The organism is Roseateles flavus, assembly GCF_039872765.1.
GTDB classification, from domain to species: Bacteria; Pseudomonadota; Gammaproteobacteria; order Burkholderiales; family Burkholderiaceae_C; genus Roseateles_B; species Roseateles_B flavus.
The window spans coordinates 1-56864 of the sequence record NZ_JBDPZC010000004.1; the positions used below are offsets into that span (position 1 = coordinate 1).

The 56864-nt window shown below is 69.2% G+C and carries 46 protein-coding genes and 1 pseudogene (1 of these 47 running past the window's edge); 19 read left to right on the forward strand and 28 right to left on the reverse strand.

Annotated features, from left to right (window positions below; translation table 11 throughout):
- The 4 genes from ABDJ40_RS09895 to ABDJ40_RS09910 all read left to right on the forward strand — a co-directional run.
- Positions 1 to 880: calcium-binding protein (locus ABDJ40_RS09895; RefSeq protein ID WP_347609207.1), on the forward strand; the 880-nt coding region annotated here is incomplete at its 5' end.
- Positions 881 to 1013: 133 nt separating this feature from the next.
- Positions 1014 to 1658 (forward strand): TetR/AcrR family transcriptional regulator, encoded by a 645-nt coding sequence (locus tag ABDJ40_RS09900; protein ID WP_347609209.1) that lies wholly within the window; start codon positions 1014 to 1016, stop codon positions 1656 to 1658.
- A gap of 140 nt (positions 1659 to 1798) precedes the next feature.
- Positions 1799 to 5287 carry an EAL domain-containing protein gene (locus ABDJ40_RS09905; RefSeq protein WP_347609211.1) on the forward strand — a complete coding sequence of 1163 codons (3489 nt, stop codon included), beginning with the start codon at positions 1799 to 1801 and terminating at the stop codon, positions 5285 to 5287.
- Positions 5288 to 5322: 35 nt separating this feature from the next.
- On the forward strand, positions 5323 to 6063 hold the full coding sequence (locus ABDJ40_RS09910; RefSeq protein WP_347609213.1) for a hypothetical protein: 741 nt from the start codon (positions 5323 to 5325) through the stop codon (positions 6061 to 6063).
- 24 nt (positions 6064 to 6087) lie between these two features.
- On the opposite strand, the gene ABDJ40_RS09915 is transcribed toward ABDJ40_RS09910, so the two are convergent.
- The gene (locus ABDJ40_RS09915) at positions 6088 to 7638 is read right to left on the reverse strand and encodes a malonate--CoA ligase (RefSeq protein ID WP_347609215.1); all 1551 of its coding nucleotides are present in this window, start codon (positions 7636 to 7638) and stop codon (positions 6088 to 6090) included.
- 147 nt (positions 7639 to 7785) lie between these two features.
- Here ABDJ40_RS09915 and ABDJ40_RS09920 point away from each other — a divergent pair, with 147 nt between their 5' ends.
- Positions 7786 to 9282 (forward strand): sigma-54 interaction domain-containing protein, encoded by a 1497-nt coding sequence (locus ABDJ40_RS09920; RefSeq protein ID WP_347609217.1) that lies wholly within the window; start codon positions 7786 to 7788, stop codon positions 9280 to 9282.
- Between the two features lie 6 nt (positions 9283 to 9288).
- Here ABDJ40_RS09920 and ABDJ40_RS09925 read toward each other — a convergent pair whose 3' ends face one another.
- Positions 9289 to 9831 (reverse strand): GNAT family N-acetyltransferase, encoded by a 543-nt coding sequence (locus tag ABDJ40_RS09925; RefSeq protein ID WP_347609219.1) that lies wholly within the window; start codon positions 9829 to 9831, stop codon positions 9289 to 9291.
- A 50-nt stretch (positions 9832 to 9881) separates the two neighbouring features.
- Positions 9882 to 10901 (reverse strand): serine hydrolase domain-containing protein, encoded by a 1020-nt coding sequence (locus ABDJ40_RS09930; protein ID WP_347609221.1) that lies wholly within the window; start codon positions 10899 to 10901, stop codon positions 9882 to 9884.
- 455 nt (positions 10902 to 11356) lie between these two features.
- On the opposite strand from ABDJ40_RS09930, the gene ABDJ40_RS09935 reads away from it, so the two are divergent.
- From ABDJ40_RS09935 to ABDJ40_RS09960, 6 genes are all read left to right on the forward strand, one after another.
- Positions 11357 to 12553, forward strand: coding sequence for a substrate-binding domain-containing protein (locus ABDJ40_RS09935; RefSeq protein WP_347609223.1), 1197 nt, complete (start codon positions 11357 to 11359; stop codon positions 12551 to 12553).
- Between the two features lie 282 nt (positions 12554 to 12835).
- A complete protein-coding gene (locus tag ABDJ40_RS09940) occupies positions 12836 to 13603 on the forward strand; it encodes an ABC transporter ATP-binding protein (protein WP_347609225.1) in 768 nt (255 codons plus the stop codon).
- The gene (locus tag ABDJ40_RS09945) at positions 13600 to 14346 is read left to right on the forward strand and encodes an ABC transporter ATP-binding protein (protein WP_347609227.1); all 747 of its coding nucleotides are present in this window, start codon (positions 13600 to 13602) and stop codon (positions 14344 to 14346) included. Before ABDJ40_RS09940 ends, ABDJ40_RS09945 begins: the two co-directional genes overlap by 4 nt.
- Before the next feature lie 106 nt (positions 14347 to 14452).
- Complete coding sequence (locus ABDJ40_RS09950) at positions 14453 to 15388, forward strand: branched-chain amino acid ABC transporter permease (protein WP_430765633.1); 936 nt, start codon at positions 14453 to 14455, stop codon at positions 15386 to 15388.
- Between the two features lie 199 nt (positions 15389 to 15587).
- Positions 15588 to 16691, forward strand: a complete 1104-nt coding sequence (locus tag ABDJ40_RS09955; RefSeq protein WP_347609229.1) for a branched-chain amino acid ABC transporter permease — start codon at positions 15588 to 15590, stop codon at positions 16689 to 16691.
- Entirely contained in the window at positions 16688 to 17542 is an 855-nt protein-coding gene (locus ABDJ40_RS09960) for an alpha/beta fold hydrolase (protein WP_347609231.1), read from the forward strand. The genes ABDJ40_RS09955 and ABDJ40_RS09960 overlap by 4 nt, the downstream gene beginning before the upstream one ends.
- 3 nt (positions 17543 to 17545) lie before the next feature.
- On the opposite strand, the gene ABDJ40_RS09965 is transcribed toward ABDJ40_RS09960, so the two are convergent.
- On the reverse strand, positions 17546 to 18199 hold the full coding sequence (locus tag ABDJ40_RS09965) for a hypothetical protein (protein ID WP_347609233.1): 654 nt from the start codon (positions 18197 to 18199) through the stop codon (positions 17546 to 17548).
- A gap of 66 nt (positions 18200 to 18265) precedes the next feature.
- Positions 18266 to 18679 carry a response regulator gene (locus tag ABDJ40_RS09970; RefSeq protein ID WP_347609235.1) on the reverse strand — a complete coding sequence of 138 codons (414 nt, stop codon included), beginning with the start codon at positions 18677 to 18679 and terminating at the stop codon, positions 18266 to 18268.
- Positions 18680 to 19121: 442 nt separating this feature from the next.
- Between ABDJ40_RS09970 and uvrA the strand changes: the two genes are divergently transcribed.
- The gene (gene uvrA / locus ABDJ40_RS09975; RefSeq protein WP_347609237.1) at positions 19122 to 24764 is read left to right on the forward strand and encodes an excinuclease ABC subunit UvrA; all 5643 of its coding nucleotides are present in this window, start codon (positions 19122 to 19124) and stop codon (positions 24762 to 24764) included.
- Positions 24757 to 25587, forward strand: coding sequence for an SIR2 family NAD-dependent protein deacylase (locus tag ABDJ40_RS09980; RefSeq protein ID WP_347609239.1), 831 nt, complete (start codon positions 24757 to 24759; stop codon positions 25585 to 25587). The genes uvrA and ABDJ40_RS09980 overlap by 8 nt, the downstream gene beginning before the upstream one ends.
- Before the next feature lie 556 nt (positions 25588 to 26143).
- Here the strand turns inward: ABDJ40_RS09980 and ABDJ40_RS09985 are convergent.
- Entirely contained in the window at positions 26144 to 26440 is a 297-nt protein-coding gene (locus tag ABDJ40_RS09985; protein ID WP_347609241.1) for a hypothetical protein, read from the reverse strand.
- A 258-nt stretch (positions 26441 to 26698) separates the two neighbouring features.
- On the opposite strand from ABDJ40_RS09985, the gene ABDJ40_RS09990 reads away from it, so the two are divergent.
- On the forward strand, positions 26699 to 29404 hold the full coding sequence (locus ABDJ40_RS09990) for a S9 family peptidase (protein ID WP_347609243.1): 2706 nt from the start codon (positions 26699 to 26701) through the stop codon (positions 29402 to 29404).
- A 63-nt stretch (positions 29405 to 29467) separates the two neighbouring features.
- Here the strand turns inward: ABDJ40_RS09990 and ABDJ40_RS09995 are convergent, their stop codons facing one another.
- Positions 29468 to 30091 carry a UPF0149 family protein gene (locus ABDJ40_RS09995; protein ID WP_269630295.1) on the reverse strand — a complete coding sequence of 208 codons (624 nt, stop codon included), beginning with the start codon at positions 30089 to 30091 and terminating at the stop codon, positions 29468 to 29470.
- Between the two features lie 20 nt (positions 30092 to 30111).
- Positions 30112 to 30348: a hypothetical protein gene (locus ABDJ40_RS10000; RefSeq protein ID WP_269630294.1), complete on the reverse strand. Its 237-nt coding sequence runs from the start codon at positions 30346 to 30348 to the stop codon at positions 30112 to 30114.
- Between the two features lie 50 nt (positions 30349 to 30398).
- Between ABDJ40_RS10000 and ABDJ40_RS10005 the strand changes: the two genes are divergently transcribed.
- The gene (locus ABDJ40_RS10005) at positions 30399 to 31262 is read left to right on the forward strand and encodes an ion transporter (protein WP_347609246.1); all 864 of its coding nucleotides are present in this window, start codon (positions 30399 to 30401) and stop codon (positions 31260 to 31262) included.
- On the opposite strand, the gene ABDJ40_RS10010 is transcribed toward ABDJ40_RS10005, so the two are convergent.
- On the reverse strand, positions 31263 to 32171 hold the full coding sequence (locus tag ABDJ40_RS10010) for a DUF808 domain-containing protein (protein ID WP_347609248.1): 909 nt from the start codon (positions 32169 to 32171) through the stop codon (positions 31263 to 31265).
- Positions 32172 to 32286: 115 nt separating this feature from the next.
- Here ABDJ40_RS10010 and ABDJ40_RS10015 point away from each other — a divergent pair, with 115 nt between their 5' ends.
- Positions 32287 to 32769, forward strand: a complete 483-nt coding sequence (locus ABDJ40_RS10015; RefSeq protein WP_269630290.1) for a thioredoxin family protein — start codon at positions 32287 to 32289, stop codon at positions 32767 to 32769.
- Between the two features lie 151 nt (positions 32770 to 32920).
- Positions 32921 to 33796, forward strand: coding sequence for a transposase (locus tag ABDJ40_RS10020; RefSeq protein WP_347609251.1), 876 nt, complete (start codon positions 32921 to 32923; stop codon positions 33794 to 33796).
- 185 nt (positions 33797 to 33981) lie between these two features.
- Here ABDJ40_RS10020 and ABDJ40_RS10025 read toward each other — a convergent pair whose 3' ends face one another.
- The 3 genes from ABDJ40_RS10025 to ABDJ40_RS10035 all read right to left on the reverse strand — a co-directional run bounded on the left by ABDJ40_RS10025 (position 33982) and on the right by ABDJ40_RS10035 (position 36676).
- Positions 33982 to 34449, reverse strand: a complete 468-nt coding sequence (locus ABDJ40_RS10025; protein ID WP_347609253.1) for a hypothetical protein — start codon at positions 34447 to 34449, stop codon at positions 33982 to 33984.
- A 157-nt stretch (positions 34450 to 34606) separates the two neighbouring features.
- Positions 34607 to 35992, reverse strand: coding sequence for a bifunctional UDP-N-acetylglucosamine diphosphorylase/glucosamine-1-phosphate N-acetyltransferase GlmU (gene glmU / locus ABDJ40_RS10030; RefSeq protein WP_347609255.1), 1386 nt, complete (start codon positions 35990 to 35992; stop codon positions 34607 to 34609).
- 72 nt (positions 35993 to 36064) lie between these two features.
- Complete coding sequence (locus ABDJ40_RS10035; RefSeq protein ID WP_347609257.1) at positions 36065 to 36676, reverse strand: DUF4136 domain-containing protein; 612 nt, start codon at positions 36674 to 36676, stop codon at positions 36065 to 36067.
- 228 nt (positions 36677 to 36904) lie between these two features.
- Between ABDJ40_RS10035 and ABDJ40_RS10040 the strand changes: the two genes are divergently transcribed.
- Positions 36905 to 37399, forward strand: a complete 495-nt coding sequence (locus ABDJ40_RS10040; protein WP_347609259.1) for a hypothetical protein — start codon at positions 36905 to 36907, stop codon at positions 37397 to 37399.
- A 105-nt stretch (positions 37400 to 37504) separates the two neighbouring features.
- Here ABDJ40_RS10040 and ABDJ40_RS10045 read toward each other — a convergent pair whose 3' ends face one another.
- The 10 genes and pseudogenes from ABDJ40_RS10045 to ABDJ40_RS10090 all read right to left on the reverse strand — a co-directional run bounded on the left by ABDJ40_RS10045 (position 37505) and on the right by ABDJ40_RS10090 (position 47875).
- Positions 37505 to 38614, reverse strand: a complete 1110-nt coding sequence (locus ABDJ40_RS10045) for a DUF1176 domain-containing protein (RefSeq protein WP_347609261.1) — start codon at positions 38612 to 38614, stop codon at positions 37505 to 37507.
- Positions 38611 to 39546 carry a tRNA 2-thiocytidine(32) synthetase TtcA gene (gene ttcA / locus ABDJ40_RS10050; RefSeq protein ID WP_430765627.1) on the reverse strand — a complete coding sequence of 312 codons (936 nt, stop codon included), beginning with the start codon at positions 39544 to 39546 and terminating at the stop codon, positions 38611 to 38613. The genes ABDJ40_RS10045 and ttcA overlap by 4 nt, the downstream gene beginning before the upstream one ends.
- Positions 39547 to 39575: 29 nt before the next feature.
- Positions 39576 to 39944 (reverse strand): dihydroneopterin aldolase, encoded by a 369-nt coding sequence (locus ABDJ40_RS10055; RefSeq protein WP_269630547.1) that lies wholly within the window; start codon positions 39942 to 39944, stop codon positions 39576 to 39578.
- 405 nt (positions 39945 to 40349) lie between these two features.
- A pseudogene (locus tag ABDJ40_RS10060) lies at positions 40350 to 40967 on the reverse strand (NAD(P)/FAD-dependent oxidoreductase); the annotation flags it as partial.
- A 157-nt stretch (positions 40968 to 41124) separates the two neighbouring features.
- Positions 41125 to 41739, reverse strand: a complete 615-nt coding sequence (gene msrQ / locus ABDJ40_RS10065) for a protein-methionine-sulfoxide reductase heme-binding subunit MsrQ (protein ID WP_347609263.1) — start codon at positions 41737 to 41739, stop codon at positions 41125 to 41127.
- A 9-nt stretch (positions 41740 to 41748) separates the two neighbouring features.
- The gene (gene msrP / locus ABDJ40_RS10070) at positions 41749 to 42732 is read right to left on the reverse strand and encodes a protein-methionine-sulfoxide reductase catalytic subunit MsrP (protein WP_347609265.1); all 984 of its coding nucleotides are present in this window, start codon (positions 42730 to 42732) and stop codon (positions 41749 to 41751) included.
- A gap of 103 nt (positions 42733 to 42835) precedes the next feature.
- Positions 42836 to 43564, reverse strand: a complete 729-nt coding sequence (locus ABDJ40_RS10075; RefSeq protein WP_347609267.1) for a substrate-binding periplasmic protein — start codon at positions 43562 to 43564, stop codon at positions 42836 to 42838.
- A gap of 62 nt (positions 43565 to 43626) precedes the next feature.
- Complete coding sequence (ccsB, locus tag ABDJ40_RS10080) at positions 43627 to 44976, reverse strand: c-type cytochrome biogenesis protein CcsB (protein ID WP_347609269.1); 1350 nt, start codon at positions 44974 to 44976, stop codon at positions 43627 to 43629.
- Positions 44973 to 47027, reverse strand: coding sequence for a cytochrome c biogenesis protein ResB (locus ABDJ40_RS10085; RefSeq protein WP_347609810.1), 2055 nt, complete (start codon positions 47025 to 47027; stop codon positions 44973 to 44975). The genes ccsB and ABDJ40_RS10085 overlap by 4 nt, the downstream gene beginning before the upstream one ends.
- A gap of 230 nt (positions 47028 to 47257) precedes the next feature.
- Positions 47258 to 47875, reverse strand: a complete 618-nt coding sequence (locus tag ABDJ40_RS10090) for a c-type cytochrome (protein WP_430765628.1) — start codon at positions 47873 to 47875, stop codon at positions 47258 to 47260.
- Between the two features lie 66 nt (positions 47876 to 47941).
- On the opposite strand from ABDJ40_RS10090, the gene yihA reads away from it, so the two are divergent.
- A complete protein-coding gene (gene yihA, locus ABDJ40_RS10095; protein WP_347609271.1) occupies positions 47942 to 48724 on the forward strand; it encodes a ribosome biogenesis GTP-binding protein YihA/YsxC in 783 nt (260 codons plus the stop codon).
- Between the two features lie 57 nt (positions 48725 to 48781).
- On the opposite strand, the gene ABDJ40_RS10100 is transcribed toward yihA, so the two are convergent.
- The 6 genes from ABDJ40_RS10100 to ABDJ40_RS10125 form a co-directional block, all read right to left on the reverse strand.
- Positions 48782 to 49582 carry a substrate-binding periplasmic protein gene (locus ABDJ40_RS10100; protein ID WP_347609274.1) on the reverse strand — a complete coding sequence of 267 codons (801 nt, stop codon included), beginning with the start codon at positions 49580 to 49582 and terminating at the stop codon, positions 48782 to 48784.
- Positions 49583 to 49608: 26 nt separating this feature from the next.
- A complete protein-coding gene (locus ABDJ40_RS10105) occupies positions 49609 to 51957 on the reverse strand; it encodes a patatin-like phospholipase family protein (RefSeq protein ID WP_347609276.1) in 2349 nt (782 codons plus the stop codon).
- A gap of 16 nt (positions 51958 to 51973) precedes the next feature.
- A complete protein-coding gene (locus ABDJ40_RS10110) occupies positions 51974 to 53980 on the reverse strand; it encodes a DUF1631 family protein (RefSeq protein ID WP_347609278.1) in 2007 nt (668 codons plus the stop codon).
- 219 nt (positions 53981 to 54199) lie between these two features.
- Entirely contained in the window at positions 54200 to 55837 is a 1638-nt protein-coding gene (gene groL / locus ABDJ40_RS10115; RefSeq protein ID WP_347609280.1) for a chaperonin GroEL, read from the reverse strand.
- A gap of 183 nt (positions 55838 to 56020) precedes the next feature.
- On the reverse strand, positions 56021 to 56311 hold the full coding sequence (groES, locus tag ABDJ40_RS10120; protein WP_183103857.1) for a co-chaperone GroES: 291 nt from the start codon (positions 56309 to 56311) through the stop codon (positions 56021 to 56023).
- 134 nt (positions 56312 to 56445) lie between these two features.
- Positions 56446 to 56864 carry the 3' portion of a hypothetical protein gene (locus ABDJ40_RS10125; protein WP_347609283.1) on the reverse strand. The gene runs 259 nt beyond the window's last position, so 419 of the gene's 678 nt are visible here — the last part of the coding sequence; its start codon lies off the right edge, out of view; the stop codon is at positions 56446 to 56448.

A 56864-nucleotide genomic window follows, 5' to 3' on the forward strand; every position in this document is an offset into this window, starting at 1 on the left:
TAGCGACGTGCTCCAGGGCGGTGCCGGCAACGACACGCTGGATGGTGGCTATGGCAGCGATACCTTCGTGTTCTCCTCCGGCTTCGGCCAGGACGTTCTGAACCAGAACGATGGCAGCGCCGGACGCTGGGACGTGGTCAAGTTCACTGACCTGGCCAGCACGGACCTGAAGAGCTTCGAGCGCGTGGGAGCCCACCTCGTGGTCACGTTCAAGTCGGGTGACAGCCTGACCTTGAGCAACTACTACAACAGCGACACCTGGTGGCAGGCGCGGATCAACCAGATCCAGTTCGCCGACGGCGTGAACTGGGACCAGACAGCGATCCGGGCCAACACCGTGGCGCTGGTCAAGGGAAGCGCTGGTGACGACACGCTCAAGGCCACGGCCGGCTATGCCAACCGCATGCTCGGGGACGCGGGCAACGACTCGCTCACCGGCGACAGCGGCAAGGACACGCTGGACGGTGGCCTGGGCAATGACCTGCTCACCGGCGGTGCAGGCGCTGACACCTATGTCTTCGACAGGGGCTATGGCAGCGACCGCATCGCGGAGAACGACGCCACGGCAGGGGTGAAGGATGTGGTCCAGCTGGGCGCAGACCTGGCTGCCACCGACCTGACCTTCAGCCGCAGCGGCAACCACCTCGTGGCCTCGGTCAATGGTTCGACGGACAGCCTGACCGTGCAGGACTGGTACCTCAACGCGGCCAACCAGGTCGAGGAGTTCCGGTTTGCCAATGGCGACGTGCTGACCAACACCCAGGTCCAGGCGCTGGTGTCGGCCATGGCAGGTTTCTCCAGCAGCCCGGCGGTGCACTTCGAGGGCGACAGGCCCGCGCTGCATCAGCTGCCACAGCTGGGGGTCTCGACCATGGCGTGATGCGTTCATGCCGGCCGCTGAGCTGCGGCCGGCCTGCACTCCGTCCCGGCCCTGGCCGGTTTGAAATGGCCCGTCAAGGGCCATTTCCTTTTTCGGCGCCGGCGTGCGTGCCTGCTCGCATAGACTCCCGCCCATGCCCACCCCCCGCCCCGCCGCCCCCGACCTCGAAGTGAAGAAGGCCCCCACCCAGGCCCGGGCGGTGGAGACCTACGAGCGCATCCTCGCGGCCTGTGCGGATCTGCTGGGCGAGGTGGGCATCGAGCGGCTGTCGACCAATCTGGTCTGCCAGCGGGCGGGTATCTCGCCGCCGGCGCTGTACCAGTACTTCCCGAACAAGTACGCCATCCTCCACGAGCTGGGCACGCGGCTGATGCAGGTGCAGAACGAGCTGCTGATGCCCTGGGCCGTGCCGGCCACCTTCCAGCTGCCGGAGCCGGAGTTCGCGGCCAGCGTGGCCGAGCTCTTCCTGAAGACCCTGGCCCTCACCGAGCGCATGCCGGCCGGCGTGTGGGTGACGCGGGCGCTGCGGGCCGTGCCCTCGCTGCAGTCGGTGCGCAACCTCTCGCATGACCAGGTGACGGACCTGCTGCTGCTGCCCTTCATGAGCGCCCATCCCGGGGCCGACGCCGCCCGGGCCAAGCTGACCATACGCCTGGCCATCGACGCCCTGTATGCCGCCCAGGAGCTGCTGTTCGACGATCCGAGCCTGGACGCCGAAGCCGTGGCCCTCGTCATGTCGGAGATGGTGGCCGCCCAGCTCTGCCGCCTGCGCGGCTGAGGTGTCGGCGCTCCGAGGCGCAAGTCGCTGACGCCGTGCTGTCTTGCCCAGTCCCGGGCACCGGCTATTGCCTGGTTCCAGCCGCTTCGTGAGACCATGGTCGCTCAAGTCATGACCCGACCGGTGGGAGGCTTCAGGCAATGACGGGATGGTTCAGGCGTGCGCTCGGGGCGTCGCCGGTGCAGGCGCGCCACGCAGGACTGGTCTGTCTGGCCTACCTTGCCTTCGCCCTACTTTGGATCTTCTTCTCGGACCGTGCGCTGGAGCTGCTGGTCGACGAGCCGCAGCGTCTCGCCGCCGCCACAGCCAAGGGCTTCTTCTTCGTCTTCGTGACGGCCGCCCTGCTGTACCTGGCCCTGCGCACCGTGCCCATGATCGGGGCACAGGAACGCGAGACCTCCTGGGCGATGCGGGCCGGCGCGCAGTCCGCGGTGCCCTGGTACCTGCTGGCTCTGGTGCTGAGCCTGTCGGCGATGGGGGCGTACCTGGCCCTGGGCCCCGCGCTGGACGGGCGGCTTCTGGTGGGCCTCTTCATGCTGCCGGTGATGCTCAGCGCCATGCTAGGCGGCCTGGGGCCGGGCCTCTTCGCGACCCTCACGTCCCTGCTGGCCGCCCTGCTGACCCTGTGGAAGCTGCGCGGAGGCTGGGCCCAGTTGCAGGCGCTGGACGGGCTGCAGCTGATGTTCCTGCTGGGCAACAACCTGGCCGTGAGCCTCCTGGCGGGGCGCCTGCGCGCCAGCCTGCAGGCCATGGCGGCCAACCGTCAGCTGCTGGCCGCGGTGGTGGACGGCACCACCGACGCCGTCTTCGTGAAGGACGCGCAGGGCCGCTACCTGATGGTCAACGAGGCCGCCGCGGGCTTCGTGGGCCTGCCCCGCGACGCCATCCAGGGGCGCACGGATGCCGACATCTTCCCGGCGGAGTCTGCCCGCATGATCCGCGCCCGGGACGAGGCGGTCATGGCCGCGGGCCTGACCAGCAACCATGAGGAGTCCTTGCGCACCCAGGCGGGCGAGGCCCTGGTCTTCCATGTGACCAAGGGGCCCTGGCGCGATGAGGCCGGTGCGGTGCGCGGGCTGTTCGGTATCTCGCGGGACGTCAGCGGCGAGGCGCGTCGTGAGCAGGCCCTGAGCGAGGCGGCCGCCGCCATGCGGGAGGCCCAGGCGCTGGCCCATGTGGGCAACTGGTCCTGGGACGTGGCCCGGGACCAGCACCAATGGTCGGCGGAAGTCTTCCGCATCTACGGGCGGGACCCGGCACTGGGGCCTGCCGTCGTGCCGGAGGTATCCCACTACTTCACGCCCCAGGGATGGGCGGCCATCGAGGCCGCGGTGCGCCGTGCGCTCTCGGACGGCACGCCCTATGAGGTGGACGCCGAAGTCCTGAGACCGGACGGCAGCCGGACCTGGATCACCGCCCGCGGGCGGGCGATTCTCGACGAGGACGGCGCGGTGATCCGCCTGGTCGGCACGGTGCAGGACATCGGCGATCGCAAGCGCGCCGAGCTGGCCCTGGCGCTGCGCGAGGCCCAGCTCAGCCGCGTGCTCGAAGGCTCGGACCTCGGCTACTGGGACTGGAACGTGCAGACCAACGAGTTCCAGGTCAGCGCGCGCTGGGAGACCATGCTGGGCTACGAGCCGGGCGAGGTCGACGTCTCGGTGGAGCACTGGCCCCGGCTGGTGCATCCCGACGACTTCCCGCAGGTGATGGTCTCCGTGCAGCAGCACCTGGCCGGCGAGACGCACGCCCACGAGATGGAGATGCGCTGCCGCACCAGGGAGGGCGAATGGCGCTGGATCCGCACCTCGGGCCGCGTGGTCAGCCGCGATGCCGAGGGCCGGCCGTTGATGATGTCAGGCACGCACACCGACATCACCGAGCGCAAGCAGCTGGAGCTGGCGCTGCGGGAGGCCGCCATGGTCTTCGACAGCAGCCTGGAGGGCATCATGATGGTGGACCCCCAGATGCGCATCACCAAGGTCAACGCCGCCTTCTGCCACATCACCGGCTACAGCGCGGAGGAGGCGCAGGGACAGAGCCCCCGGATGCTGTCCTCCGGCCGCCAGGGCCCCGAGTTCTACCGCGAGATGTGGCGCAGCCTCGCCGCGCACGACGTCTGGCGCGGCGAGATCTGGAACCGCCGCCGCAACGGCGAGATCTATGCCGAGCTGCTGACCATCTCCTGCGTGCGCGACGCCAAGGGCGTGGTGCAGCACTACATCGGCGTGTTCTCCGACATCAGCCAGATCAAGAGCCACGAGGCCGAGCTGCACCGCATCGCCCATTTCGACCCGCTCACCGGCGTGCCCAACCGCCGCCTGCTGGTGGACCGCCTGCACCAGGCCCTGGCGCGCGCCGCCCGCAGCGAGAGCAGCCTGGCCGTCTGCTTCCTGGACCTGGACGGTTTCAAGGTCGTCAACGACGCCCATGGCCATGCCGTGGGCGACCGGCTGCTGATCGAGGTGACGCAGCGCATGACCCAGGTGCTGCGCGCCGAAGACACCCTGGCCCGGCTGGGCGGCGACGAATTCGTGATCCTGCTCACCGACATCAGCAGCGAGCTGGACTGCACCCTGGTGCTGGACCGCCTGCTGCAGACGGTCCAGCAGCCCCTGCGCATCGAGGGCCTGGAGCTGCGGGTGACGGTGAGCATCGGCGTGAGCCTCTTCCCGAATGACAACGCCGATGCCGACACCCTGATGCGCCACGCCGACCAGGCCATGTACCTGGCCAAGGAAGCCGGCAAGAACCGCTACCAGCTCTTCGACCCGGTCAGCGACCGCCGCGCCCAGTCCCACCGCGAGTTCCTGCTGCGCCTGCAGCAGGCCCTGGAGGCGCGCGAGTTCGTGCTGCACTACCAGCCCAAGGTGGACCTGGTGGACGGCCGCCTGCTGGGCGTGGAGGCCCTGATCCGCTGGAACTGCCCGGGCCGCGGCCTGGTGCCGCCGGGTGAATTCCTGCCCCAGCTGCAGTCCAGCAGCCTGGAGCTGGCCGTGGGCGAGTGGGTGATCGAGGAGGCGCTGAGCCAGGCCCAGCGCTGGCGCGAGCAGGGCCTGGACCTGCGGGTGAGCGTGAACGTCAGCGCGGCCCATCTGCAGCAGCCCGATTTCCACGACAAGCTGGCCGAGGCCCTGCAGCGCCATCCGGGCCAGCCGCCCCGGCAGTTCGAGCTGGAGGTGCTGGAGACGGCGCAGATCGAGGACATGGACGCGGCCGTCGCCATCCTGAAGCGCTGCGGCGATCTGGGCGTGCGCTTCGCGCTGGACGATTTCGGCACCGGCTACTCCTCGCTCACCTACCTGCGCAAGCTGCCGGTGCAGACCCTCAAGATCGACCAGAGCTTCGTGCGCGGCATGCTGGGCAATGCCGATGACATGGGCATCGTGGAGGGCGTGATCCGCATGGCCCGTGCCTTCCGCATGGACGTGGTGGCCGAGGGCGTCGAGACCCTGGAGCATGGCCGCATCCTGCTGCAGCTGGGCTGCCGGCTGATGCAGGGCTACGGCATCGGGCGGCCCATGCCGGCGGACGCGCTGGCCGGCTGGCTGCTGAACTGGCAGCTCGAGGCGCCCTGGCTGTCGCTGCAGGCCCTGCCTTCCCGCCTGGAGGCCGTTGACCCGCTAGCATGAGCGCCAGTGACAGCAACGGCCGCGACGCGCGAGGTATGAGCTTGAAGAAATGGATCCTGGGCGGCTTCGCCCTGCTGGTGCTGCTGGCCCTGGCGATCGCGGCAGGCCTTTGGTGGCTGCATGGCAACCTGGACCGCCTGGTGCACCGGGCCATCGTGGAGCAAGGCAGCGCCCTGATCGGTGCCCCCATCGAGCTGCAGGGCGTGCACATCGACCCGCGCACCGGTGCCGGCGAGCTGCGCGGCCTGCTGATCGGCAATCCGCCAGGCTTCAGGACACCGCACCTGCTGCAGGTCCGGCGGGTGCGGGTGCAGGTGGACGTCAGCACGCTCACGCAGCCGGTGGTCCTGATCAACGCCGTGGAGATCGAGGCGCCGGACGTGATCTACGAGAAGGGCGCCACCCAGACCAATATCGAGGCGCTGCAGACCCATCTGGCGCGCCAGCTGCAGAGCGGGGCGCCGCAGCCCTCGGCCTCAGGCGCCGCGCCGAAGAAGTTCATCGTCGAGCGCTTCCAGCTGCTGCGGCCCCAGGCCCAGGCCAGCGCGGCCTTCATGCAGGGGCGCACGGTGAGCCTCAAGTTGCCGGAGATGGACCTGCGCGATCTCGGCCGTGCCGAGGGCGGGCTGAGCGGCGGCGAGCTGGGCGCCCAGGTGGCCCGGGCCCTGCAGCAGCGGCTCAAGGCCTCATTCTTCTTTGACCGCGCCCTGGAGTCCACCGGCGAGACCGCGCGCCAGGCCGGCGAGGCCCTGGGCAAGCTCTTCAAGAAGCGCTGAGCGCCTGGCGCCGGCAGCGCGGGGTCAGGTCTTGCTGAACAGGGCCTGGTGCTGCGCGCGCAGCAGGTTCTTCTGCACCTTGCCCATGGCATTGCGCGGCAGCTCGGACTGCACGAACACGGCCTTGGGCACCTTGAAGTTGGCGATGCGGGCCTTCAGCGCGTCGATCAGGGCCTGCGGCTCGGGCGGCCGGCCGGGGCGCGGCACGACGATCGCGATCACGCCCTCGCCGAAGTCCGGGTGGGGCACGCCCACCACGGCGGACTCCAGCACGCCGGGCAGCTCGTTGAGAAAGCCCTCGACCTCAGCCGGGTAGACGTTGTAGCCGCCGGTGATGATGAGGTCCTTGCTGCGGCCCACGATGCGCACATAGCCCGCGGCGTCCTGCTGGCCGACGTCACCGGTCTTGAACCAGCCGTCGGCGCTGAACTCCTCGGCCGTCTTCTCGGGCATGCGCCAGTAGCCGGCGAAGACATTGGGGCCGCGCACCTGGATGTGGCCGATCTCGCCGGGCGCGCAGGGCCGACCGGCGTCGTCGACGATGCGCAGGCCCACGCCGGGCAGGGCCGGCCCCACGGTGCCGCCGACGCGCTCGCCGCCCTCCCAGGGGTTGGACGTCAGCATGATGGTCTCGCTCATGCCGTAGCGTTCCAGGATGGTGTGGCCGGTGCGCTGCTGCCAGTCGCGGAAGGTCTCGATCAACAGGGGCGCGGAGCCGCTGATGAAGAGCCGCATGTGGGCGCAGGCCTCGCGCGTGAGCGAGGCCTCGGCGAGCAGGCGGACATAGAGCGTGGGCACGCCCATGAAGACGGTGGCCTCGGGCAGGCGCTGGATCACGGCGCGCGGCTCGAATCGGCTGAACCAGATCATCTTGCTGCCATTGAGCAGGGCGCCGTGCGAGGCCACGAAGAGCCCGTGCACATGGAAGATGGGCAGGGCGTGGATCAGCACATCCCCCGTGCGCCAGCCCCAGGCCTGCTGCAGCACGCGGGCGTTGGAGAGCAGGTTGCCATGGCTCAGCATGGCGCCCTTGCTGCGGCCGGTGGTGCCGCTGGTGTAGAGGATGGCGGCCAGGTCGCCGGCCTGCCTGGCCACCGGCGTGTGCACGTCGCTCATCTGCGAGGCCCGGTCCAGCAGGGTGCCGGTGCGGTCCTCGTTGAGGGTGAAGACCCGCTGCGTGCCGGCCAGGAAGGCCAGCTTGGACACCCAACCGAAATGCCGCCCGGCGCAGACCACCACGGCCGGCTCCGCGTTGCCGATGAAGTACTCGAGCTCCGCGGCCTGGTAGGCGGTGTTGAGCGGCAGGTAGACGTGGCCGGCGCGCAGCACGGCCAGGTAGAGCATCAGGGCCTCGACGCTCTTCTCGGTCTGCACGGCGATGCGGCTGGCGGGCGGCAGGTCCAGCGAGTCCAGCAGATTGGCCATCATGGCCGTGCCACGCTCCAGGTCCCGCCAGCTGTAGCGGAGGTGCTCGCCGTCGGCGCATTCGATGGCGCAGGCGTCCAGGTCCGCGGGGAAGGCGGCGCGCAGGGCGCTGAAGAGGTTGGCGTTGTCCGAAGGGGCGGCGGTACTCATGGGGCGGCATTGTGCAACGGGCGCCCGGCACCTGCCTTGCCCTGGCGCAGCGGCCGGCCGGGTAAACCCCGTGCCCGCCGGCCCCGTCAAGCGCCGGAGCGGGCGCTACAGTCCCCCGCTGGTCCCGTTGCAGCAGTACCGCACCCGATGAACCTGCCCCTTCTGCCCCAAGACGCCGATGGCGTGCTGCGCCTCGCCGCGCAGTCCATGTTCGAGGTCTTCGCCCAGGCGGTGGAGGGCATGATGGTGGTGGACCGCCAGCACCGCATCGTCTGGATCTCCGACGGCTACAAGCGCTTCCTGCCCGCCCTGGGCTTTGGCGACGAGACCGAGTTCGTGGGCCGCCGCGTCGAGGAGGTGGTGCCCAACACCCTGATGGCCCAGGTGGTGGACCAGGGCCAGCCCATGCTGGTGGACCTGCTGACCAACAAGGCCGGCACTTTCCTGGTCAGCCGCCTGCCCCTGCGTGACGATTCCGGCGCGGTGATCGGCGCGGTGGGCATGGTCCTGCTGGACCATCCCGAGACCACCATGCAGCCGCTGATCGCCAAGTTCAGCCGCCTGCAGCAGGAGCTGGACGAGACCCGCCGCCAGCTGGCCGCCGAGCAGGTGCGCAACCGCCGGCCCAAGTACAGCATCGCCAGCTTCGTGGGCAGCAGCGGACCCGCGCTGGAGATCAAGCGCCAGGCGCGCCGCGCGGCCCTGTCAGACGCCACCGTGCTGCTGCTGGGCGAGACCGGCACCGGCAAGGAGCTGCTGGCCCACGCCATCCACACGGCCTCGCCGCGCGCGGCCAAGCCGCTGGTGAGCCTCAACATCGCCGCCGTGCCCGAGACCCTGCTGGAGGCCGAGTTCTTCGGCGTGGCGCCGGGCGCCTACACCGGCGCCGACCGCAAGGGCCGCGAGGGCAAGTTCAAGCTGGCGGACGGCGGCACGCTGTTCCTGGACGAGATCGGCGACATGCCCCTGCCGCTGCAGAGCAAGCTGCTGCGCGTGCTGCAGGAGCAGGAACTGGAGCCCCTGGGCAGCAATACCGTGATCCGCGTCGACGTGCGCGTGATCGCCGCCACCAGCCGCGACCTGCCGGCCATGGTGGCGCGCGGCGAGTTCCGCGCCGACCTCTTCTACCGGCTCAATGTGCTGCCCCTGCGCGTGCCGCCCCTGCGCGAGCGCCTGGACGACATCGAGGCCCTCGCCGAGGCCTTGCTGGAGGACATCGTCCGCCGCGCCGGCATGGCCTCGCGCAGCCTGGCGCCCGACGCCCTGGAGCTGCTGATGCGCCAGGCCTGGCCCGGCAACATCCGCGAGCTGCGCAATGTGCTGGAGCAGGCCTGCCTCATGGGGGACGAGATGCTGCTGCAGTCCGCGCAGCTGGCGCCTTATCTGAAGCATGCCGCCGGCGCCGCGGCACGCAGCGTGGCCGCCGCTCCCGGCGATCGTCCCGGGGCCGCGTTGCTGGCCGAGCCCAGCCCGGACGACCCGCGCCTGCTGCGCCCGCTGGCGGAGCAGATCGCCGAGCTGGAGCGCGCCGCCCTGCGCGCGGCCCTGCGCGCGACCGGCGGCAACAAGCTCGCCGCGGCCAAGCTGCTGCGCATGTCCCGCGCCTCGCTGTACGACAAGCTGCCGCTGCTCGGGGACGCCTGATGGCGCTCAGCGCGCGAGCCGTGCGGCAGCCCGCGCTGCCCACTCCGCGCGGCTGATCTCGTAGCGGCGCACGTCCATGTCATAGGCGCGGCTCAGGCCCACGTCGCGCATGCCGAGCCGCTCCATCACGCGCCAGGAGTTCTCGTTGTCGGGATGGCAGACCGAGACCAGCAGCTCGATGGGCTGGGTGCGGAAGGCGAAGTCGCCCATGGCCTGCGCGGCTTCGCTGGCCAGGCCGCGGCCCCAGCGGTCCTGACGCAGCCGCCAGCCGATCTCCAGCGGCTCGCCCACGATGCGGCCCAGGTGCTGGATGCAGCCGGCGCCGATGATCTCTCCGCTGTCCAGCTCGATGAAGCTCCACCACGAGAAGCCGTGCTCCGCCCAGCGGGCCTGCACGCGCTCGATGACGGCGTCGGTCTCCTCCTGCGTCTCGGGGCGGCCGCTGAGGTAGCGCATCACCACCGGGTCGCTGTTCAGGCGGTTCAGGCCCAGGCGATGGGCGGGGACCATGGGTTCCAGGCGCAGTCGGGGGGTGTGGAGGAGGCTCATGGGGCGACTCTAGTGAAGCCGGGCGGCGCGGCCAAGGGTCATGGGGCGGCTCACGCGCGAGCCTTCCACACCAGGTCCCGGAGCGCGCGGCCCAGGTCCTCGGGCTTGAAGTCGCCCAGGTTGCCCAGCAGGATGAGGGCCCGGCCCTGCTCGGGGAAGCGCTCGAAGCGCACCGAGAAGCCCTCGCTCTGGCCCTCGTGCCAGACCTGCAGCCGGCCGGCTGGGTCGCGCTGGAAGTTCCAGCCCAGGCCGTAGGCATGCCCCTGCTCGGTGGGCACGCCCTGGGCCCAGAGCTTCTCGAACACGGCCCGGTAAGGCTTGAATGGGCCCCAGCCCTGCAGCGCGCGCTCCCACTGGATCATGTCCCGCAGGCTCATCTCGAAGCCGCCGCAGCCGGCCGCCATCCAGCTGCGCACGCCCGGCGGCTGCTCGGCACCGATGTCGACGATGCCACCGGGGCGGCGCTGGTGGGGCGCGGCCATGTCCGCGAAGCCGGGGGTGGGCGCCATCAGCCGTGCGCTCGTCATGCCCAGCGGTTCGAAGAGCCGCTGCGCCAGCACCTGCTCATAGGGGCGGCCGGCCAGGCGGCCGAGGGCGCTGGCCAGGAGGTTGTAGCCGATGTTGCTGTAGTGGCAGCGCTGCCCGGGCGGGCTCAGCAGGGGCTGGCGCCGGACGATGGGCAGCCACTCGGCCTCGCCATAGTTGCGCGGGAAGAGGGCCTGCACCTCGGGGTCGCTGAAGTCGACGTTCTTGGGCAGGCCGGCTGTGTGCTGCATCAGCTGCTGCAGCGTGATGGCCTGCCAGGACGCGGGCAGGTCCTCGATGAGATCGGCCAGGCGCTGCTCCAGGCGCAGCTGCCCGTCCTCCACCATCAGCTGTGCGGCGCAGCACAGCAGGGGCTTGGAGAGGGAGCAGATGTCGAAGCGCAGGTCTTCGGTGACGGGGCGCTGACGCCCCACGTCGCCCCAGCCCAGGCCGCGGGCGTAGAGGGGTTCGCCGTGCTGCAGCAGGGCCAGCGCCAGGCCGGGCATCTGCTGGTCCTTCAGCCACTGCCGGGCATAGCGGTCCATTCTGTCCAGGGATGCGGGGGAACGCGCGGGGGCCGCCTGTGCGTTGCCCAGCCCGAGCCCCAGTCCTGCACCCAAGCCCAGTCCGGCTGCCAGCCCCTGACGCAAGACCTGACGCCTCGGCACCGTTGCATCCATCGCCCCTCCTCCCGCTTGGGCCCCGTTGTCTGCGAGGCAGACAGCCAGGGTCTTGTGTTTGAAGATTGAACAGCGCTGTCCATGAATCGGTCATGGCCCAGCCTGGTTGCGCCCGGTGGGCGCGGGTCCACGGCCGGTGAAGCAGCCGTCGGCACGGATGGTAGGGGGGAGGGCGGGGCCCATGCGGAGGCTGGCGCTCGGGGTTTACGCGAGTTTGTGCGGGCTGTGGCGTCTGCGGGGCTGCGCCAGGCACGGGCCTTGCACCATGATGGCCAGGCCCGGGCGCAGACTTCGGGCAGCCCCACAACAGGAGACACGACATGCCCCTCATCCACCGCCGTGCGGCGAGCCTAGCCCTGATCGGCGCCTGCGCCCTGCCGGCCCTGCCTGCGCAGGCCGCCGGCAACGAGATCCGCATCGCCCACGTCTACTCCAAGACCGGCCCGCTGGAGGCCTATGGCAAGCAGACGCAGACCGGCCTGATGATGGGCCTGGACTACGCCACCGGCGGCACCATGACCGTCAACGGGAAGAAGCTGGTGGTGATCGAGAAGGACGACCAGGGCAAGCCCGACGTGGGCAAGAGCCTGCTGGCCGCGGCCTACGGCGACGACAAGGCCGACATCGCCGTCGGCCCCTCGTCCAGCGGCGTGGCCCTGGCCCTGCTGCCCGTGGCCGAGGAGTACAAGAAGATCCTGCTGGTGGAGCCGGCCGTGGCCGACGCCATCACCGGCGAGAAGTGGAACAAGTACATCTTCCGCACCGGCCGCAACAGCTCGCAGGACGCCATCGCCAACGCGGTCGCCCTGGACAAGCCCGGCACCGTGATCGCCACCCTGGCCCAGGACTACGCCTTCGGCCGCGACGGCGTGAAGGCCTTCAGGGACGCGATCAAGAAGGCCAAGCTGGTGCACGAGGAGTACCTGCCCACCAACACGACGGACTTCACCGCCGGTGCCCAGCGCCTGATCGACAAGCTCAAGGACCAGCCCGGCCGCAAGGTGATCTTCATCATCTGGGCCGGCGGCGGCAACCCCTTCAAGATCGCCGACCTGGACCTGAAGCGCTACGGCATCGAGATCGCCACGGGCGGCAACATCCTGCCGGCCATGGTGGCCTACAAGCAGTTCCCCGGCATGGAGGGCGCCAGCTACTACTACTTCGGCATGCCCAAGAACCCGGTCAATGAATGGCTGGTGGCCAACCATTACAAGCAGTTCAAGTCGCCGCCGGACTTCTTCACCGCGGGCGGCATGACGGCGGCCATCGCCCTCGTGGAAGCCCTCAAGAAGACGGGCGGCGAGACCGGCACCAACAAGCTGATCAAGGCCATGGAAGGCATGAGCTTCGAGACGCCCAAGGGCCGCATGACTTTCAGGCCTGAAGACCACCAGGCCCTGCAGTCCATGTACCACTTCAAGATCAAGGTGGACAAGGCGTTTGAGTGGGGGGTGCCAGAGCTGGTGCGGGAGATCAAGCCGGAGGAGATGCAAGTCCCGCTCCGCAACAAGCGCTAGTCGCTCGGCTACTGCGCGAACGCTGGCCGTCGTTGCGGGTCCTCCCAAAGATCCTCACGACCCTCAAGGTCGCTCCGGTCTTGGGCCCCCCGCGCCTAGTCCAGCGTCCGCTCGCGGCTCGGCTACTGCGCGAACGCTGGCCGTCGTTGCGGGTCCTCCCAAAGATCCTCACGACCCTCAAGGTCGCTCCGGTCTTTGGGTCCCCCCGCGCCTAGTCCAGCGTCCGCTCGCTACGCCTCGGGCTCTGGAAGCTGGGGGGTGCACTTCGTATGTGGAGTTGTTGTGCTTGAAACTCGGAATCTGACGATACGGTTCGGTGGGCATGTGGCCGTCGACCACGTCTCCTGCGCTTTTGCGCCGGGCTCGCTGACGGCCATCGTGGGGCCCAACGGGGCGGGCAAGACGACCTACTTCAACCTGATCTCGGGGCAGTTGCCGGCGAGTGAGGGTCAGGTCTTGCTCGATGGCGAGGACCTGAGCGCGCTGTCGGCGCCGCTGCGCACGCGCAAGGGGCTGGGGCGGGCCTTTCAGCTGACGCAACTGTTCCCGCACCTGCCGGTGCTGGAGAACGTGCGGCTGGCGGTGCAGGCGCGCCAGGGCCTGGGCCTGAAGATGCTGTCGGTGTGGGTGAATCACAAGGCGCTGATCGAGGAGTCGATGGCGCTGCTGGAGCGGGTGCGGCTGGCGTCCAAGTCGGGCGCCCTGGCCGCCAGCCTGCCGCATGGCGACCAGCGCAAGCTGGAGGTGGCGGTGCTGATGGCGCTGCAGCCCAAGGTCTTCATGTTCGACGAGCCCACCGCCGGGATGAGCGTGGACGAGGTGCCGGTGGTGCTGGACCTGATCCGCGAGCTCAAGCGGGAAGGGCGGCACACGATCCTGCTGGTGGAGCACAAGATGGACGTGGTGCGCGAGCTGGCGGACCGCGTCATCGTGCTGCACCAGGGCGCCCTGGTGGCAGACGGCGCGCCGGGCGAGGTCATGGCCCTGCCGGTGGTGCAGGAGGCCTACCTGGGCGTGGCCGCGGGCCGTGCCGAGGAGGTCGCGGCATGAAGGCCCTGCTCGAACTGCGCGGGGTGCAGACCCACATCGGCGCGTATCACATCCTGCATGGCGTGGACCTGGTGGTGCCCGAGGGCGAGCTGACCCTGCTGCTGGGCCGCAACGGCGCCGGCAAGACCACCACGCTGCGCAGCATCATGGGCCTGTGGCAGGCGAGCAAGGGTCAGGTCTTGCTGGACGGCCAGGCCATCGGCGGCCCCGGCGCGCAGCTGGCCACGCCGGAGATCGCCCGCCGCAGCATTGCCTACGTGCCCGAGAACATGGGCATCTTCGGCGCGCTCAGCGTGGCGGAGAACCTGCTGCTGGCGGCGCGCGAGGCCCGTCGCATCGAGCAGCTGGACGCCGAGCGCCTGGACTGGCTCTTCGGCCTCTTCCCGGCGCTGAAGAAGTTCTGGCACTACCCGGCGGGCAAGCTCTCGGGCGGGCAGAAGCAGATGCTGGCCATCGCCCGTGCCCTGATCGAGCCGCGCCGCCTGCTGCTGATCGACGAGCCGTCGAAGGGCCTGGCGCCGGCCATCGTGCAGAACCTGATCGAGTCCCTGCAGGCACTCAAGCGCAGCCGCACCACGGTGCTGCTGGTGGAGCAGAACTTCCACATGGCCCGCCAGCTGGGTGACAGCGTGGCGGTGATGGACGACGGCCGCGTGGTCCACGCCGGCCGCATGGCCGACCTGGCTGCCGACGAGGCCCTGCAGCAGCGCCTGCTGGGGCTCTCGCTGGCGGCGCATCAATGAGGAGGGACGCATGAGTATCCCCATGACGACCGCGGGTGCGCCCGCACGCAGCGGCGGCCCGCGCCTGAACGTGGACTGGCAGCCGCTGGCCCTGCTGCTGGGCCTGATGGCCCTGGCCCTGCCGCTGATGGGCAGCGCCTCCAGCTGGGCCACCCTGACCCTGGCCGGCCTGGCCATGGGCCTGATCATCTTCATCATCGCCTCGGGCCTGACCCTGGTCTTCGGCCTGATGGACGTGCTGAACTTCGGCCACGGCGTGTTCATCGCCCTGGGCGCCTTCATGGCCACCACGGTGATGGGCGGCATGAGCGCCTGGACGGGCGAGGGCAGCAGTCTGGCCGCCAACCTCGTGGCCGTGGGCCTGGCCAGCCTGGCCGGCATGGCGGTGGCTGGCGCGGCGGGCCTGGTCTTCGAGCGCGTGCTGGTGCGGCCGGTCTACGGCATGCATCTCAAGCAGATCCTGATCACCATGGGCGGCATGATCATCGGCGAGGAGTGCATCAAGCTGCTGTGGGGCGCGCAGCTGGTGCCGCTGCCGGTGCCGGAGGGGCTGCGCGGCTCGCTGCTGCTGGGTGAGGTCGCCATCGAGAAGTTCCGGTTGCTGGCCGTGGTGCTGGGCCTGGCGGTGTTCGCGAGCCTGCTGTGGGTGCTCAACCGGACCAAGCTCGGGCTGCTGATCCGCGCCGGCGTGCAGGACCGCGAGATGGTGGAGAGCCTGGGCTACCGCATCCGGCGGCTCTTCGTGGCCGTCTTCGTCGCGGGTTCGGCGCTGGCCGGCCTGGGCGGGGTGATGTGGGGGCTGTACCAGCAGGGCGTCACGCCACAGATCGGGGCGCAGGTCAACACGCTGATCTTCATCGTCATCATCATCGGCGGCCTGGGCTCGACCCTGGGCTGCTTCGTCGGCGCGCTGGCAGTGGGCCTGATGGCCAACTACTGCGGCTTCCTGTTCCCCAAGGCGGCGCTGTTCTCCAGCATCGGGCTCATGGTGGCGGTGCTGATGTGGCGGCCCCAGGGCCTCTATCCCGTGGGAGCCAGATGACCCACCCCCTACGCGCTTCGCGCCCTTGCCGGGCGCACCGGGCCATAGCCCCGGCCCTTCAGCAGGCACAAACGGCAAGCCGTTTGAGTCCGGCCTCAGCCCCCTCGAGGGGGCGAGCCCGATGGCCCGGCGAAGCCGGATCCACGGACTCTGCTCGGGGGCTGTGGCGCCGTGCATATGATCGACTCGGAGTTCAGGCATGAGCCTCATTCACGCAATGCTTTCCCATGACCTGCCGCGCAGCCGCCTGCTGGCCGCGCTGCTGGTGGCCTGCGTGCTGGGCCTGCTGCTGACGCCCTTTCTCTTTCCCGGCATCAAGGCGCTGAACGTGGCGGCCAAGATCCTCGTGTTCATCGTGCTGGTGGCCAGCTACGACCTGCTGCTGGGCTACACGGGCATCGTCAGCTTCGCCCATACGCTGTTCTTCGGCATCGGGGCCTATGGCGTGGCCATCGCCAGCAACCAGATGGGGCCGGGCTGGCCGGCGCTGGCTGCGGGCGTGGGCGCGGCCCTGGGCCTGAGCCTGCTCCTGTCCCTGCTGGTCGGGCTGTTCTCGCTGCGGGTCAAGGCGCTGTTCTTCGCGATGATCACCATGGCCGTGGCCTCGGCCTTCCTGGGCCTGGCCTCGCAGCTGTCCGAGTTCACCGGCGGCGAGGACGGCCTCAGCTTCCAGGTGCCCGAGCTGCTGCAGCCGGGCACGGAGTTCCTGGAGGAGCCCTTCCTCGGGGCCAGCATCGACGGGCGCTTCGCGGCCTACTACCTGCTGTGCGCCTGCACCCTCGCGCTGACCCTGCTGCTGCTGCGCATCGTCAACTCGCCCTTCGGCCGCGTGCTGCAGGCCATCCGCGAGAACGACTTCCGGGCCGAGGCCATCGGCTACCGGACCGTGGTCTACCGTGTCTGGGCCAATGTGCTGGCGGCGCTGTTCGCGACCCTGGCCGGCGCCATGCTGGCCGTCTGGCTGCGCTACAACGGGCCGGACACCTCGCTCTCGCTGGAGCTGATGCTGGACGTGCTGCTGATCTGCGTGATCGGCGGCATGGGCAGCGTTTACGGCGCGGTGGTGGGCAGCGTGCTCTTCATGGGCGCGCAAGCCTATCTGCAGGACCTGATGCGCCTGGGCGCCACGGCAGTGGAGGGCGTGCCCGTGCTGGCACAGCTGGTCTCGCCGGACCGCTGGCTGCTGTGGCTGGGCCTGCTTTTCGTGCTGGCGGTCTACCACTTTCCGGCCGGCATCGTCGGCGGCCTGCGGCTGCGGGCCGCGCGCCGCGCGCTGGCGGCCCTGAGCAAGGAGCAGGCATGAGCGTCACCTCCCCGGGATTCACCTCCCACTACCTGCGCTGCGCCGGTCGCGAGATTCACTACACCGACTGGGGCCCGGCCGGTGCGCCCGTGGTGATCGCCTGGCACGGTCTGGCCCGCACGGGGCGGGACATGGACGCGCTGGCCGCCTTCCTCAGCGACGGCTACCGCGTGATCTGCCCGGACACCCTGGGCCGCGGCCTCTCGCAATGGAGCCCCGATCCGGACCGCGAGTACTGCCTCGAGTTCTACGTGCAGCTGGCCACCGAACTCGTGGATCAGCTGCAGCTGACGCGCTTCCACTGGGTGGGCACCTCCATGGGCGGCGCCATCGGCACGCTGGCCGCGGCGAGCACGCTGCGCGGCCGCATCGAGCGACTGGTGCTGAACGACAACGGCCCCTCGCTGGCCGCGCCGGCCATCGCGCGCATCCGCGCCTATGCCGGCAACCCGCAGGCCTTCGACACCGTCACCGAGCTGGAGCAGTACTTCCGCCAGGTCTACAAGCCCTATGGCTGGCTGAGCGACGCGCAGTGGCGCCTGCTGACCGAGACCTCCCTGCGGCGCCTGCCCGACGGCCGCGTGACGCCGCACTACGACCCGGCCATGGTGCGCCAGTTCGTCACCCGGCCCGATGACTACGAGCGCTGGACCGAATGGGACAGCCTCAGCCTGCCTGTGCTGTGCCTGCGCGGCGAGGACTCCGACCTCCTGCTGGCCGAGACCGCCGAGGCCATGCGGGTGCGCGGGCCCTGCGCGGCGGTGGCCACCATTGCGGGCTGCGGCCATGCGCCGGCGCTGAATGTGCCGGCGCAGCTGGAGCTGGTGCGTCGCTTCCTCGAAGGGCACTGAGGCTCAGCCGCCGTTGACGCTCACATGGCCCTGGCGCTCGCAGCGCTGCACGGCCTTCGGGAGGTCCGGGCCGAAGTCGGTCTCCCAGCATTCGTCGAAGACGGAGCAATAGCAGGCGGCGAGGCTCAGCTTGGTGCGGTCCCGGTCCACCGTCTCGAACAGCGTCTTGACGGCGTCGTCGTTGACGTCCTCGGCGCGCCAGCTGAAGATCATCTGGCGCTTGCCGGCCATCAGCACGTCACCGGCGAGGGAGCCGCTGCGCGTGTGCACCAGGGCGCTCTTGTCGATCTCCATCCGGTGCTCACGCGCCACCACGACGGGCAGGGCATGGCTGCTCTTGAGCGGCTTGCCGTCGTAGCGCATTTCCAGCCAGACCACGCGCGCCGGGCCGGTGCCGGCGTTCTCCACGGCGAGCTGGATCTCCGACTTGTCGCTCGCATTGATGTTGGCGGCATAGAACTGCAGGATGGGGGTGGACCCCGCCTTCACCAGGCGCGCGTTCTGCTCGACCAGGGCCTGCATGGTGGCGCTGGTCTTGAGCGCCGACACCAGCGCGGCGCCCGCGCTCAGCAGCATGCTCAGGGCCACGGCCACATGGAACCAGCGCGGCGCCTTGTCCTCGCCCGCGGGCTTGCTCAGCTTGGGAATCTCGATCATGGCCTCTCCTTGGCCGCGCATTATGGCGAGCCCAGGGTCAGGCGCAGGGGAATCGCGACGAAGCGCTTACTGCGCGGGCAGGCGGCCCAACCAGTGGTCCAGACGGCCGCGAAGGGCGGTGAAGTCCAGGGGCTTGGTGAGGTGCTCGTCCATGCCGGCGGCCAGGCTGGCCTTCACGTCACTCTCCAGGGCATGGGCGGTCAGGGCGAGGATGGGGAAATGCGGCAGCTCGGCGCGGGCCTGCAGCTCGCGCAGGCGGCGGGCGCATTCCAGGCCGTCCATGCCGGGCATCTGGATGTCCATCAGCACCAGGTCGGGGGCGGCCTGCATGCAGGCGTCGACGGCCTCCAGGCCGTTGCTGGCCAGGCGGCTGCGCAGGCCCATGAGGGACAGGAACTCCAGGGCCACGACCTGGTTGATGGGGTTGTCCTCGACCAGCAGCACCTGCACCCTTGCGGCAGCCGCCCCGATGGCGCCCATGGAAATACTGTTCGTGCCCGTTGTCATCATGAACTGCCCACCTGCTGTTGGCCAAGATCCATTCGCCTCGCGCTGTGCCTGGCGGAGCCCCTGGCCCTGCAGCCGGACTTCCGTGTGCCGCCCAACGCGTCGGCACCTCCCTGAGGGGGCAGGATGGACATCCCCGCACCAGCAGGTGAACAAGCCTCGGGTTAACCCGCGTTCTTGATTTGCGGCTCGTTCGGGGCGTGATGTTGCACCCGGATTCGCGGCGGCGCAATGCCCGCCGCTTTCATTTACGTTCCTGAACAGGCCGATACGGGGCCAGGTCTTGATACACCGCAATCCATTGCTCCCGGAAGGGGGAGCCGGATGCGCCATCAGGGCCTTCGCCGGCTGCTGACAGATTCATGTCATCGCGCTCCCTAGAATGACCGCCTCCTTCAGTCAGAGACCCGCCAAGATGTCCGACGGTCATATCAAGATTCGCGGTGCCCGCCAGCACAACCTCAAGAACCTCGATCTGGACATTGCCACGCATGAGCTGACGGTCGTGACGGGGCCCAGCGGTTCGGGCAAGTCCAGCCTCGTCTTCGACACCCTGTATGCCGAAGGCCAGCGGCGCTACGTGGAAACCTTCTCCGCCTACGCCCGCCAGTTCCTGGACCGCATGGACCGGCCGGCGGTGGACAAGGTCGAGGGCGTGCCGCCCGCCATCGCCATCGACCAGACCAACCCGGTGCGCACCTCCCGCTCCACGGTCGGCACGATGACGGAGCTGAATGACCACCTGAAGCTGCTGTTCGCACGCGCGGCGCAGCTCTACGACCGCCAGACCGCGCAGCCGGTGCGCCATGACACGGCCCAGACCATCTTCGCGGAGCTCAAGGCCCGCACGCTGGCCGATGATCCCCGCCTGGTGCTGACCTTCCCGGTCGAGCTGCCGGCCAACACCAGCGCCGAGCAGGTGCAGCAGTGGCTGGCGGCGAGCGGCTTCACGCGGATACAGGCCGAACGGGAGTCCGGCGAGCGCAAGATCCTGGACGTCGTCGCGGACCGCTTCCGCATGCAGGGCGTCGACACCCAGCGCGCCATGGAGGCCATCGAGCTGGCCTTGAAGCGCGGCAGCGGCCGTCTCAATGTCTATGCGGGTGGCAGCGAGGAGCAGGCGCCGGAGGTCTGGCGCTACTCCACCGGCCTGCACTGCCCGGACAGCGACCTGCGCTACCAGGACCCGCAGCCCGCGCTGTTCTCGTTCAACTCGGCCATGGGCGCCTGCGAGACCTGCCGGGGCTTCGGCCGCGTGATCGGCGTGGACCTGGGCCTGGTCATCCCCGACGACAAGAAGACCCTGCGCGCCGGCGCCATCAAGCCCCTGCAGACGCCGGCCTGGGCCGAGTGCCAGGACGACCTCATGCGCCATGCGGGCGATGCCGGCATCCCGCGCGACACCGCCTGGAGCCAGCTCACGCCCGCGCAGAAGGACTGGGTCATCAACGGCTCGCCCAACTGGAAGGGCAAGTGGAACCAGCAGTGGTACGGCGTGCACCGCTTCTTCGAGTACCTGGAGAGCAAGGCCTACAAGATGCACATCCGCGTGCTCTTGTCCAAGTACCGCAGCTACACCGAATGCCCGGACTGCCGCGGCGCGCGCCTCAAGACCGAGGCCCTGCTGTGGCGCGTGGGCTCGGCCGCGCTGGCCGACGCCGCCCTGCCGCGCGAGCAGCGCTTCCTGCCCAGCGGCACGGCCTGGAGCCGCGCGCAGCTGGAGTCCCTGCCCGGCCTGCACCTGCATGACCTGATGCAGCTGCCCATGCACCGCCTGCGCCGCTTCATGGACGAGCTGCAGCTGCCTTCCACGATGCTGGACGAAGCCCTGAAGCTGCTGCTGGAGGAGATCCGCAACCGCCTCAAGTACCTCTGCGACGTGGGCCTGGGCTACCTCACCCTGGACCGCCAGAGCCGCACGCTCTCGGGCGGCGAGGTGCAGCGCATCAACCTCACCACGGCCCTGGGCACCTCGCTGGTCAACACGCTGTTCGTGCTGGACGAGCCCAGCATCGGCCTGCACCCGCGGGACATGAACCGCATCGTGCAGGCCATGCACCGCCTGCGCGACGCGGGCAACACGCTGGTGGTGGTCGAGCACGATCCCGCCGTGATGCTGGCCGCCGACCGCCTCATCGACATGGGCCCGGGCCCCGGCGAGAAGGGCGGCAGCATCGTCTTCGACGGCACGCCGGAGGCCATCCGCTCGGCGGACACGCTCACCGGCGCCTACCTGGGCGCGCGCAAGCAGGTGGGCATGGGGCTGAAGCGCCTGGTGGACGCCTCGACGCCGCGGCTCATCCTCGAAGGCGCGCGCGAGCACAACCTGAAGAACGTCAGCGTGGAGTTCCCGCTGCAGCGCATGGTGGTGGTCACCGGCGTCTCGGGCTCGGGCAAGAGCACGCTGATGCAGGACGTGCTCTACCCCGCGCTGGCCCGCCACTTCGGCCAGGCCACCGAGGCCCCGGGCGCGCACGACCGCCTGCTGGGCGCGGACTGGCTGGCCGGTGCCGTCTTCGTGGATCAGTCCCCCATCGGCAAGACGGCGCGCTCCAACCCCGCCAGCTATGTGGGCGCCTTCGACGAGATCCGCAAGCTCTTCGCCGCCACGCCCATGGCCCAGGAGCGCAGCTACGGCCCGGGCATGTTCAGCTTCAACGCGGGCGACGGCCGCTGCCCCACCTGCGGCGGCTCGGGCTTCGAGCACGTCGAGATGCAGTTCCTCTCCGACGTCTACCTGCGCTGCCCGGACTGCGACGGCCGCCGCTTCCGTGCCGAGATCCTCGACGTGAAGATCATCCGCGACGAGCGCGAGCTCTCGGTCTCGGAGGTGCTGGAGCTGACCGTCAGCGAGGCCGTGCACCTGTTCCGCTACGACCGCGAGGTGCTGCTCAAGCTGCAGCCCATCCTCGACGTGGGCCTGGAATACGTGCGTCTGGGCCAGCCTGTGCCCACGCTGTCCGGCGGCGAGGCCCAGCGCCTGAAGCTGGCCGGCTTCCTGGCCGAGGCCGCCACCAGCGCCAGCAAGAGCCGCCAGGCGGTCGCGAAGAAGGGCACGCTCTTCCTCTTCGACGAGCCCACCACCGGCCTGCACTTCGACGACATCGCCAAGCTCATGCGCGCCATGCGCAAGCTGCTGAGTGCCGGGCATTCGCTGATCCTGATCGAGCACAACCTGGATGTGATCCGCGCAGCCGACTGGCTGATCGACCTGGGCCCCGAGGGCGGCGAGGACGGCGGCCTGCTCGTCTGCCAGGGCACGCCCGAGGAGGTGCGCGAGCACCCGACGTCGCACACCGCCGAGGCCCTGCGCGAGTACGCGCTGCACATGGACCGCCCTGCCATGAAGGTGGAGGAGGGCCGCCCGCTGCAGAGCGTGGTGCGTGCCCGGCGTGCGCAGGCCGAGGAGTCCATCCGCATCGTCAACGCGCGCGAGCACAACCTGAAGTCGGTCGACGTGGCCATCCCGCGTGGCAAGTTCAATGTGATCACCGGCGTCTCGGGTTCGGGCAAGTCCACGCTGGCCTTCGACATCCTCTTCAACGAGGGCCAGCGCCGCTACCTCGAATCGCTCAATGCCTATGCGCGCTCCATCGTGCAGCCGGCAGGGCGGCCGGAGGTGGACGCTGTGTGGGGCATCCCGCCCACGGTGGCCATCGAGCAGCGGCTCTCGCGCGGCGGCCGCAAGAGCACGGTGGCCACGACCACCGAGGTCTGGCACTTCCTGCGCCTGCTCTATGTGAAGCTGGGCGTGCAGCACTGCCGCCATGACGGCACGCCGGTCAGGCCGCAGAGCCTGGAGTCCATCCTGGCCCAGCTGATGCGCGACTACCGCGGCCAGCACATCGGCCTGCTGGCGCCCCTGGTGATGAACCGCAAGGGCCTCTACACCGACCTCGCCAAATGGGCCAAGGGCCGCGGCCACAGCCATCTGCGCGTGGACGGCGAGTTCCTGCCCACCGCGCCCTGGCCCAAGCTGGACCGCTTCAAGGAGCACACGCTGGAGCTGCCGGTGGGCGACCTCGTCGTCACTCCCGAGAACGAGGCGGTCCTGCGCGAGCTGCTGCTCAAGGCGCTGGATCACGGCAAGGGCGTGCTGCATGTGCTGAGCCCGCTGGACGGGCTGGAGGCCGCGTTGAAGAGTGGCAACTCCACGGCCGGCCTGGGTGCGGTGCGCGTGTTCTCCACCAAGCGCGCCTGCCCCACCTGCGGCGAGAGCTATCCCGAGCTCGACCCGCGTCTGTTCAGCTACAACTCCAAGCACGGCTGGTGCAGCAGCTGCGTGGGCACGGGCCTGGCGCTCAGCAAGGAGCAGCGCAAGCTGCTGGACGACTCCCAGCAGGACAAGGACAACCGCGGCCGCGAGCAGAGCTTCAACGCCGAGGTGGAGGTCGAGGGCCTGGCCGACGAGGCCTGCCCCGACTGCCACGGTGCCCGCCTGAATCCCACCGCGCGGGCCGTCACCTTCGAAGGCGAGGGCATTGCGGCGGTCGCCAGCTGGAGCGTCAGCCAGGCGCGCGAATGGGTGTCAGGTCTTGCCCTGAGCGGGCGTGACGCCGAAATCGCCCGCGACGTGGTCAGCGAGATCCGCGGCCGCCTGGAGTTCCTGGAGCAGGTGGGCCTGGGCTACCTCACGCTGGAGCGCGCAGCGCCCACGCTGTCCGGCGGCGAGGCGCAGCGCATCCGGCTGGCGGCCCAGCTGGGCAGCCATCTGCAGGGCGTCTGCTATGTGCTGGACGAGCCCACCATCGGCCTGCACCCGCGGGACAACCAGATCCTGCTCGACGCCCTGGCCACGCTGGGCGACAAGGGCAACACCCTGGTCGTGGTCGAGCATGACGAGGACACCATCCGCCGCGCCGACCACATCATCGACATCGGCCCGGGCGCCGGCAAGCGCGGTGGCCGCGTGATCGCCCAGGGCACGGCGGCCGAGCTGGCGCAGCATGCGGATTCGCTGACGGGCCGCTTCCTGGCTCAGCCGCTGCGCCACCCGCTGCAGGAGCGCCGCTCCTGGACGGGCGAGGGCCCCAAGCTGACAGTGCAGGGCGCGACCCTGCACAACCTGCAGGGCGTGACGGTGGAGGTGCCGCTGCAGCGTCTGGTCGCGGTGACGGGCGTCTCGGGCTCGGGCAAGTCCACGCTGGCGCGCGACGTGCTGCTGGCCAATATGGCCATGGCCGTGCCGCTGCGCAAGTCGCCCTCGCGCTGGATCGGCTGCGAGTCGGTCACGGGCCATGAGCAGGTGGACCGCGTGCTGGAGGTCGACCAGACGCCCATCGGCAAGACCCCGCGGTCCTGCCCGGCCACCTATATCGGCTTCTGGGACGCCATCCGCAAGCTCTTCGCCGAGACCCTGGAGTCCAAGGCGCGCGGCTATGCCGCCGGCCGCTTCAGCTTCAACACCGGCGAGGGCCGCTGCCCCGGCTGCGAGGGGCAGGGCATGAAGACCATCGAGATGAGCTTCCTGCCGGATGTGAAGGTGCTGTGCGACCAATGCCACGGCCAGCGCTTCAACCCGGAGACCCTGGGCGTGAGCTGGCGCGGCAAGAGCATCGGCGACGTGCTGGCCATGGAGGTGGACGAGGCCGTCGAGTTCTTCGCGGCCATGCCCTCCATCGCCCATCCGCTGAAGCTGCTGCAGGACGTGGGCCTGGGCTATCTCACGCTGGGCCAGCCCAGCCCCACGCTTTCGGGCGGTGAGGCGCAGCGCATCAAGCTGGTCAGCGAGCTGGTCAAGGTGCGGGACGACGTCACGCGGCGCGGCCAGAAGGCGCCGCACACGCTGTACGTGCTGGACGAGCCCACCGTGGGTCTGCACATGGCCGATGTGGAGAAGCTGATCCGCGTGCTGCACCGCCTGGTGGCGGGCGGGCATTCGGTGGTGGTGATCGAGCACGACCTCGACGTGATCGCCGAGGCCGACTGGATCCTGGACCTGGGCCCCGAGGGCGGCACGGGCGGCGGCCGCGTCGTGGTGGCGGGCACGCCCGAAGCGGTGGTGGCTTCGGGCAGCCACACGGGCCGCGCGCTGGCGCCGGTGCTCCAGCGTGCTTGAGCCGGCGCTGCTGCAGCACGCGGCCGAGCTGGTCGAGCAGGCCGACCTGATCGTCGTTGCCGCCGGCGCGGGCATGGGCGTGGACTCCGGCCTGCCGGACTTCCGCGGCCGCGAGGGCTTCTGGCAGGCTTACCCGGCCCTGGCGCGCAGCGGGATCGACTTCTATGCGGCAGCGAACCCCGCGCGCTTCGTCGAGGCCCCGGCCCAGGCCTGGGGCTTCTACGGCCACCGCCTGGCCCTGTACCGCCGCACCGAGCCCCATGCGGGCTTTGCCATCCTGCAGCGCTGGATGGCGCAGGCCCCTCTGGGCGGCGTGGTCTACACCAGCAATGTGGACGGGCAGTTTCAGCAGGCGGGTGTCGACGAGGCGCAGGTCTGGGAATGCCATGGCTCGCTGCGCCACCTGCAGTGCAGCCGGCCGTGCAGGGATGCGGTCTGGTCGGCGGAGGACTTCCTGCCCGATGTCGACGAGGAGCGCTGCGAGCTGCGCAACACCTGGCCCCTGTGCCCGCACTGTGGCGCGCTGTCCCGGCCCAATGTGTTGATGTTCGGCGACGAGGCCTGGGTGGCCGCCCGCGAGCGCGCGCAGGCCCACCGCATCGCCCCCCGCCTGGCCGCCGCCCGCCGGCCGCTGGTGATCGAGCTGGGCGCCGGCACGGCGGTGCCCTCGGTGCGGATGTTCAGCCAGCATGTGCTGCAGCGGCTGAAAGGACGGCTCCTGCGCATCAATCCGCGCGAATGGCAGGTGCCGGGGCGGCTGGACCTGGGCCTGGCCTGCGGGGCCTTGGAGGGACTGCAGGCTGTGGACTCGCTCATGTCGTGAGCTTGAGCTTCGGGGGCCGCGCTCAGTGACAAGTTGGATCGATTCGGCGTCGGAAAAATGCCGGCCCAGCTTGCCCGCGATCGCCCGAAGCGCATCGCGCCCCAGCAGGTGCCGCTGATCCGGCTCCGCCGGTCAGCCGGCGCCGCCCCCTGGGAGGCCGGCGAAGCCGGTAGGGGGTACTCGGTAGGGAACACGCCAATCAAACCGCGATCGCGCGAAGCGCATCGCGCCCCAGCAGGTGCCGCTGATCCGGCTCCGCCGGTCAGCCGGCGCCGCCCCCTGGGGGGCCGGCGAAGCCGGTAGGGGGGTACTCAGTAAGGAACACGCCAATCAAACCGCGATCGCGCGAAGCGCATCGCGCCCCAGCAGGTGCCGCTGACCCGGCTCTGCCGGTCAGCCGGCGCCGCCCCCTGGGAGGCCGGCGAAGCCGGTAGGGGGGTACTCGGTAAGGAACACGCAAATCAAACCGCGATCGCGCGAAGCGCATCGCGCCCCAACAGGTGCCGCTGATCCGGCTCCGCCCCCCTGGGGGGGCCGGCGAAGCCGGTAGGGGGGGTCACTTCTTCGGCTTCTCGAATTTCTTGGGGCGGTAGACGTTGCCTTCCCAGAGACCATCGTCATTGGCGGCCCGCTTCGCGCGCTGGATGGCGCCCAGGGCTTCCTCGCGGGCCAGGCGGCGGCGTTCGCGGGTGTTGAATCGCCACAGGAAGTAGCGCTGCAGCCAGCGCCAGCTGGCGCGGGGCCAGCGTTCCAGGGCCTGTCGCTGGCGGGCGCCGAGCATCATGTGCGCTGCCATCCACAGCACGCAGAGCAGTCCGAACGCAGCGATGATCTTCTGGAGCGTGACAGCCACGATGGGCCCCCGGTTGCCTCGCGCAAGGCTTGACCCTGGCGCATCGGTGCTTCGATGGTAGCGCAGCCCCTGTCATCATGGCTTCGAACAAAACCCGTATTTCTGCGCATTCCCGGGCGTTTGCCGCCTCGCTTCTCCGCACTTGGGGGGCTCGATTCCGTCGTCCAGCGCATCAGCCCCGTCGGGGCAGACCCAAGCCCGGCCCCGCTCCCTAGAATCCCGCCGCCTCCAGAACCCGGAGGCGTTGAGGAGATCCCCTTGAAAGCCTGGAAACCCGCCTCGGTCGCCTGCGCCATTGCGCTGGCCCTCAGTGCCGCCGCGACCAGCCTGCAGACGCAGGCCGCCACCGCCACCGCCCCCCCCCCTGTGGCCGCCCCCTCCCTGAGCCTGGAAAGCCTGTTCCGCGCCCAGCCCTACCGTGGTGAATCGGCGCGCGAGCTCCAGTTCAGCCACAGCGGCCGCTACCTGGCCTATCTGTGGAACCCCTTCGGCGAGCCGGGGACCGACCTCTACATCCACGACACCCAGACCGGCAAGACCCTGCGCGTGACCTCGCCGGCCGCCATGGCCGCCTTCGAGGCGCCTGAGGACCTGGCCCGCTTCGCCCGCAAGGCCCAGCAGCGCCAGACCGAGTGGAACGAGCGCCAGCAGCGCGAGGAACTGCAGCAGGCCTATCTGCGCGGCGAGAACGTGGACCTGGGCCAGTTCGAGGCCCGCGCCCTGGAGCAGCTGAAGAAGGAGCTGGCCGAGAAGAAGGCGAAGGACGAAGCCGAGAAGGCCGCCGACAAGGCCGAGGCCGAGGCCGAGAAGAAAGCCGCTGAGGCCCTGACCGCGAAGCGCAGCGGCAAGCCCGTGGCCGAGGCGGCGGCTCCGGCAGCCTCGGCGGCCAGCGCCGCCGCGAAGTCCGCCGAAAAGGACAAGGACAAGGAAAAGGAACTCTGGGAGCTGCGCGACGAGCTGAAGAAGAAGGAAGCCAAGAACAAGCTCAAGCCGGGCGACCTCTACCCCGGCGTCAGCCAGGTGGTCTGGGCCAACCATCGCGAGGAGCTGGTCTTCCAATACCGCGGCAGTCTGTTCCGCTGGCAGGCTGCGGACGGCAAGGTCCAGCCTCTGCTGGGCACGCAGCGCTCGCTGCGCATGGTGGCCTACACGCCGGACGACCAGGGCTTCATCTACCAGGACGAGACCCGCGTGCTGCGCAGCCGCTTCAACGCCGCCGGCGTGCAGGTGCTCAACCGCGAGCTGATCCATGACGATGACGCCGAGAAGAAGTACCGCATCAGCGACACCCGCCTGAGCGAGAACGGCCGCTGGATGTCCCTGCTGGCCCAGGCCCCGCTGACGGCCGCCGATGGCAAGGGCCCGGCGCCCAAGCCCGGCCGCATGGTCGAGATCATGGACTACAACACCCGCTTCGCCACGGCCAAGAAGGTCGAGCGCGAGGTCTCGGACGACAAGCGCATGGAGCAGCCGCTGGCGCTGTACATCCGCAAGGTCGCGGCCGAGGGTGCAGCGCCCACGGCCCAGCCGCAGCCGGTGTTCACCCACAAGGGCGGTGACGTCTGGTTCGAGATGAGCCCCGTGGCCTGGGCTCGCGACGGCAGTCACTACGCCTTCGTGACCTTCGAGCGCGAGAAGGAGCTGCTGCGCGTCTACCTGGGCAAGGCCGACGAGAGCGCCAAGCCCGAGATGATCCTGGAGCGCCGCGGCGACGTGCACCACGAGCTGGTCAACGTCATGGCCCCGGACTTCACGCCGGACGGCAAGACCCTGGTCCTGGTCCTGGCCGACCACGACTGGCGCCAGCCCTATGCCTACGACCTGGCCAGCAAGCAGCTCAAACGTCTGGTGAACGGCGAGTTCGAGGCTCACCGCGTGCTGGGCTTCACGCCTGACAGCAAGCAGATGTTCGTGGCCAGCAACCGGGACGACCTTGCCGCCATGAACCTCTGGCGCGTGGACATGGCCACGGGCCATATGCAGGCCCTGGGCCAGTCGCCCGACTACCACCGCAATGCCGTGGTCTCCGACGACGGGCGCTGGCTGGCGGCCAACGCCGGGCACTGGTCGCAGCGCCCCGAGCTCAAGCTGATCGCGGGCCAGGGCGAGGCTCGGGCGCCCAAGGTGCTGACGCAGAGCTATGACCCGGCCTTCGACGCCGTGCACGTGCTGCGCCCCGAGCGCTTCAGCTTCAAGAACCGCCATGGCGACGTGCTCAGCGCCTATGTCTTCAAGCCCAAGGGCTGGCAGGCCAGCGACCGCCGCCCGGCCGTGGTCTATGTCTACGGTGGCCCGCTCAACGACCGCCACACCATCGAGACCGACAGCTTCCAGCCCACCGGCTACATGTTCGGCATGTACATGGCGGCCAAGCATGGCTATGTGACGGTGTCCATCGACACCCGCGGTCACTCCAACTACGGCCGCCGCTTTGCCGACGCCAACTGGGAGCAGGTCGGCCTGCCCCAGACCGAGGACCTGCTGGACCTGGTCGCCCACATGAAGGCCCACTTCGGCGTGGACGCCCAGCGCATCGGCCTCAATGGCTGGAGCTTCGGCGGCTTCCAGACGCAGTACACGATGTACACCCAGCCCGATGTGTTCGCCGCCGGCATCGCCGGTGCCGGCCCCACCGAATGGGAGAACTACAACAGCTGGTACAGCGGCCGCACCATCGGCAAGGTGGACCGCAGCAAGCCCGTGCTGCGCAAGTACTCGCTGCTGCCCATGGCCCGTGGCCTGCGCAAGCCGCTGATGCTGGTGCACGGCATGATGGATCCGAACGTGCTCTACCAGGACACGGTCAACGTCTACCGTGCCCTGCTGGACTCGGGCAAGGAGTCGCTGGTCGAGCTCTTCCTGGATCCGGACGGCGAGCACGGCATGGGCGGCGTGGTGAAGACCGCTGGCTGGCATCGCAAGTACGAGGCCTTCTGGCTGCAGCACCTGGGCCGCGCGCAGTAAGCGGTCCCGGCCAAGTAAAAGGCGACCCGCGGGTCGCCTTTTTTCATGGGCACGAGGGCTGTGTCAGCCGTTTCCACCGTGCCCGGCCAGGGCCAGCACGGCGTCGGGGATCTCGCGGCTGAGGGCATCCTTGAGCTGGGCATTGGCCAGCTGTGCCAGGTCTTGCGGGTCCTGCTGGCTCTCGTCGCCGCCCAGCAGGGCAATGGGGGAGAGCAGGGCGCCCTGGGTCTCGTCCTCGAAGCGCGTGGCCCAGTCGTCGGCGGCCAGGTCCACGCCCAGCATGAAGCCGATGCACCAGTCCTCGGCGTCGGTCAGCTCGGTGCCGTCCTCATCGACGGCTATGCTGAAGATCGGCTCCCAGGCGTCGGGCCTGTTCTTGAGCTGCACGGCAATGCTGTGCACGTGGCGCAGCACCAGCATCATCACGCGCTTCTTCTGCTTGCCGCTGACGAAGGGGGCGATGCCATCGGCGCCATCGCCGCCCCAGACCTCGGGCAGCCAGGCCGCGCCGGGCAGGCCGGCCAGGGGCTGCGGGCTCAGCAGCAGGGCGGTCAGGTAGCCGTCCAGGGCCTCGATGTTCATCGCGGCGTCGCTGGACAGCTTGCTCAGCATGTCGTCGAGGGTCGACAGCTCCTCGTCGCTGAGCGGCAGGTAGTCGGAGGCGGGGTTGTAGCTGGGATATTCCATGGTGGGGCTTCAGTGAGGGCTCAGCCGTGGCGGCCGTGCCGGCTCTTGGGTTTCTTGGTGTCCAGCTCGGCGATCTGAGCCTTCAGCAGCGACATCAGCACGCGGGCATTGGCCTCGGTCATGCTCAGGATGGAGCTGGGCTCGATGCCCTCGACATTGGCCTTGGGCGCGACCAATGCGTCCACCTTGAGCATGATCAGGCCGTGCGCATTGCCCGCGGCCTTGAACTTCTGGACTTCGATGGTGTGTGTCTTCATGTCTTGATTGTCCCTCGTCGCGGCGCAGCGGCGGATGCTAGGCTGGCAGGATGACGCATCCAGCCCCTGCCCAAGGCCCCGCCGTGCTGAGCGGCTGGCGGGCCCGCTGCTACACCATCATCTTCGAGGCGGACACGCGCGCCGGCAAGGCCTTCGACGTGGCCCTGGTCGTGGCCGTGCTACTGAGCGTGGCCCTGGTGATCGCCGAGAGCGTCGCAGACTGGCGCCTGCGCCATGGCCGTGCCTTCGACATCGCCGAGTACTTCTTCACCGCGCTGTTCACCGTCGAGTACCTGCTGCGCGTGGCCTGCGTGCCGCAGCCCTGGCGCTATGTGCGCAGCTTCTATGGGGTCGTCGATCTGCTGGCGGTGCTGCCCACCTACCTGGCGCTGTTCCTGCCCGAGGCCTATGCCCTGGTGGACGTTCGCGTGCTGCGCCTGCTGCGCATCTTCCGCATCTTCAAGCTCAGCGCCTACCTGCACGAGTTCCGCAGCCTGGGCAGCGCGCTGCAGGCCAGTGCGCGCAAGATCCTGGTCTTCCTGTCGGTGGTGATCATGGCCGTGCTGATCATGGGGACGGTGATGTATGTGGTCGAGGGGCCGGCCAATGGCTTCGTCAACATCCCCACCGCCATGTACTGGGCCGTGACCACCATGACCACGGTGGGCTTCGGCGACATCACGCCCAAGACGGACCTGGGCCGGCTGATCGCCTCGGCCATGATGCTGCTGGGCTGGGGCGTGCTGGCCGTGCCCACGGGCATCGTGACGGCCGAGATGACGGCCCAGCGGCGCAGCGGCACGCCCACCACCCGCAGCTGCCCGCAATGCCTCAGCGAAGGCCATCTGGCCGAGGCGCGCTACTGCCGCGACTGCGGCGCGCCCCTGCCGCCCTACCAGCGCGATGCCAGCTGATCAGCGGCCGCGCAGCTTGCCGAAGCCCTCGACCACGGCCAGCACCGCGGCGCCGCAGGCAATGCCCACCAGCACATCGCCCAGGGTCGCGACCAGCCAGGGCAGCACAGGAGCGCCTGGCATGGATTGCGCCAGGTGAGCGATGGCATGGTGCACCGGCGGCATGCCATGCACCAGGATGCCGCCACCGACCATGAACATGGCGGCGGTGCCGACCACGGCCAGGGTCTTCATCAGGCGCGGCGCGGCCACCAGCAGCAGGCCGCCCAGCGACTGCTTCCACGACTCGGCCTTGCGGCTGAGGTAGAGGCCCAGGTCGTCCAGCTTCACGATGGCCCCCACGAGGCCGTAGACGCCCACCGTCATCAGCACCGCGATGCCGCTGAGCACCAGGACCTGCGTGGTCAGCGACGAGCCGGCGACCAGGCCCAGGGTGATGACGATGATCTCGGCGGACAGGATGAAGTCGGTGCGGATCGCCCCCTTGATCTTGTCCTGCTCGAAGGCGACCAGGTCCACGGCCGGGTCGCTGAGGGCCTGGACCTGCTGGGCATGCTCGGCTTCCTCCTCGGCCTTGTGGAGGAACTTGTGCGCCAGCTTCTCGACGCCCTCGAAGCACAGGTAGGCGCCACCCAGCATCAGCAGGGGCGTGACGATCCAGGGCACGAAAGCGCTGATGGCCAGCGCGGCCGGCACGAGGATGGCCTTGTTGCGCAGCGAGCCCTTGGCCACGGCCCACACCACCGGCAGCTCGCGCTCGGCGCGGATGCCGCTGACCTGCTGCGCATTGAGCGCGAGGTCATCCCCCAGCACCCCCGTGGTCTTCTGGGCGGCAGCCTTGGAGAGGACGGCGACGTCGTCCAGCAGGGTGGCGATGTCGTCGAGCAGGGCGAGAAGGGTCGAGGCCATGATGGGCACGAAGTTGAAAAACCTGCTTTGTACATGATCTCGCATCAGGATCCCGCCAGGGCCGGACGGGCATGCATTCCGGCAGGGTGAAATGACTTGCGGCACACTGCGCCCCATGAACACCGTCGCCACCTTCTTCCGCAGCACGGCGCTGGCCCTGGGCCTGGCAGCCGCCCTGGTCCCTGCCCTGGCCGAGGACGCGCCCAAGCCGCAGGTCTACAACGAGCAGGCCGATGCCCGAGCCGACCTCAACCAGGCCCTGGCGCAGGCGAATGCCCAGCAGCGCAATGTGCTGGTGGTCTTCGGCGCCAACTGGTGCGGGGATTGCATGGCCCTGGACCGCAAGTTCTCCGGCGGCACGCTGGCCGGCCCGGTGGCCAAGCGCTTCGTGGTGCTCAAGGTCAATGTCGGCCGCTTCGACAAGAACACCGACCTGGCGGCCCAGATGGGCGTGCCGCTGAAGAAGGGCATCCCCGCGGTGGCCGTGCTGGGCCGCGACGGGCAGGTGCTCAGCGCCACCAGCGGCGGCGAGTTGGCCGATGCCCGCAACATGGGCGACGACGCCGTGCTCAAGGTGCTCGACGGGCTCAAGCACTGAGACCCTGCGGCCCTGCGTGCCTCGCTCCTTGGCGGGGACGCAACACCTGGCCCCATGACTGAGACAGGCTTCCTTGGGGGCGTCCCCTTTCCATGGGGGTCAGGCCTTGCCTGGCACTTGCGTTTTGCGGGCTGCTGGCCTAAGTTGCAGCATGGCCAGACCACTGCGGATCGAATTTGCGGGCGCCGTCTACCACCTCAGCTCCAAGGCCGAGGCGGGCGCGGTGGTGTTCCACGATGACGCGGACCGCCGAGCCCTGCTCGCGGTGATCGCGCAGGCCATGGAGCGTTTCGACGCCCAGGTGCTGGCCTACTGCCTGGAGCCCGACTCCTACGAGCTCCTGCTCTTCACCCGCCAGGCCAATCTCTCGCGCCTGATGCGGCATATCAACGGCGTCTACACGCAAGGCAGCAACAGGCGGCACGGCACCGTGGGGCATCTGTTCCAGGGGCGCTTCAAGGCCGTGCTGGTGGACCGCGAACAGCTCCTGCTGGATGCCTGCCGCTATGTCGAGCTGGGTGGCGTGCGCCGCGGCATGGCGGCCTCGCCGGCGCAGTGGCCCTGGTCCAGCTATGCCGCCCATATCGGGCAGGTCGAGGCGCCGGATTGGCTGGATGTGCAAGGCCTGCATGCCTATGTGATGGGTCGGCCCCTGCAAGGCGCTGCCGATCGCCGCAAGGCGGCGCAGCGCTACGAGAAGCTGGTCGCCGAGGCCAGTGGCCTGGACCTGTGGAAGCACCTGCGCCAGCAGATCTACCTGGGCGACGCCGCCTTTGTCGATCGCCTGAAGGGGCAGCTCAAGGGCCAGGGGGCCACTGCGCGCAAGTCCGCGCGTGGCGGCGCTTCACTGAAATCCCGGCCCTGGCGCGACTGGCTGCACGAAGCCGGCAGCCGTGAGGAGGCCCTGTACCGCGCCCACACCGAGGGCGGCCTGTCCATGACCGGCCTGGCCAAGGAGCTGGGGCTGTCGGTGTCGCGGGTCAGCCGTCTGATCGCGGGGCACGAGCGCCAGCGGCATCAGCACTGAAGGCCGGGCGACGGTCCGGTGTCTTCACCGAGCCCCTGCCGGGGGCTGTCCCCGTCCGCTGTGGACAAGTCCGTGCAAAAGCTGGCGGTAGTGACGCCAAGTGCTTGAACGGCAAGGCCAACCCCTGGATTGATGAAAAAAAAGGCACCGCTTGACGGTGCCTTCTTTCTGCGGGGCTGCCGGGCTCAGTGCAGGGCGTGCGCAGCGCCGGTCGGGCAGGGCGCGCTGACAAAGGCCTGCGCCTCCGCCTCTTCCCACGCTTCCTGGGTCAGTTCGCGGGCGGCGGCCAGTTGGTTGCAGAGTTCGAACACGCCCAGACCATCGGCATCGCCCACGGTCTCGGCTTGCGGGGCAGCAGCCACCTCGGCCGGCAGGTCGGCCAGGGCGCCCAGCAGGTCGAAGAGCAGGTCCAGATTGGGTTCGCCGGGTTCCTGGCGTGCCAGGCCCAGACTGCGGCAGAGGTACCAGCAGGCCTTGGCAGCGTCGTCGCAGCGGGCATGGTAGAGCGCCATGCGCTCCAGGGCCTCGGCCCGGGCCTGCTCGTCGGCCAGGGCTTCGGCCTGGGCGTCCAGCATGGGATCCAGGCCAGCGAGCAACTGGCTGCGCTCCGCCTCGGCCAGGCTGTCGGCCTCGGCGTGCTGCGGTTCGGTCATCAAAGGCTCAAGATGCGTGTGTGCCATGGGGTACTGCTTTCTTCCACCTGCTGGCGCAATGCTAGGCAGGCTCGGCGCATTTGGCGCCCCCTGAAGAGGGGGACATGGCGCCATCCTAGGCAGGCGGATGAAGTTTGTCACGCAAACTGTTGCCGGATCAGCGCTTTTTCACGGGCCGCTGCCAGCCGCTGATGCCCACCTGTTTGCCGCGCGCCACGCTCAGCTCGCCTTCGGCCACGTCCTTGGTGATGGTGGAGCCCCCACCGATGGTGGCGCCAGCCCCCAGCTTGACCGGGGCCACGAGCACGCAGTTGGAGCCCACGTGCACGTCGTTGCCGATCTCGGTGCGGTGCTTGTTGGCGCCGTCGTAGTTGGCGGTGATGGAGCCGGCGCCGTAGTTGACGCGCTCGCCCACCGTCGCATCGCCCAGGTAGGCCAGGTGGTTGGCCTTGGCGCCGCGTGCCAGGGTGGAGTTCTTGACCTCGACGAAATTGCCGATGTGCACCTCGGCGCCCAGCTGCGCGCCCGGGCGCAGGCGGGCAAAGGGGCCGATCAGCGCGCCTTCGCCCACGCTCGCGCCGGCGGCCTCGCCGTCGATGTGGGTGAATTCATGGATGCGGGCGCCGGCCGCGATGCTGGCGTTGCGGATCACGCAATTGGCGCCGATGCGCACCCCGTCGCCCAGGCTGACCTGGCCTTCGAAGAGGCAGTTGACGTCGATCTCGACGTCCTGCCCGCACTGCAGCGTGCCGCGCACGTCGAAGCGCGCCGGATCGGCCAGGCGCACGCCGGCTTCCATCAGGCCTTCAGCCTGCTGGCGCTGGTAGCGGCGCTCCAGGTCGGCCAGCTGCAGGGGGCTGTTGACGCCCAGGACCTCGGTCTCGTTGGGTGCCTTGACGCCCAGCACCGGCACGCCTTCGGCCACGGCCATGGCGACGATGTCGGTCAGGTAGTACTCGCCCTGGGCATTGTTGTTGGACAAGGCCATGACCCAGCGCTTCAGCAGGGCCGTGGGCGCCGCCATCATGCCGGTATAGCCCTCGCGGATCAGGCGCTGCTCAGGGCTGGCGTCCTTGTGTTCGACGATGGCCTGCACGGCACCCTCGGGCTGGCCGCCCGCGCGCACGATGCGGCCGTAGCCGGTGGGGTCGGCCAGGTCGATGGTCAGCAGCACCAGGGCGCGGCCGTCGCAGGCCTCGGCCAGGCGGCGGGCGGTCTCGGTGCGGATCAGGGGAACGTCACCATTGAGGATCAGCGTGGTGCCGTTCTCCGGCAGCACGGGCACCGTCTGCTGGATGGCATGGCCGGTGCCCAGCTGCGGCTCCTGGCGCACGAAGGCCGCACCACTGGCGGCGACCGCCGATTCCACCTGGGCCGCACCGTGGCCGGTGATGACGATGCGCTGGCTGGCGGCCAGGGGCTCGGTGCAATCCAGCACGTGCTGGAGCAGGGAGCGGCCGGCCAGCTTGTGCAGGACCTTGGGCAGGGCCGACTTCATGCGGGTGCCCTTGCCGGCAGCCATGATGACGATGTTCAGTGCCATGTCGAAAATCGCGACGCGTCTTGGAAAGAAGCCGCGATTATGGCTGTCGGCGGGGCCCGGCCCGGCCCGGGTTCAGGGGGCCTCGCGGCTGACCTGGACGCTGACGCGGTGGGGCTTGGGCTCGGTTCTCGGGAAGTCGCTCATCGCGGCATCGAACAGGGCGCCGGGCAGGCGCGAATCACCCTGGGTCATGCCTTCGTTGCTGGCGCGGGCCTCATAGAGCGGCTCGCCGCTGCTGCGGTCGCGCAGCAGCAGGGCCACGCCGCGTTCGTAGCGGGGTTCCATCCACAGGGGGCCCAGGCCGCCGCGCCAGTAACTGCCGTAGCGCCAGCCGCCGTAGCTGCCGTGCCAGCGCCACCACAGCGGATCATCCCAGGGCGCGCGGTCATTGGCATTGACACTCATGCCGATGGAGACCAGCACGTCTGCGCTCTTGGCATCGGCCGCGGGCCTGAAACCTGCCTTGCCCAGGGCGGCCGCGGCGGCAGCCTCCAGGGCGGCCTGCCGCTCGGACTCCTGCTGCTGCGAGGGCAGGCGGTCGAAGGCATAACTTGCCGGCTTGCGGCCCTCCGGCCAACTGCCGAAGCTGCTGACGTCCGCACTGACGACATAGGTGCTGCTGCAGGCGCTGAGGCCCAGCAGGGCGCTGGCGGCGAATCCCAGCATCCAGTGACTGCGGTCCATGGTGGCTCCTCTCTCGGCTCAGGCCGAATGGCTTCATTCTAGGGAGCCGGGCAAGCGATGACCCATCCACATTGCAAAGCTTGGTGAAGGTGCTGGGCGAGCTCCGGACGCTGCTTGCGTCGCAGGGCCGCCACCCTGGGGCCGCGCTGAGGAAAACCATGTTGACGATGAGCGTTTCCACTGAAACACTCGCTCGGGTTTTTCTGTTTTGAGTTGAGGAGAGTTCTGATGTTGGTCCGCAAGCCCCTGCTGCGTACGCTGCCCCTGCTGGGCCTGGCCCTGTGCCTGAGCCTGCCCACCCTGGCGGCTGAATCGACGCCCGGCCCGGATGCTGCGCGCGTCCAGGCCGTCCGCGAGAAGCTGCGCACGGACCGCAAGGCCGTGGTGCTGCACAACCTGAAGCTGGATGCTGCCCAGACCGCCAAGTTCAACGCCGTTTACGAGGCCTACTCCAAGGAAGCCGGCGAGCTGGCCCGCCAGCGCACCCGCATGGTCGTGGAATCCGTGAACCAGGGCGACAAGCTGACCGGCGCCCAGGCCAAGCAGGCCTCCAAGGACTCCCTGGCCCTGGCCGAGGCCGAGCTGAAGCTGCTGCGCAAGTACCACCCCAAGATGGTCAAGGCCATCGGCCAGGAAGAAGCCAACCGCTTCCTGGAAGTCGAGACCAAGATCCTGGCGCTGAACCACTACGACATCGCCTGGACCTCGCCGCTGAGCGAGTGAGTCTGCCCCCCGCGCTGAAGGCGGGGCACAGTCCCATGAAAAACGAGCCCCGCGGGGCTCGTTTCCATTGTGGCGTGTGACTGCGGTGCAGGCCTGTTCGGCAGGTCAAGGCCGGATGGCCGGCTTCGGCACTGGCTGGACCTCCGCCTGCCATAGCGTCAGGCCAGGGCCGCCGCCATAGATACCGTTGCAGTCCGGGGCTTCGTTGGCCAGGCGCAGCGCAAAGCCGGAGGCGGTCCAGACCCACTCCCGGTTGCCGCCGCAGTCACCCAGGCCGCGCCCCTTGTGCCAGGTGCTGAGCTTGCCCGCGTTGAATTCCGCATTCATCAGGTCCAGTGCCGGCTCCTGGAGGTCTGGCAGCACTTCAGGCGCGACATCGAGCGCCTTGGCGCCCTGCTTCACGCGCCAGAGCCGGTAGCTGGTCTGGTAGGCCGCACGGGCGCACTCCATCAGCACCAGGTACTCCTTCCGACGGATCTGGTGGATCGCTGTCTCCGGCAGCCTGTCCGCCTCGCGAGGGGCTTCCTGAAGCAGGTAGCAATCCTGGATCACCGCCGGGTGGTGGACCAGTTGACGGGTCAAGACCGCGTCCGCGTCGGCCGGCAGCCTTGTGGGAATCGTGGCGGGCACCAGCACCGGCAGGGGCGGCGCCAGCGGCACCCGGGCCGCGGTGGCCTGCCCCTTGGCCACCCATGCCGTCACCGTGCCGGCCCGGCCCTGGGTGTCGTCCATCTTCAGCAGCGCGGCCTTGAGGCCTTGCAGGGATACCGTGGCCTCGCTGTCCCGTCCGGACAGTCGCATGCGGGGTGCCTCCACCATGGCCCTGACCAGGACCTGGGCGATGGCCGGCGGCAGGTCGGCGTCCAGTGGCAGTTGCCTGAAGTCGCGCCCACCGATGCGCACGTCGACCCGGCTGCCCTCTGGCGCATCTTGGCCGTCCCGACTGCCGAGGTGCAGTTGCAGATGCACGGCGCCTTGCGGGCCGGCGTCGCGGGACAGCCAGAGGCCGGCCTGCACCTGCGAGTCGCTCTGGCCCTCATCCTCGTCCGGGGCCAGGACCCGGTAGCCCTGTGCCGAGCAGGCGAGGACGTTGTCGCAGGCCACAGTCCAGTCGCCGTAGCGCTGCTGGAAGGGCGCCGGCGGCGTAGCGCCCTGGCTGGCATGGGTCGTCAGCAGGCCCAGCAGGCCCAGCAGCACGGCCAGCCCGCGCCTCATCGCACGATGCTGATGGTGGCCGGCTTGGGCTCGGCGCAGCTCTCGTCCTCGTCGAAGGCGATGTCGCCGTTGGCGTCTGGCACGCCGGTGGCCTTGATGGTCTGGAAGGGGAAGAGGTTCCGGTCCATCATGTGCGAGGTCACGATATTGCCCATGGCCGTGAACATGTTGTCGACGCGGCCCGGGAACTTCTTGTCCCAGTCCTGCAGCATGGCCTTGACCGTGGCGCGCTGCAGGTTCTCCTGGCTGCCGCACAGATTGCAGGGAATGATGGGGAACTGGCGGTGCTCGGCCCAGGTGACCAGGTCGCTCTCGCGCACATAGGCCAGGGGGCGGATCACCACGTTCTGGCCGTCGTCGCTGACCAGCTTCGGGGGCATGCCCTTCATGCGGCTGCCGAAGAACATGTTGAGCATCAGCGTGGTGACGATGTCATCGCGGTGATGGCCCAGGGCGATCTTGGTCGCGCCCAGCTCCTTGGCCACGCGGTACAGGATGCCGCGGCGCAGGCGCGAGCACAGCGAGCAGGTGGTCTTGCCCTCGGGCACCAGCTTCTTGACGATGGAGTAGGTGTCCTGCGTCTCGATGTGGAAGTCCACGCCGATGCCGCTGAGGTAGGTGGGCAGCACCTCGGCCGGGAAGCCGGGCTGCTTCTGGTCCAGGTTGACGGCGACGATGTCGAACTTGATCGGCGCGCGCTGCTTCAGGTTGATCAGGATGTCCAGCAGGGCGTAGCTGTCCTTGCCGCCGGAGAGGCAGACCATGACCTTGTCGCCGTCCTCGATCATGTTGAAGTCGCCGATGGCCTGGCCTACCAGGCGGTGCAGGCGCTTGGAGAGCTTGTTCATCTCGTGGGCGTGCTTCTTGTCCGCAGCCAGGGTGGCGGCATCAGCGCTGCTCGCGCTGTCGAGTTCCATCGTTTCGTTCGTCATGTCAACCTCGTCAACTCCTGACCGTGGGGTCACCACTGGCCACATTCGGCGCTGATCGCCACCTGGCAATCCTCAAAAATCTCAAGCTTGGTCACCTTGATGCGCACGCCCACCACGCCGGCCAGCTTCATCAGCCGCGTGCAGAGCTTGCCCAGCAGGGCCTCCAGCAGGTCCGTGTGCTCGGCCGTGCATTCGTCGATGATGATCTGGCGCACGCGGCGGTAGTCCAGCACGTGGCCGATGTCGGCATCGCGCGAGACGATCATCTGGGCGCCCAGGTTCACCTCGGCATCGACCTGGATGGGCTGCGGCCCCTCGCGCTCGAAGTCCAGCACGCCCAGGTTGGCGCCGAAGCGCAGGCCCTGCAGATGGATGATCTGGCGGTTGTTGCGCCGCAGGGCCAGCGTGGGCTGGCCTTCCTTCAGCGGCCGCAGGAAGGCCTCGGCGGCCTTGGCAGCCACGACGCCATCACCCAGGGCGGTCTGCACGCAGGGATGCTGGCGGCCGCTGGCGTCACCGGCCACGAAAAGACCCAGGGGCGCGAAGCGGGGCTCGTCGCGGAAGGGGTGGGAAGGCGCGGTGATGCCGGCTCGCTGCAGGGCGTCGCCGATGATCAGCCAGGCCGATGGCTCGGCCTCGTAGCCCAGCAGCGCGGCCACGTGGTCGAAGCGCTCCTCGCCGTGCTCGCGCGAGCGCACCGTGACGCCCGAGGCATCCGGCAGCAACTCGGCAGGCATGGGGCAGCGCGGACGTTGCACGATGGAAGGCTGGGCCTGGATGCGGTCCACCAGCATCTGCTGGGCCCGCCAGTCCGAGCGCGACCACAGCGTGACCTGGTGGCCGCGGGCCTGCAGGAAGAGGGCGTTCTCGGCCGCGTTGTCGCCGCCGCCCAGCAGCAGGATGCGGCCCGGCGGCAGGGACTCGCGCCGGGCGGTGAGGTCGATGGCATCGAGCACCCGCTCATGCGGGCGGCCCGGCGGGAAGAAGGGCTCGGGGCGCAGGGGGCGCAGGCCTGTGGCCAGGATCAGGGCGCGGGCCGCCAGGCAGCCGCCGTCCGAGAGCTGTAGGCGCCAGCCCGCGCCCGCCTGCCAGTCGGCATGCTGCAGGCTGCGGTCCAGCAGGAGCTGCACGCCGGTCTGCGCCTGCAGCTGCCGCGCAAACTGCCGGCCGAGGGCGGCGAGGTCCTCGCCCGCATGGCCCAGCACCCAGTCCTGCGGGAACTGCAGAGCCTGCAGCGAGGCGCACAGCTGGCCCTGGCGCTCGACCACGGCCACGCGCAGGCCCAGCTGCGCCAGCCAGGAAGCGGCCGAGCAGCCCGCCGGGCCGCCGCCCAGGATGGCGATGTCGGTCGTGCTGTCGGTGTGGCCGTCGGCGGTGGGGTCACCGCAGGGGGCCGTGGACGCGTTGGCGTTGGAGCTCATGGGCGCTCGTTGGCGGGGTGTTGGCGGGGTGTTAGGAGGCCGCGGCGTGGGGTTGGCACAAGGCGGGGACAGCCGCCTTGCCGGCGGCCGAACCCGCGATTATCGCCGTCCCGCCCTTTTCTTGAGCAACAGCCTTTGTTGACGCGAGTCTAGGACCTCACGCCAGCGCGGTCTGGCGACGCCACCGGCGCCCCACGCGCCAGCCCAGCAGGGCCGCCAGCAGCAGGCCGTAGACCGCCGGTTCGGCGAAGTTGTGCTTGCCCGCGCGCATCCAGACAAAGTGCAGCAGTGCCAGCAAGGCCAGACCGTAGACCAGGCGGTGCAGGCGTTGCCAGCGCGCCGCGCCCAGGGCCTTGATGGCCCGGTTGAAGCTGGTGGCGGCCAGGGGCAGCAGGCCCAGCCAGGTCAGGAAGCCCACCAGGATGAAGGGCCTCTTGGCGATGTCATGGGCGATCTCGCCCGGGTCCAGCCCCATGTCCAGCCAGCCATAGGCCAGCAGGTGCAGGCTGGCATAGAAGGCGGTGAAGAGGCCCAGCATGCGGCGGAAGCGGGCCAGGGCCGGCAGCCCCAGGGCCTCGCGCAGGGGTGTCACGGCCAGGGTCAGCCACAGCAGGCGCAGGCTCCAGTCGCCCAGGCCGCGGATCATCGCCTCGGCCGGGTTGGCGCCCAGCCGGTCCTGCACGGCGGCCGCCAGCAGCCAGGCCAGGGGCCCGAGGCCGGCGATGAACAGAAGGGGCTTGGCGGCCGGATGCAGCAGGAAATGTCTTGGCACGGCCGACCCTCAGAAGAACTTGCGCAGGTCCATGCCGCTGTACATCGAGGCCACCTGCTCGCCGTAGCCGTTGAACATCAGGGTGGGCCGCTTCTTGCTGAACCAGCCGTCCTCGCCAATGCGCCGCTCGCTGGCCTGGCTCCAGCGCGGGTGGTCGACCTGCGGGTTGACGTTGGAGAAGAAGCCGTACTCCTGCTGGGCGGCCCGGGTCCAGGAGCTGACGGGCTGCTTCTCGACGAAGCGGATGCGCACCAGGGACTTGGCGGACTTGAAGCCGTATTTCCAGGGCACGACCAGGCGCACGGGCGCACCGTTCTGCTTGGGCAGCACCTCGCCATACATGCCGAAGCCGAGCAGGGTCAGCGGGTGCATGGCCTCGTCCAGGCGCAGGCCCTCGACATAGGGCCAGTCCAGCACGCCGGAGCGCAGGCCAGGCATCTGGGCCTTGTCGGCCAGGCTGGTGAACTCGACGTAGCGGGCCTTGGACGTGGGCTCGACCTTGCGGATCAGCTCGGCCAGGGAATAGCCGATCCAGGGGATCACCATGCTCCAGCCCTCGACGCAGCGCAGGCGGTACAGCCGTTCCTCCAGGGGCGCCAGCTTGAGCAGGGCGTCGATGTCGTGGACGCCGGGTTTGGCCACCTCGCCCTCGATGCTGACGGTCCAGGGCCGGGTCTGCAGGGTGTGGGCCAGCTGGGCGGGCTCCGCCTTGTCGGTGCTGAACTCGTAGAAGTTGTTGTAGCGGGTGGCGTCCTCGTAGCGGGTGGGCTTGTCCATCACCTGCGCGCCGGGCAGCCGGCTCTTCGCGGCGGCCAGGCGGGCTTTGTCGGCGGATTGGGCCAGGGCCTCGCGCGAGGCCCAGCTGGCCAGGGCGGCGCCGGCCACGCCGGAACCCATCAGGCGCAGCCACTCGCGCCGGCCTTCGTAGAGGGCCTGGGGCGTGACTTCAGAAGCCAGCGAGCGGCCGTGGCCGCGGTCGGGGTGGAAATGCATGGCAGCGCGTCCTTTTGAATCGGTGACGAGTCTTGGTCGTCCCGTGTGCGAAAAGCTTACGCTGTGTGCCAATGCCCGCGTGCGGACTCGGCTTCTGCCCCGCTCAGTGCCGGCCGGGGCTTTCCTGCCAGTGCGGCGGGCAGGCGACGCTGCGCAGCAGGCGCTGGTACTCGCCGCTGGCCTGCAGCTGCTTCAGGCCGCGGTTGAAGTCTTCCAGCAGCTGGGCGCTGGCGGGCTTGTCCTTGGGGAAGATCACGTGGGTGGTGAAGCTGTCGGTGAGCAGGCGGGGGTGGTAGTCGACCTGCCGGGCTTCCTCGGGGCTGAAATGGCTCAGCAGCAGGTAGCAGGCGGTGCCCCGCTCCATGGGCATGGCGTCCAGGCGGCCCAGCAGCAGCTTGCGCAGGCCGGCGAGGTCGTCCGGCGTGCCGTCGGTCCTGAGCTCGCCCTTGCGGGCCAGGCTCCAGAACTCGGGCGTGTAGGTGTAGCCCTTGATCACGCCCAGGGTGTAGGGCTTGAGGTCGCCGAGCTTGCGCCAGGTCAGGGCCTTGTCCCGGCGGTGGACGAAGACCCACTGCTCGCTCATCACGTTGTTGCTGAGCAGGAAGTCGCGCTGCCGCTCCTCGTTGGCCCCCCAGTACGCAGAGGCGTCCCAGAGCCCGGCGCGGGTCTCGTTCTGGGCCCGCTGCCAGGGCATGAACTGGTAGCGCACCTCATGGCCGGCCAGCGCGAAGGCGCGGCGCACGATCTGCAGGGCCGTGCCCGAGTCGTTTGCTTCTGCCGTCGCGTAAGGCGGCAGCTCGCCGGTGGCGATGCGCACGGTGGCCGCCGGCACGGCCGATGCGAGCAGGACGAGCCCCAGGCCCGAAAGCAGTTGCCGGGGCCGGGGGCAGGGGATCACAACGTACCGTAGGAGTGGAGGCCGCTCAGGAACATATTGACCCCCAGGAAGGCGAAGGTCGTGACCAGCAGGCCGCCCAGGGCCCACCAGGCCGACACCGCCCCACGCAGGCCCTTCATCAGGCGCATGTGCAGCCAGGCGGCGTAGTTGAGCCACACGATCAGCGCCCAGGTCTCCTTGGGGTCCCAGCTCCAGTAGCCGCCCCAGGCCTCGGCCGCCCAGAAGGCGCCCAGGATGGTGGCGATGGTGAAGAAGGCGAAGCCCAGCGCGATGGCCTTGTACATCAGGTCATCGAGGGTCTGCAGGGGCGGCAGGCGGGCGGTGAGCGGCTCGCGCAGCAGCACGCAGACCACGAAGAAGGCCAGCACGCCGCCCATCTTGCGGATCCAGCCGTCCAGGCCGGCCAGGGTCTCGGGCTGCAGCGTCATGCCCACGCGTGCCAGCACCAGCACGCCCACCAGCGCGGCGGGCAGGGCGATCAGGCCGATCTGCAGGGCCCGCGGCGAGGCCGTCTTGAGCAGGTAGGCCAGGGCCACCATGGCCGCCAGCGCGAAGGTGCCGTAGCCGACGAAATTGGCCGGCACGTGGATCTTCATCCACCAGCTCTGCAGGGCCGGCACCAGGGGCTGGATCTCATGGGCCTCGCGGGCCACCGTGTACCAGAGCAGGAAGCTCACCGCCAGGCTCACCACCAGCATCACGTAGGCGCCCAGGGCACGGGTGCGGTAGCGGTCCTCGTAGTAGAGGTAGAAGGCGGCCGTCATCCAGGAGAAGAGGACGAAGACCTCGTAGAGATTGCTGACCGGGATGTGACCGATGTCGGGCCCGATCTGGTGGCTCTCGAACCATCGCACCAGGGTGCCCAGCAGGGCCATGAAGACGCCGCCCCAGGCCAGCTTGGAGCCGATCAGCTCGGCCGTGCCGCTGCCCCGACGGAAGAAGCCCAGCCAGTAGAACAGGGTGCTGAGGAAGAAGAGCAGGCTCATCCACAAAATGGCGCTCTGGCTGGCCAGCATGTACTTGAGCAGGAAGACCTGGTCCACGGCGCTGAGGTCCGCACCGAAGTCGTCCAGCTTGCGCTGGTACAGGCTGATGGCCAGCAGGCTGAAGCCGCCCACCAGCACGCTCAGCAGGCGCAGGGGACGCCAGAACCAGCCCAGCAGCACCAGGGACGGCATGGCGAAGGTGAGGATGCCCTTTTCGTAGCCGTCCATCGAGGCGCCATAGCGGCTGAAGGCAAAGCCGCCGCCCAGCATGATGAGGGCTGCGAAGGCCCAGTCCAGGGGGGAGCGCTGCGCCAGCCAGCCGCGGCGGCCGACGATGAGGGGGGCGGTGGTGGTGTTCATGCGGTGTCCTTCAGCAGCTCGGACTTGAGGCGGTCGAATTCGGTGGCGGTGTCGGGCGACTCGCGGGTGGACGAGAGCGCCATGCGCACCCGCGTCTCCTCGCCCTGGCCGGGGGCGGCCTCGAGCCAGATCCACAGCCGGCGCTCCTTGATGTAGAGCATGGCAAAGACGCCGATGATCAGCAGGATCGCCCCCAGGTACACCAGGGTCTTGCCCGGCGCACGGGCGACCTGGAAGCCGCTGGCCTGGACCAGCTGGAAGTCCTCCAGTTGCAGCAGCAGCGGGGCGGGGTAGAAGACGGCGTCGGACAAGGACAGCACCGCCTGCGTCATGAAGGCCTGGGTCGCGGCGTCATTGGCGGGGGGCGGCAGCTGGGCCTGCGCGCGGCTAATCTTGAGCAGCTCATAGAGGCTGCCGTTGAGGATGCGCAGCAGCACCTCGGAGACCCGCGAGCGCTCGGCCTCGGGCACCTCGCGGTCCACGAACTGCGAGAGCGCCATCAGGCCGCCCCAGCCGTTGGCGGGCTTCTTGTCATCGGGCCGCACCGTGTCGGCCCCGGAGAACAGGCCCAGGGCCCGCTGCGCGGTGGCGGTCAGCTGGGGCAGCATCTGGGGCTTGTCGGTCGGCGTGGCGGCCTCGGCGTAGAGCCTGGCGGCGCGCTCGCGCAGCTCCGGCTTCTGCAGGGCCTGGCGCAGACGCAGCCAGCCGTCCAGCGAGCCGTTCTCGTCGGCCGGGGCGCGCAGGTAGCGGAAGCCCTCGTTGAGTGACTCGCGCATGCCCAGCAGGAAGACGCGCTGGCCGTCCAGCAGCACCGGGGCCATGTAGTTGTTGAACTCGCGGCGCTGGCCGCTGGCGTCCACCAGCTTGTAGTTGAAGGACGGGCCGATGTTCTGCAGGGACTTCTCGGTCCGGGTCTTGGCGCCGCTGCCCAGATGGCCCTGCAGCGAATCGACCAGGTCGACCTTGCGCACGTCCGTGCCGCCCTCGGCGTTCGGGGCGCCGGCATTGCCGCCCATGTTCTCGACGTTGATCACCCGAAGGCCGCTGAACTCCAGCCCCAGGCGCTGTGCACCCTGCTGCAGCTCGGTGCTGGTGCCCACGCGACCCTGAAGGACGAAGGGCTCGGCGCCGTCGAGCGGGATGGCGCGCAGCTTCAGCAGGGAGCCCCCGTCGCTGAAGTCGCTCTGGTAGATGGCGATGCCCTCGTGGATCAGGGGCTCGTTGACCTTGATGGTGGCGGCGGTGGTCTTGCCGTCGCGGTCATGGATCAGCACGTCGCTAGCGAAGAGCTTGGGCATGCCGGTGTTGTAGTACTCGACCTTGAATTTCTTGAGCTCGACGTCGAAGGGCAGGGGCTGCAGCAGCACGCCGTCGGTCATGCTCAGCACGGCCGTGCCGTTGCGCGAGCCCTCGGTGACGGAGAGCGTGCCGCGGAAGCTCGGGTTGCGGTCCGACAGCCGGTGCTGGGCCGGTACCTCGCTGATGAAGCCGCCGCCCTGGTAGACGCTCTTGCCCTGGGTCCACATGAGGGCCTTGACCAGCAGGTCGCCATCGAAGAGCCCGCCCAGGCAGATCAGCACGATGGCCGAGTGCGCCGCCAGGTAGCCGACCTTGTTGGCCGCGCCCTTGCGCGCAGCGATCATGATGCCGTTGGTGCGCACCTGGGCGCGGGCCTTCCAGCCACCGCCGTCCAGCCATTGCGAGACCTGCTGCAGCGAGGCCTCCAGCGACAGCGGCAGCTGCCCCAGCGCCTTGTGCTTGTGCGCCTGCAGCGACTGCTCGCGGACCTGCTCCTTGTAGCTCTTCAGGTCCGCCAGGATCTTGGGCGTGTTGCGGGCGATGCACAGGGTGGTCGAGACCACCAGGAAGCCCAGGATCAGCAGGAACCACCAGGCGCTGTAGACCGTGTAGAGGTCCACCTTGCCGAAGACCTCGGACCAGAAGGGCCCGAACTGGTTGACGTAGTTGTTGAGCGGCTCACGCTGACGCACCACGGTGCCGATCACCGAGGCGATGCAGATCACCGTCAGCAGGGCGATGGCGAAGCGCATCGAGGACAGCAGCTCGATGAACTCGCGGCCGGCGCCGGGGCCCTGCGGCCGCGCGGGCGGTGGCGCCTCGGGCGTGGTGGGACTGAAGGAGTCGCTGATGGAGTCGCTCATGAACCGAATTGTCGTCGCAGCGGCCGGCAAAGGCCGGGGCCAAGAAAAAAGGCCGGCGCCAAAGCGCCGGCCTCTTGCCATGGATCAATTCGGGCGCTACGGCCCGGGCCGGCTGCGGATCAGCGCAGACCGGCGATGTAATCGGCCACGGCCTTGATCTCGCGGTCGTTCATCTTGGCGGCGATGGCCACCATTTGCGGGCTGTTGCCACGCTTACCGGCACGGAAGCTGTTGAGCTGCAGCTCGGTGTAGTCGCTGTGCTGGCCAGCCAGGCGGGGGTACTGGGCGGGGATGCCGGCACCGTTGGGGCTGTGGCAGCCGGCGCAGGCGGGGATCTGGCGCTCGGCGATGCCGCCGCGGTAGATCTTCTCGCCCAGGGTCACCAGGGTCTTGTCCTTGGCGAAGCCGGGCTTGGCCTGCTTGGAGGCGTAGAAGGCGGCGACGTTCTTCATGTCTTCTTCAGACAGCGTGGAGGCCATGCCCTTCATCACCGGGTTGTCGCGCTTGCCGGACTTGAACTCGGTCAGCTGCTTGGCCAGGTAGTCAGCGTGCTGACCCTGTAGGATGGGATTGGCCGGGCTGCCGCGCGAACCATCGGCCGTGTGGCAGGCCGAGCAGACCTGGGCCGAGATGGCCTGGCCCTTGTTGAGATCGGGCTTGGCCGGCGCCGGAGCTTCCGATGCACTGGCGGCAACGGTGAAGACGAGGCCCATCAACAGGAAAGCAGCATTCTTCATGAGTAAGGGGGTCTGTAAGCGCAACCGGCGGATTTTACAATGGCAAACTCAGCCCACTGGATCAACATGAGCAGCAATAACCCCAGCCAAGCGCCGCAAGCGGCCGAGACCGCCCCTTCGGACAAGACTGTGTTGGCTTGGACCCACACTGCCCGCTTCCTCACCACGGCGAGCCAGCTGCATCACCTGCCAGCCAGCGAGCTGCCGGAGATCGCCTTTGTCGGCCGCTCCAATGCCGGCAAGAGCACGGCCATCAACACCCTGGCGCAGCAGAAGCGCCTGGCCTTCGCCTCCAAGACGCCGGGCCGCACGCAGCACATCAACCTCTTCCATCTGGGACCCAAGGACGCCCCCGATGCGCTCTTCGCCGACCTCCCCGGCTACGGCTATGCCGCCGTGGCCCGCGATGCCAAGCTGCGCTGGCAGAAGGTCATGGCCGACTACCTCGAGGTGCGCCGTTCACTGTCGGGCGTGGTCCTGATGGTGGACTCCCGCCTGGGCCTCACCGATCTCGACCGCCAGCTGCTGGACTTCGTCGCTACGCGCGTGGCCAACGGCGAAGTCAAGCTGCTGGTGCTGCTGACCAAATCCGACAAGCTCAACCGCAAGGAGGCGCAGGCCGCGCTGGCCGCCACCCAGGAGGTGCTGGGGGCCATGGCCACCGAGGAGTCGGATGTCTCCATCACCCTCTTCTCGGCGCTCAAGAAGCAGGGCGTGGCCGATGTGGCCCACATCCTCTACGACTGGGTGCGCCAGGCCCCGGTCGTGCCGGCCATGCCGGACCTGGACGACCTGCCCGAAGACCCGTCCGCGGGCCCGGGCGCGGCGGGCGACGCCGACCTGCGCTGAGCTCGGCCGCCGCACGCCGAGCGCCGTCCAGGCGCCCGCACCGCCGGTGGCCTGCAATCAATGACCGCCGACGGACGCGTTCGGGGCCGGCGTCAGCCAGCCTTCGGCGCGCATGGCCTGCAGCGTCGCGGCCAGCCGCGGTGCCAGCGCCGCATGGCGGGCATGAAGATAGGGATACAGCGCCATGGGCGAGCCTAGCTCGAAGAGGCGGTGCAGGGGCGGCGAGCGGGTCTCGCCCAGATGCGCCAGGCTCAGGACGAAGGTGCTGTCCATGTCACAGACGAAGCGGGCCCGGCCGCGGGCCAGCATGCGCACGGCGTTGTCGGCTGCCGAGATCTCGACCAGCCGTTCCGGCGGCAGCAGCTCGCGCAGGCGCTGCTCGCAGACCACCACGCCTCGCCGGTAGATCACCACGCCCTCGGTCCGCCGCAGCTCGTCCAGCGTTTGCGGGCGCCCCGACGTGCCGGTGCCGTAGATGCCGAAAGAGGCCTGCATCAGGGGCGCGTCCACCCGCTGCAGCTCAGGGTGCAGCTCGCCATAGGCGGCGGTGCGCACCATCTCGCCGTCGACCTCGCCGCGCTGCATGGCCAGCTCGGCGCGCCGGGCCGGCATCTCCTGCACCACCAGGCGCCAGCCCAGGCGGTGCAGGGCCTCGGTGAAGGTGCGGCGCAGCCAGCGGCCGTCGCTGCTCTGGGCGTCGGTGCCGGTGGCCAGGCTGAGCGTGGGCTCGCGGGCGGCCGCGCTTGCGGCGGGCGCTGAGGCAGAGGCGGCACCGGCCACGCTGACGCTCGATGCCAGGGCCAGCGCCAGCAGGGCCGGCAGCAGCATTCGACGCAGAAGAGGGGTGCGGGGCCGCATGCCCGAATTCTGCATCGTCCGCGGCGTCAGGGGCGGCCGATGAAAAGGTAGACCGCCGTGTCTGTCGTTCGTCCCTTGCCCAGGGCCAGGTAGAGGGGGCCCAGGCCGGTGTCCGCGCCGATGAAGAGGCTGCCCGCCAGCTTGAGGCCGCGCAGGCTCACGTTCTGGCGCGTGTCCCAGGCATTGCCGGCCTCCAGCGAGCCGCCGACGAAGAAGCCGCGTGTCAGCACCGGCGTCTGGGCCAGGCGCTGGTAGTAGCTCAGGCGGCCGAAGAGCAGGGTGTTGCCGGTCAGTTGCCCGGGCTGGTAGCCGGAGAGCTGCTGGAATCCGCCCAGGCTGTAGGGCCCCTGGGCCGAGTCCTCGGGCTGATGGGCATTGAGACCGCGCAGGTGCAGGTTCAGCGTATGGCGGCCCCAGCTGCCCACCAGGGTGCCCTGCAGTTCGGTGCGGCTGAAGGCGTCACTGCGACCGCCCGGCTGGTTCTGCTTGCCCGCCGTGTGCTCGAAGGTCGTGCGGTAGCCGCGCTGCGGGAAGTTGGCGAAGTCCAGCTGGTCCACCACCACCTTGAGGCGCAGGCCGGTCTCGGTCCAGGTCTTGTTGAGACGCTGCTGGTCGGCGTCGCCCAGCTGGCTGGGATCCACGGTGATGAGGTCCGGGTGCACGCGCCAGTGCTCGCGCACCAGGCCCAGCCTGACCTCGCCCAGGCGACCCCAGGGCTGGCCCACATCGAGACCATAGCGCAGGCTCTTTCGGCCCAGGCGCGCCAGGCCCTGGCCGGTCTCGGCGTTGTAGAGGGTCAGGTTGTGCCGCTCGATCTCGCCCCAGCTGGAGACGAACCAGTCATTGCTGGTCCCCAGCTTCTGGATCAGCGGGTGATACAGCTCGGTGTAGAGGCGCGGGCTCTGGCCGATGGTCAGCTGGTTGCGCCATTCGGTGCCGTGCGGGGTCAGCCAGTGCCTGTTGTGGCTGATGCGCAGGTTGAAGGCGCTCTCGCCGTTGAAGTCGGTGCTGAGGTCGATGCCGGCGCGGAAGTAGTTGGGGCCCCAGGGCTTGTCTTCCATCATGAAGACCAGCTGGTTGCCCTCGCTGTGCTCCTCGACGTGGTAGTCGACGCGCACGAAGTCGCCGGAGGAGGCGAGGAAACGGGCGTCGCGCTCGGCACGCTCGGCATCGAAGACCTGGCCGGGGCGAGCCTCCAGCTGGTCCTTGAAACGCTCCGGATTGGCCACGTCGCTGCCCACGAAGCTGATGCCCGCCAGCACGGGCGCGGGAGGCTGGGCGTGGGTGCGGGCGAGCAGCCAGTCGGCATAGGCCTCGGGGCTGATGGCGAAGGCGCGCAGCTGGGGCAGGGCCTGCTCGGCGGCCGCCTCGCCCAGGGCGATGAAGTCCTTGCTGCGCTCGAAACTGCCCGAGCCCATGCCGTTGAGCTGCGGCGTGATCAGCAGGTCCTCCTGCCAGAGGCTGGCGATGGAGCGCTGCACGTTCTGCTCGGTGAGGATGTTGATCATCTGGGCCGTGACGCCCACCAGCGAATTCAGCGAATCGCGGCCGGACAGCGGCGTGCCCACATTGATGGCGATCACGCGCTCGGCGCCCATGCGCCGGGCCACGTCCACCGGCAGGTTGTTGACCAGGCCGCCGTCGCCGAGGATGCGGCCATCGTCGCTCTCGACCGGGGCGAAGACGCCGGGCACGCTCATGCTGGAGCGCAGGGCCTGGGCGAGGTCGCCGGACTCGGACACGACCTGGGCGCCGCTTTCCATGTCAGTTGCGACGGCGCGGAAGGGTGTGGGCAGCTGGTCGAAATGGTCCACCCCGCGCACGGGCAGGGTCAGTCGGCGCAGCAGGGCGTCGAGGCCCCGGCTGGACAGGGTGCTCTGCGGCACGCGCACTTCGCCGCCCCGCAGGCCCAGCTCCAGCACGGCGGAGAACTCGAAGTCCTCCTCCTTGCGCCGCTGCGAGAGCTGCTGGCGCTCGACGCGGCTGGCGAACATGCGGTCCCAGGCGATCTGCTGCATCTCGCGTTCCAGTGCGCTGGCGTTCATGCCGCTGGCGTACAGGCCGCCGATGATGGCGCCCATGGAGGTGCCGGCGATCACGTCCACCGGGATGTGCTCCCGCTCCAGCACCTTGAGCACGCCCACATGCGCCAGGCCACGGGCGCCGCCGCCGGACAGCACCAGGCCCAGACGTGGGCGGACGACCTGCGGCTGCAACATGCCGGGCGCCGGCAGCTCGGGCGCGCGGGGCGGGGGCAGGGACTCGGCCCGGGCCGCCTGCAGGGGCAGGGCCAGCACCAGCAGCACCAGGGGGCGCAGCAGGGCGGATCGCCCGGACATGTGGCGGGCGGCGGTGCCGGGGCGGCGGGGCTGCATGCGGGGCTTCACCGGCTCAGGGGGCGTCGTCCAGGTCCTGCATGAGGGACGAAACGGCCCGCTGCACCAGGGTGTCCTCTTCCAGGGCCGTGATCAGGCCATTGGCCAGCAGCTGCTCGATGGCGCCACGCGTCAGCGAGTGGCGTTCGTCGGCGTCCTGGCCCACGAAGAGGAAGAACTGGCGGCTCTCGCTGATCCAGGCGATCTGGGCGGTGATCCACTGGCTCTGCACGAACATGTGGTACCAGTTGCCCACCTGCAGATTGCCCATCCAGGCCTGCAGGGCGATGCGTGAATCCGGCGAGCTGGACTCCGAATAGAGGCCCACCGGCACCGTGGGCAGCTCGCCCCGGTTGACCTGGTCATGGGCCCAGCGCGAGGGCATCTGCGACTCGCGCTCGTTGAGCAGCTGCTGCAGCAGCTCCTCGGGGCTGAGGTCGCGGCGCGGCACCGGTGCGCGGTCCTGCGGCGCGGTGTGGTGATGGGCCGGCAGGCCGCTCAGCACGCGGCCGTGCTGGTTCATCAGGTCCTGGAGCACGACCTGGCGCTTGTCCGCCGGGAAGGCGATCAGGTCCATGCCGGCCTCGATGCGCTTGATCAGGCCGGGCAGGCGGCTGCGCAGCTGGGTGCGGGCGATCTCGCTCTGGCGCTGCTGGAGGCTGTCCAGCAGCTCGTCCACCAGCTCGATGCTGGCCTGGGCCTCGGGCGCCTCGCGGCCGTGCAGCACCATGTTCTGCACGATGACCTCCACCCAGGGCTTGAGCAGGAACTTGCGCAGGGTGGGGCTCAGGGCGGTGTCGGAGAGCTGTTCCCGCAGCTGGCCCTGCAGCAGCTCCAGCCACTCCACGCGCTGGCCTTCACGCTCCAGCGCGGCCAGGGCAGAGGCGCTGCGCTCGCCGTGGCGGCTGGCCTGTTCGCGAATGTGCTGGTCGACGAGGCCCAGGGCCTGCTGGAACTGCAGGCCGGTCAGCAACTGGGCTTCCACCAGCTGCTGGACGATGCCGTTCATGAAGTCCAGGAACTGACGCAGGCGTTCGTCGTCGGCCCGCTGGAAACCGGCGCCATGGGCGGCCACGCGGTTGAGCAGGCTCCACACCGGGTGGTCCTGGCGTCGCAGCAGGCTGGGGTCGGTGCGGGACAGCCGGGCCACGGCCACCTGCAGGCGCGACATGAGCGCCTTGACCGGCGGCAGCAGCTTGGGGTCGGCCAGGATCTGGTCGTAGAGGCGCGTCAGCAGATCGCCACCGCCGCGCAGCAGGGTGTTGGGGCCGAGGGCCTGGGAATTGCTCGAGCCGCTGCGCAGGGCCTGGGGCCGGGAGTTGATGGCATCGACACGTCGCGCCAGGGTGTCCAGCGTGGGGTTGACGCCGGGCACGGCGGCCTGGCGCAGCCGGGTCTCGATGTCGCGCGTGCTGCCGATGCCATAGCCTTCCACCAGCGGCGCGAGCTGAGCGCTGCGCATCTGGTCGCACAGGCGCTGGTAGATCAGGCTCAGGGCCTGTGTCACATGAGGGGTGGCCACCTTGGTCATGGCGTAGCAGCCCTCGCCATCCAGCTGCATGTTCTGGATGGCGGTGACCAGGGCATTGGCAAAGACGGCCGGGCGCAGGGGGTTGTCCTGCTTCATGGGGCGGGCGATGCCCCGCAGCGCGGCGAAGAAATTGACCAGCTGGTGCAGCTCGGGCCGCGAATGCTCCTCGACGGCCGAGACCACGTGTGCGATGGACACGTCCTGCAGGGCCTGCTTCTCGTCCACGAGGCTCAGCGACTGCAGGCCCAGCGAGCCGCTGCGCCGCTGCAGGGGGTCCTCGCCGCGCCGGGCGGATTCCAGCAGGGGCTGGAGCGCGGCCTGGAAATCGGTGGCGAAGCGGCCCTTGTTGACGGCCCAGGCGTACTGCAGGGCGTGAAGCAGGGGATCGGCCTTGAGGTCGTCCTGGATCTGGTGGGCCACGGAGTGGCTCATCGAGGGCATCTGCACGATGACCTCGTCAACCAGGGATTGCAGGCTCGGGGCGTTGGACATGATGTTCCGCATTATGAAGCCGGCATGACACAGGAACCTGGGACGGGCGGTCCGCCTCCTGCCATTTGAGCGACAGAGTGCGCACCCGGGCGGCAAGGCCCCTTCATGTGAGGGGGATTGGCAACAGAGGCGCCGCGGCCGCCCATGAAAAAACCCGCGAGGCCGGGGGCCGTCGCGGGTTTCAGAGAGGCACCGGCAGGGACTGCCGGGGGCCTGGACTTACATGTCCATGCCCATGCCGCCCATGCCGCCGGGCATGGCCGGGGCAGCGGACTCGTCCTTCGGGGCTTCAGCGACCATGCACTCGGTGGTCAGCATCAGCGAAGCGACGGAAGCGGCGTTCTGCAGGGCGGTGCGGGTCACCTTGGTCGGGTCCAGGATGCCCATCTCGATCATGTCGCCGTAGGTGTCGTTGGCGGCATTGAAACCGAAGTTGCCCTTGCCTTCCAGGACCTTGTTGATCACGACGCTGGGCTCGCCACCGGCGTTGGACACGATCTCGCGCAGCGGGGCTTCGATGGCCTTCAGGATCAGCTTGATGCCGGCGTCCTGGTCAGCGTTGTCACCCTTGATCTCGCCAGCGGTCTGGCGGGCGCGCAGCAGGGCCACGCCACCACCGGCCACGATGCCTTCTTCCACGGCAGCGCGGGTGGCGTGCAGGGCGTCTTCCACGCGGGCCTTCTTTTCCTTCATCTCGACTTCGGTGGCAGCACCGACCTTGATGACGGCCACGCCGCCGGCCAGCTTGGCCACGCGCTCTTGCAGCTTTTCGCGGTCGTAGTCGCTGGTGGCTTCCTCGATCTGGATGCGGATCTGCTTGACGCGGGCTTCGATGTCAGCGGCAGCGCCGTTGCCGTCGATGAGGGTGGTGTTTTCCTTGCCCACTTCGACGCGCTTGGCCTGACCCAGGTCAGCCAGGGTCACCTTCTCGAGGCTCAGGCCGACTTCTTCGGCGATGACCTTGCCACCGGTCAGGATGGCGATGTCTTCCAGCATGGCCTTGCGACGGTCGCCGAAGCCCGGAGCCTTGACGGCCACGACCTTCAGGATGCCGCGGATGGTGTTCACCACCAGGGTGGCCAGGGCTTCGCCCTCGACGTCTTCAGCGATGATCAGCAGCGGACGGCCGGCCTTGGCCACGGCTTCCAGCGTGGGCAGCAGGTCGCGGATGTTGCTGATCTTCTTGTCGAACAGCAGCACGAACGGGTTGTCCAGGATCGCGGCTTGCTTTTCCGGGTTGTTGATGAAGTAGGGCGACAGGTAGCCGCGGTCGAACTGCATGCCTTCGACGACGTCCAGCTCGTTGTTCAGGCTCTTGCCGTCTTCAACGGTGATCACGCCTTCCTTGCCGACCTTGTCCATGGCGGAGGCGATGATCTCGCCCACGTCGGAGTCGCTGTTGGCGGAGATGGTGCCGACCTGGGCGATTTCCTTGGAGGTGGTGGTGGCCTTGGAGGCAGCCTTCAGCTGCACGACCAGGGCGGCCACGGCACGGTCGATGCCGCGCTTCAGGTCCATCGGGTTCATGCCGGCGGCCACGTACTTCATGCCTTCGCGCACGATGGCCTGGGCCAGCACGGTGGCGGTGGTGGTGCCGTCACCGGCGTTGTCCGAGGTCTTGGAAGCAACTTCCTTGACCATCTGGGCGCCCATGTTCTGCAGCTTGTCCTTCAGCTCGATTTCCTTGGCCACGGACACACCGTCCTTGGTCACGGTCGGGGCGCCGAAGGAACGCTCCAGCACCACGTTGCGGCCCTTGGGGCCCAGGGTGACCTTGACGGCGTTCGCCAGGACATTCACGCCTTCGACCATGCGGGCACGGGCGTCGGAACCAAAGACCACGTCTTTTGCTGCCATGTTGATTTCTCCGAAATTCTTGAATTGGGATCTGCCACGTTTCCAAGCCGCTCAGGCGGCGCCAAGGAAAGCGTAGCGAGCGGCGCGCTGGCTAGGCGGAAGGAGCGCAGAAACCGGAACGACCGAGCGGGTCGTGAGGATTTCGAGCAGCGCCCAACGACGCCAGCGTGACGCGCAGTAGCTTTACTTGGCGACGACGGCGAAGAGGTCTTCTTCGCGCATCACGAGCAGCTCCTCGCCGTCCACCTTGACGGACTGGCCGGAGTACTTGCCGAACAGCACGCGGTCGCCCACGGCCACGTTCAGGGCCACGAAGTCGCCCTTGTCGTTGCGCTTGCCAGGACCCACGGCCAGCACTTCACCCTGGTCGGGCTTCTCGGCGGCGTTGTCAGGGAGGACGATGCCGGAGGCCGTCTTGGTTTCGTTTTCCAGGCGCTTAACGATCACGCGATCGTGCAGAGGACGCAGTTTCATCACATCTCCTTGCTGAGAGTCTTGGGTCGTTGCGGGCCGGACGCCGGGAGGGCGCCCCAGCCATCACATCGGGACAAACCGGAGGAATTCCGGGTTGTTAGCACTCGACATATGAGAGTGCTAGCAGGAAAGGATTATAGGGATGACCCGCGGCGTTTCAAGAGGTGAGCCCACAAGCGTGCTGCGAGCGCCCCCAGCAAGAGGCTCACGGGCAGCAGGTAGAAGGGATCGCCACCGACCCGCTTGGCACAGGACAGCAGAAACAGCGTCCACAACCCGTGCAGGCCCAGGCGGTGCAGGCGGGACCAGCGGGCGGGGCCCAGGGCCCGGACGGCGGCGTCATGAGAGCTGAGAGCCATCAGCGTCAGCACCAGATAGCCCGAGCCGCCGAGGATCCAGCTGGGCAGCGAGGTCAGCTGCGCCCACAGCGCCGGGCTGGCCATGTGGTGCAGCACCACGAGGCCGGCCGCATGCAGGGCGTGCGAGGTGGCGAAGAGCAGGCCCCACTGGCGCCGGCGCTGCCGCAGCCAGTCGCTGAAGCGCCCCGGATGGA

Excerpts from the sequence above, each read along its gene's own strand:
- ABDJ40_RS09915 (WP_347609215.1), bottom strand. The coding sequence starts at position 7,638 with ATGAGTACCGCCGCCCCTTCGGACAACGCCAACCTCTTCAGCGCCCTG.
- ABDJ40_RS09905 (WP_347609211.1), top strand. The coding sequence starts at position 1,799 with ATGACGGGATGGTTCAGGCGTGCGCTCGGGGCGTCGCCGGTGCAGGCG.
- ABDJ40_RS10110 (WP_347609278.1), bottom strand. The coding sequence starts at position 53,980 with ATGTCCAACGCCCCGAGCCTGCAATCCCTGGTTGACGAGGTCATCGTG.
- ABDJ40_RS09995 (WP_269630295.1), bottom strand. The coding sequence starts at position 30,091 with ATGGAATATCCCAGCTACAACCCCGCCTCCGACTACCTGCCGCTCAGC.
- uvrA (WP_347609237.1), top strand. The coding sequence starts at position 19,122 with ATGTCCGACGGTCATATCAAGATTCGCGGTGCCCGCCAGCACAACCTC.
- ABDJ40_RS10005 (WP_347609246.1), top strand. The coding sequence starts at position 30,399 with ATGACGCATCCAGCCCCTGCCCAAGGCCCCGCCGTGCTGAGCGGCTGG.
- ABDJ40_RS10085 (WP_347609810.1), bottom strand. The coding sequence starts at position 47,027 with ATGCGCTTCGCCATCGCCCTGCTGACGGTGATCTGCATCGCCTCGGTG.
- ABDJ40_RS09950 (WP_430765633.1), top strand. The coding sequence starts at position 14,453 with ATGGCCCTGGCCCTGCCGCTGATGGGCAGCGCCTCCAGCTGGGCCACC.
- ABDJ40_RS10020 (WP_347609251.1), top strand. The coding sequence starts at position 32,921 with ATGGCCAGACCACTGCGGATCGAATTTGCGGGCGCCGTCTACCACCTC.
- ABDJ40_RS09935 (WP_347609223.1), top strand. The coding sequence starts at position 11,357 with ATGCCCCTCATCCACCGCCGTGCGGCGAGCCTAGCCCTGATCGGCGCC.
- ABDJ40_RS10000 (WP_269630294.1), bottom strand. The coding sequence starts at position 30,348 with ATGAAGACACACACCATCGAAGTCCAGAAGTTCAAGGCCGCGGGCAAT.
- yihA (WP_347609271.1), top strand. The coding sequence starts at position 47,942 with ATGAGCAGCAATAACCCCAGCCAAGCGCCGCAAGCGGCCGAGACCGCC.
- ABDJ40_RS10100 (WP_347609274.1), bottom strand. The coding sequence starts at position 49,582 with ATGCGGCCCCGCACCCCTCTTCTGCGTCGAATGCTGCTGCCGGCCCTG.
- ABDJ40_RS09955 (WP_347609229.1), top strand. The coding sequence starts at position 15,588 with ATGAGCCTCATTCACGCAATGCTTTCCCATGACCTGCCGCGCAGCCGC.
- ABDJ40_RS09930 (WP_347609221.1), bottom strand. The coding sequence starts at position 10,901 with ATGGACCGCTATGCCCGGCAGTGGCTGAAGGACCAGCAGATGCCCGGC.
- ABDJ40_RS10035 (WP_347609257.1), bottom strand. The coding sequence starts at position 36,676 with ATGGACCGCAGTCACTGGATGCTGGGATTCGCCGCCAGCGCCCTGCTG.
- msrP (WP_347609265.1), bottom strand. The coding sequence starts at position 42,732 with ATGCATTTCCACCCCGACCGCGGCCACGGCCGCTCGCTGGCTTCTGAA.
- groES (WP_183103857.1), bottom strand. The coding sequence starts at position 56,311 with ATGAAACTGCGTCCTCTGCACGATCGCGTGATCGTTAAGCGCCTGGAA.
- ccsB (WP_347609269.1), bottom strand. The coding sequence starts at position 44,976 with ATGAACACCACCACCGCCCCCCTCATCGTCGGCCGCCGCGGCTGGCTG.
- ABDJ40_RS09900 (WP_347609209.1), top strand. The coding sequence starts at position 1,014 with ATGCCCACCCCCCGCCCCGCCGCCCCCGACCTCGAAGTGAAGAAGGCC.
- ABDJ40_RS09920 (WP_347609217.1), top strand. The coding sequence starts at position 7,786 with ATGAACCTGCCCCTTCTGCCCCAAGACGCCGATGGCGTGCTGCGCCTC.
- ABDJ40_RS10040 (WP_347609259.1), top strand. The coding sequence starts at position 36,905 with ATGTTGGTCCGCAAGCCCCTGCTGCGTACGCTGCCCCTGCTGGGCCTG.
- groL (WP_347609280.1), bottom strand. The coding sequence starts at position 55,837 with ATGGCAGCAAAAGACGTGGTCTTTGGTTCCGACGCCCGTGCCCGCATG.
- ABDJ40_RS09945 (WP_347609227.1), top strand. The coding sequence starts at position 13,600 with ATGAAGGCCCTGCTCGAACTGCGCGGGGTGCAGACCCACATCGGCGCG.
- ttcA (WP_430765627.1), bottom strand. The coding sequence starts at position 39,546 with ATGACGAACGAAACGATGGAACTCGACAGCGCGAGCAGCGCTGATGCC.
- ABDJ40_RS10010 (WP_347609248.1), bottom strand. The coding sequence starts at position 32,171 with ATGGCCTCGACCCTTCTCGCCCTGCTCGACGACATCGCCACCCTGCTG.
- ABDJ40_RS09910 (WP_347609213.1), top strand. The coding sequence starts at position 5,323 with ATGAGCTTGAAGAAATGGATCCTGGGCGGCTTCGCCCTGCTGGTGCTG.
- ABDJ40_RS09965 (WP_347609233.1), bottom strand. The coding sequence starts at position 18,199 with ATGATCGAGATTCCCAAGCTGAGCAAGCCCGCGGGCGAGGACAAGGCG.
- ABDJ40_RS10105 (WP_347609276.1), bottom strand. The coding sequence starts at position 51,957 with ATGCAGCCCCGCCGCCCCGGCACCGCCGCCCGCCACATGTCCGGGCGA.
- ABDJ40_RS09925 (WP_347609219.1), bottom strand. The coding sequence starts at position 9,831 with ATGAGCCTCCTCCACACCCCCCGACTGCGCCTGGAACCCATGGTCCCC.
- ABDJ40_RS09960 (WP_347609231.1), top strand. The coding sequence starts at position 16,688 with ATGAGCGTCACCTCCCCGGGATTCACCTCCCACTACCTGCGCTGCGCC.
- ABDJ40_RS09970 (WP_347609235.1), bottom strand. The coding sequence starts at position 18,679 with ATGGGCGCCATCGGGGCGGCTGCCGCAAGGGTGCAGGTGCTGCTGGTC.
- ABDJ40_RS10025 (WP_347609253.1), bottom strand. The coding sequence starts at position 34,449 with ATGACCGAACCGCAGCACGCCGAGGCCGACAGCCTGGCCGAGGCGGAG.
- ABDJ40_RS10015 (WP_269630290.1), top strand. The coding sequence starts at position 32,287 with ATGAACACCGTCGCCACCTTCTTCCGCAGCACGGCGCTGGCCCTGGGC.
- ABDJ40_RS10090 (WP_430765628.1), bottom strand. The coding sequence starts at position 47,875 with ATGAAGAATGCTGCTTTCCTGTTGATGGGCCTCGTCTTCACCGTTGCC.
- ABDJ40_RS10045 (WP_347609261.1), bottom strand. The coding sequence starts at position 38,614 with ATGAGGCGCGGGCTGGCCGTGCTGCTGGGCCTGCTGGGCCTGCTGACG.
- glmU (WP_347609255.1), bottom strand. The coding sequence starts at position 35,992 with ATGGCACTGAACATCGTCATCATGGCTGCCGGCAAGGGCACCCGCATG.